The organism is Lachnoclostridium sp. MSJ-17 (genome assembly GCF_018918205.1).
GTDB lineage: Bacteria > Bacillota > Clostridia > Oscillospirales > Acutalibacteraceae > Ruminococcoides.
In genome coordinates, this window is sequence record NZ_JAHLQB010000030.1 from 1 (window position 1) to 43,076 (window position 43,076).

At 44.5% G+C, this 43,076-nt stretch carries 42 protein-coding genes; 12 read left to right on the forward strand and 30 right to left on the reverse strand.

The window, feature by feature from the left end:
* Both KQI64_RS02320 and KQI64_RS02325 read left to right on the forward strand, forming a co-directional pair.
* The coding region (locus tag KQI64_RS02320) for a hypothetical protein (protein WP_330622933.1) at window positions 1-412 on the forward strand (412 nt) is incomplete at its 5' end.
* 375 nt (window positions 413-787) lie between these two features.
* Window positions 788-2,008, forward strand: coding sequence for an MFS transporter (locus tag KQI64_RS02325; protein WP_002584949.1), 1,221 nt, complete (start codon window positions 788-790; stop codon window positions 2,006-2,008).
* A gap of 135 nt (window positions 2,009-2,143) precedes the next feature.
* On the opposite strand, the gene lnu(C) is transcribed toward KQI64_RS02325, so the two are convergent.
* From lnu(C) to KQI64_RS02345, 4 genes are all read right to left on the reverse strand, one after another.
* The gene (lnu(C), locus tag KQI64_RS02330) at window positions 2,144-2,638 is read right to left on the reverse strand and encodes a lincosamide nucleotidyltransferase Lnu(C) (protein WP_019543803.1); all 495 of its coding nucleotides are present in this window, start codon (window positions 2,636-2,638) and stop codon (window positions 2,144-2,146) included.
* Window positions 2,639-2,661: 23 nt separating this feature from the next.
* The gene (locus KQI64_RS02335; RefSeq protein ID WP_002837184.1) at window positions 2,662-3,699 is read right to left on the reverse strand and encodes an IS1595-like element ISSag10 family transposase; all 1,038 of its coding nucleotides are present in this window, start codon (window positions 3,697-3,699) and stop codon (window positions 2,662-2,664) included.
* Window positions 3,700-3,821: 122 nt separating this feature from the next.
* Window positions 3,822-4,622 carry a helix-turn-helix domain-containing protein gene (locus KQI64_RS02340; protein WP_002575858.1) on the reverse strand — a complete coding sequence of 267 codons (801 nt, stop codon included), beginning with the start codon at window positions 4,620-4,622 and terminating at the stop codon, window positions 3,822-3,824.
* Between the two features lie 78 nt (window positions 4,623-4,700).
* Entirely contained in the window at window positions 4,701-4,964 is a 264-nt protein-coding gene (locus tag KQI64_RS02345) for a hypothetical protein (RefSeq protein WP_002575859.1), read from the reverse strand.
* 228 nt (window positions 4,965-5,192) lie between these two features.
* Between KQI64_RS02345 and KQI64_RS02350 the strand changes: the two genes are divergently transcribed.
* The 5 genes from KQI64_RS02350 (at window position 5,193) to KQI64_RS02370 (ending at window position 9,033) form a co-directional block, all read left to right on the forward strand.
* The gene (locus tag KQI64_RS02350) at window positions 5,193-5,606 is read left to right on the forward strand and encodes a cysteine-rich VLP domain-containing protein (protein WP_002575860.1); all 414 of its coding nucleotides are present in this window, start codon (window positions 5,193-5,195) and stop codon (window positions 5,604-5,606) included.
* A 111-nt stretch (window positions 5,607-5,717) separates the two neighbouring features.
* On the forward strand, window positions 5,718-6,113 hold the full coding sequence (locus KQI64_RS02355) for a replication initiator protein A (protein WP_002575861.1): 396 nt from the start codon (window positions 5,718-5,720) through the stop codon (window positions 6,111-6,113).
* Window positions 6,114-6,286: 173 nt separating this feature from the next.
* Window positions 6,287-7,231: a MobV family relaxase gene (gene mobV, locus KQI64_RS02360; RefSeq protein ID WP_002575862.1), complete on the forward strand. Its 945-nt coding sequence runs from the start codon at window positions 6,287-6,289 to the stop codon at window positions 7,229-7,231.
* Window positions 7,215-7,427 (forward strand): hypothetical protein, encoded by a 213-nt coding sequence (locus tag KQI64_RS02365; RefSeq protein ID WP_002584948.1) that lies wholly within the window; start codon window positions 7,215-7,217, stop codon window positions 7,425-7,427. Before mobV ends, KQI64_RS02365 begins: the two co-directional genes overlap by 17 nt.
* 94 nt (window positions 7,428-7,521) lie before the next feature.
* Window positions 7,522-9,033 carry a recombinase family protein gene (locus KQI64_RS02370; RefSeq protein WP_002575864.1) on the forward strand — a complete coding sequence of 504 codons (1,512 nt, stop codon included), beginning with the start codon at window positions 7,522-7,524 and terminating at the stop codon, window positions 9,031-9,033.
* Window positions 9,034-9,051: 18 nt separating this feature from the next.
* On the opposite strand, the gene KQI64_RS02375 is transcribed toward KQI64_RS02370, so the two are convergent.
* The 5 genes from KQI64_RS02375 to KQI64_RS02395 are packed head-to-tail and all read right to left on the reverse strand — an operon-like array spanning window position 9,052 to window position 12,258.
* Complete coding sequence (locus tag KQI64_RS02375) at window positions 9,052-9,624, reverse strand: hypothetical protein (protein ID WP_216523164.1); 573 nt, start codon at window positions 9,622-9,624, stop codon at window positions 9,052-9,054.
* Between the two features lie 14 nt (window positions 9,625-9,638).
* Window positions 9,639-10,043, reverse strand: a complete 405-nt coding sequence (locus tag KQI64_RS02380; RefSeq protein WP_216523165.1) for a hypothetical protein — start codon at window positions 10,041-10,043, stop codon at window positions 9,639-9,641.
* Window positions 10,043-10,702 carry a hypothetical protein gene (locus tag KQI64_RS02385; protein WP_216523166.1) on the reverse strand — a complete coding sequence of 220 codons (660 nt, stop codon included), beginning with the start codon at window positions 10,700-10,702 and terminating at the stop codon, window positions 10,043-10,045. Before KQI64_RS02385 ends, KQI64_RS02380 begins: the two co-directional genes overlap by 1 nt.
* 20 nt (window positions 10,703-10,722) lie before the next feature.
* Window positions 10,723-11,775 carry a helix-turn-helix transcriptional regulator gene (locus KQI64_RS02390; protein WP_216523167.1) on the reverse strand — a complete coding sequence of 351 codons (1,053 nt, stop codon included), beginning with the start codon at window positions 11,773-11,775 and terminating at the stop codon, window positions 10,723-10,725.
* Window positions 11,776-11,790: 15 nt separating this feature from the next.
* Entirely contained in the window at window positions 11,791-12,258 is a 468-nt protein-coding gene (locus KQI64_RS02395; RefSeq protein ID WP_216523168.1) for a hypothetical protein, read from the reverse strand.
* A gap of 365 nt (window positions 12,259-12,623) precedes the next feature.
* Here KQI64_RS02395 and KQI64_RS02400 point away from each other — a divergent pair, with 365 nt between their 5' ends.
* A complete protein-coding gene (locus tag KQI64_RS02400) occupies window positions 12,624-13,289 on the forward strand; it encodes a recombinase family protein (protein ID WP_253289157.1) in 666 nt (221 codons plus the stop codon).
* Here KQI64_RS02400 and KQI64_RS02405 read toward each other — a convergent pair.
* From KQI64_RS02405 to KQI64_RS02460, 12 genes are all read right to left on the reverse strand, one after another.
* Window positions 13,281-14,015 (reverse strand): hypothetical protein, encoded by a 735-nt coding sequence (locus KQI64_RS02405; RefSeq protein WP_216523169.1) that lies wholly within the window; start codon window positions 14,013-14,015, stop codon window positions 13,281-13,283. The genes KQI64_RS02400 and KQI64_RS02405 overlap by 9 nt on opposite strands.
* A 19-nt stretch (window positions 14,016-14,034) precedes the next feature.
* On the reverse strand, window positions 14,035-16,104 hold the full coding sequence (gene brxL, locus KQI64_RS02410) for a protease Lon-related BREX system protein BrxL (protein ID WP_216523170.1): 2,070 nt from the start codon (window positions 16,102-16,104) through the stop codon (window positions 14,035-14,037).
* Between the two features lie 11 nt (window positions 16,105-16,115).
* Window positions 16,116-18,635, reverse strand: coding sequence for a BREX-1 system phosphatase PglZ type A (pglZ, locus tag KQI64_RS02415; RefSeq protein ID WP_216523171.1), 2,520 nt, complete (start codon window positions 18,633-18,635; stop codon window positions 16,116-16,118).
* A 23-nt stretch (window positions 18,636-18,658) separates the two neighbouring features.
* Window positions 18,659-18,826, reverse strand: coding sequence for a hypothetical protein (locus tag KQI64_RS02420; protein WP_216523172.1), 168 nt, complete (start codon window positions 18,824-18,826; stop codon window positions 18,659-18,661).
* Window positions 18,827-18,839: 13 nt separating this feature from the next.
* Window positions 18,840-19,415: a hypothetical protein gene (locus KQI64_RS02425; RefSeq protein ID WP_216523173.1), complete on the reverse strand. Its 576-nt coding sequence runs from the start codon at window positions 19,413-19,415 to the stop codon at window positions 18,840-18,842.
* 8 nt (window positions 19,416-19,423) lie between these two features.
* Window positions 19,424-23,107 carry a BREX-1 system adenine-specific DNA-methyltransferase PglX gene (gene pglX / locus KQI64_RS02430; protein WP_216523174.1) on the reverse strand — a complete coding sequence of 1,228 codons (3,684 nt, stop codon included), beginning with the start codon at window positions 23,105-23,107 and terminating at the stop codon, window positions 19,424-19,426.
* Between the two features lie 22 nt (window positions 23,108-23,129).
* Window positions 23,130-26,750 (reverse strand): BREX system P-loop protein BrxC, encoded by a 3,621-nt coding sequence (gene brxC, locus KQI64_RS02435; protein ID WP_216523175.1) that lies wholly within the window; start codon window positions 26,748-26,750, stop codon window positions 23,130-23,132.
* Between the two features lie 15 nt (window positions 26,751-26,765).
* On the reverse strand, window positions 26,766-27,341 hold the full coding sequence (locus KQI64_RS02440; protein WP_216523176.1) for a DUF1788 domain-containing protein: 576 nt from the start codon (window positions 27,339-27,341) through the stop codon (window positions 26,766-26,768).
* Window position 27,342: 1 nt separating this feature from the next.
* On the reverse strand, window positions 27,343-27,948 hold the full coding sequence (locus KQI64_RS02445) for a DUF1819 family protein (RefSeq protein ID WP_216523177.1): 606 nt from the start codon (window positions 27,946-27,948) through the stop codon (window positions 27,343-27,345).
* 217 nt (window positions 27,949-28,165) lie between these two features.
* Complete coding sequence (locus KQI64_RS02450) at window positions 28,166-29,560, reverse strand: gamma-glutamylcyclotransferase family protein (RefSeq protein ID WP_216523178.1); 1,395 nt, start codon at window positions 29,558-29,560, stop codon at window positions 28,166-28,168.
* 157 nt (window positions 29,561-29,717) lie between these two features.
* Window positions 29,718-30,719, reverse strand: a complete 1,002-nt coding sequence (locus KQI64_RS02455) for a hypothetical protein (protein WP_216523179.1) — start codon at window positions 30,717-30,719, stop codon at window positions 29,718-29,720.
* A 224-nt stretch (window positions 30,720-30,943) separates the two neighbouring features.
* Complete coding sequence (locus KQI64_RS02460) at window positions 30,944-33,076, reverse strand: hypothetical protein (RefSeq protein ID WP_216523180.1); 2,133 nt, start codon at window positions 33,074-33,076, stop codon at window positions 30,944-30,946.
* A 192-nt stretch (window positions 33,077-33,268) separates the two neighbouring features.
* On the opposite strand from KQI64_RS02460, the gene KQI64_RS02465 reads away from it, so the two are divergent.
* From KQI64_RS02465 to KQI64_RS02480, 4 genes are all read left to right on the forward strand, one after another.
* Window positions 33,269-33,508, forward strand: a complete 240-nt coding sequence (locus KQI64_RS02465; protein WP_216523181.1) for a hypothetical protein — start codon at window positions 33,269-33,271, stop codon at window positions 33,506-33,508.
* A 239-nt stretch (window positions 33,509-33,747) separates the two neighbouring features.
* Entirely contained in the window at window positions 33,748-34,158 is a 411-nt protein-coding gene (locus KQI64_RS02470) for a hypothetical protein (protein ID WP_216523182.1), read from the forward strand.
* A complete protein-coding gene (locus KQI64_RS02475; protein ID WP_253289158.1) occupies window positions 34,130-34,969 on the forward strand; it encodes a helix-turn-helix domain-containing protein in 840 nt (279 codons plus the stop codon). The genes KQI64_RS02470 and KQI64_RS02475 overlap by 29 nt, the downstream gene beginning before the upstream one ends.
* Window positions 34,918-35,526, forward strand: coding sequence for a site-specific integrase (locus tag KQI64_RS02480; RefSeq protein WP_216523184.1), 609 nt, complete (start codon window positions 34,918-34,920; stop codon window positions 35,524-35,526). The genes KQI64_RS02475 and KQI64_RS02480 overlap by 52 nt, the downstream gene beginning before the upstream one ends.
* 186 nt (window positions 35,527-35,712) lie before the next feature.
* Here KQI64_RS02480 and KQI64_RS02485 read toward each other — a convergent pair whose 3' ends face one another.
* The 9 genes from KQI64_RS02485 to KQI64_RS02525 form a co-directional block, all read right to left on the reverse strand.
* Window positions 35,713-36,258: a transposase gene (locus KQI64_RS02485; RefSeq protein WP_216523185.1), complete on the reverse strand. Its 546-nt coding sequence runs from the start codon at window positions 36,256-36,258 to the stop codon at window positions 35,713-35,715.
* Window positions 36,233-37,108, reverse strand: coding sequence for a patatin-like phospholipase family protein (locus KQI64_RS02490; RefSeq protein WP_216523186.1), 876 nt, complete (start codon window positions 37,106-37,108; stop codon window positions 36,233-36,235). The genes KQI64_RS02485 and KQI64_RS02490 overlap by 26 nt, the downstream gene beginning before the upstream one ends.
* 9 nt (window positions 37,109-37,117) lie before the next feature.
* A complete protein-coding gene (locus KQI64_RS02495) occupies window positions 37,118-37,834 on the reverse strand; it encodes a flavodoxin family protein (protein ID WP_216523187.1) in 717 nt (238 codons plus the stop codon).
* Window positions 37,831-38,280 carry a 3-hydroxyacyl-ACP dehydratase FabZ gene (gene fabZ, locus KQI64_RS02500; RefSeq protein ID WP_216523188.1) on the reverse strand — a complete coding sequence of 150 codons (450 nt, stop codon included), beginning with the start codon at window positions 38,278-38,280 and terminating at the stop codon, window positions 37,831-37,833. Before fabZ ends, KQI64_RS02495 begins: the two co-directional genes overlap by 4 nt.
* Window positions 38,277-39,011 carry a 3-oxoacyl-ACP reductase family protein gene (locus tag KQI64_RS02505; RefSeq protein ID WP_216523189.1) on the reverse strand — a complete coding sequence of 245 codons (735 nt, stop codon included), beginning with the start codon at window positions 39,009-39,011 and terminating at the stop codon, window positions 38,277-38,279. The genes fabZ and KQI64_RS02505 overlap by 4 nt, the downstream gene beginning before the upstream one ends.
* A gap of 12 nt (window positions 39,012-39,023) precedes the next feature.
* Window positions 39,024-41,324, reverse strand: coding sequence for a beta-ketoacyl-[acyl-carrier-protein] synthase family protein (locus KQI64_RS02510; protein ID WP_216523190.1), 2,301 nt, complete (start codon window positions 41,322-41,324; stop codon window positions 39,024-39,026).
* Window positions 41,325-41,327: 3 nt separating this feature from the next.
* On the reverse strand, window positions 41,328-41,573 hold the full coding sequence (locus tag KQI64_RS02515; RefSeq protein ID WP_216523191.1) for an acyl carrier protein: 246 nt from the start codon (window positions 41,571-41,573) through the stop codon (window positions 41,328-41,330).
* 44 nt (window positions 41,574-41,617) lie between these two features.
* Window positions 41,618-42,301 carry a lysophospholipid acyltransferase family protein gene (locus KQI64_RS02520; protein WP_216523192.1) on the reverse strand — a complete coding sequence of 228 codons (684 nt, stop codon included), beginning with the start codon at window positions 42,299-42,301 and terminating at the stop codon, window positions 41,618-41,620.
* Window positions 42,302-42,581: 280 nt separating this feature from the next.
* The coding region (locus tag KQI64_RS02525; RefSeq protein WP_216523193.1) for an IS66 family transposase at window positions 42,582-43,076 on the reverse strand (495 nt) is incomplete at its 5' end.

Here is a 43,076-nt window from a genome sequence, read left to right on the forward strand (position 1 = left end):
TAGCGGCAAGCAATGCAAGTGTATGGACACTTGCTTTTTTTGCGCCCCCACCGGGGCGGCAAAAATGCTTGTTGGGGTTGCTCCCCAAACCCGCCGTACTTCTGGCCACCGTGACCAGATGTGTGGCCACACTCCGGGAAAAGTAGCAGGACGGCAGGAAACCGTCAAGGCTGAAATGAATGGGCTGACGCCCGGCCTTGACCGTTCCCCGCCGCCCCGCTGGATGGGTGGACAAGGTGGCCAATCCCTAAAAGTGTTTGGCCGCACTCGTTCATTTTGGGGCCTTTCTTCTCCCAAAATTGAAATGGGCGGGAAAGCCCTAAAATGGCTTTCCCGCCTTGATTACCCATTAGCAAAGACGGGCGAGACTGTCAACGGCGGCGCTGAAAGCGCCGTTCATCTTGACCGTTGACTGGCTCGCCTGGCTTTGCTACTGCCCGTAAGAGATGGAAAAACAAGATGGAAAACAAGGTTAAAAATGGTTGACAAGTCTATCGGATGTGTGTTATACTGTGCGACAGTTTGAGATTGGAAGGAGGCTTACGTGTGTTAATTTGTGTACGCTAATAAGCAATAAAAAGTAGAAGTACCTTTCCACATGATGGTGGGCTTTTTTTGCGTGCGTATGCAAAGGAACACGTAGGTTTGACACGAGCAGTCTTTGAACTGTATCGTGGTGTTTTTTCGTGCTTTGTTGTTATGCAGGCGTCTGCCCTCTCTGTGGGACAACGCCTGCTTTTTATTGCAGAAACAAAGGAACAATGCAATAAAAAAGGAGGTTCGCATTATGACCCAAAACAACAATTCATGGAGAAAAACTTATTTTACACTTCTTGCCGGACAAGCAATATCCTTTATTAGCAGCGGTATTTTGCAAATGGCCATTATCTTTTATTTGGTTGCGAAAACTAATTCTGCAATCATATTGACGGCGGCAACACTGATTGGATTTTTGCCGCAAGCCTGTTTAGGCCCGTTTGCAGGTGCTTTTGTTGACCGGCACAGCCGTAAAAGCGTAATGATTGGTGCGGATTTGATAATTGCCGCCGCTGGCGGTATTCTGGCGCTGGTGGCGTTTTACATGGAATTGCCCGTATGGTCTATTATGGTTGTCCTGTTAATCCGAAGTGCGGGAACTGCTTTTCATTCTCCAGCATTCAGCGCAGCAACACCTATGATTGTGCCAAAAGAGGAACTTACAAAATGCGCTGGTTACACGCAGACCATGCAAGCAGTAAGTGCGATTATCAGTCCAGCTGCCGCAGCGTTTTTATATGCTGTTTGGCCTCTTAATGCAATTATATTGTTAGATATTGTGGGTGCAATCCTTGCCTGTGTGACTGTTGCGATTTCGTCCATACCAACGCCTGAACTATGTCCAGAAACGAAAAGACAACAGTTTTTACAGGATATGAAAGAGGGGTATGTGGTATTAAAGCAAAACAGGGGCCTCTTTGCTCTGCTCTGGATTGGTGTAATTTATATGTTCTTTTATATGCCAATCAGTACGCTTTTTCCTCTCATCTGTATGTCATACTTCAAAGGAACACCGGCCCATGCCTCTGCCGCTGAAATTGCTTTTGCGGTTGGTATGCTGCTTGGCGGAGTCATTCTGAGCATTTGGGGCGGTTTTAAGAAACGGCGGTACACCATCGGTCTTTCCGTTCTCCTGATGGGCGTTAGCAATATGCTCTCCGGGCTTTTGCCGCCAGACGCATTTCTTGTCTTTGTTGTGTGCTGTACTGTTATGGGAATTTCCGCTCCATTTTACGGTGTGCAAAATGCGATTTTTCAAGAAACGGTCAAACCAGAATATCTGGGGAGAGTTTTTTCTCTACTGACAAGCGCCGCTTCCCTCGCCATGCCGTTTGGCCTTGTCATTTCCGGGCCTCTGGCGGAGCGGCTGGGAGTTGAGAAATGGTTTGTCATTTGCGGAATTGGCATTATCATCGTTGCGCTTGCCGTATTTTTACTACCCGGTTTGAGAGAGATTGACAATACGCAATAATCAACTGCACCTTTTTCTATTACTAAACAAAATGCCTGGATGGTGGTTCTGAAAGGCTATGTCACAACAAACAGTTGATAAATAGCCATTTTTATAGGGGAGTATCAGAACTCCCCTACAAACTGTTATTTGCAGTTATCTATACTCATTTGGAATTTCGATATGAAGTGTCTCACACAATAACTTCACATCATGTGCATCATTTTCATCAAACTCGTATCCCAGATGGAACATTACTTGACTATATGGTTCAATACAGGAAACCTCTATTTCCTCAATTCTTCCTTTACCCGAAAAAGTTTCTACCGGAAAACAATCCCCATCATAAAGAATTTCACCTTCGTCCGTATATTCAAAACAATGCAAATCAATAATTCTGTTTTTCAAATCTTCCCATACAGTATGGTTCAATGTTGTATATTCCATCTTAATCTCATAAAAGCCATTAGCTTTCATTATTTCTATAAAGTTCTGATAATCGTTCTTTTCTACAAAAATGTCAATATCATTATGGGCTCTTGACTGATATCCAAGAAGAGCATCTACACCCCAGCCACCATCAAGAAAGACTTTAATCTCCGCATCTATTGCAAATTGAAGAATCTGTTTTACATCTGTTATATTGACCATCTTATCATCTCCACAAATTCTAATTAGGCGACCAGAGGAACTGCTGGTCTGTTTGATAAATCTCTGCATTTAGCAGTTTTCAATGTTGCCAAAACGAAAGTTAAGAAGATGTTCCTTTTCTCCATGTCGCTTTCTTTGGCGTAATTTACAAGGTTATTCCACACAAGATAGTTGTTCAGATACTTGGTAGAAACACCGTTAAAGCCACGCATAAACCTCTTTAGCTGGCTATGGTAGCTATTGATATGTTGGATATTATAAATGCCTTTCTTGGCTTTGCCAGTCTTTAACTGCACAAGGTCAATGCCATTGGCATTTGTAAATCTCACATAGGAGTTCATCTTGTCCGTAACAAGAGTGGAATTGGTCTTAATCCTACCATCATAAATATGATGTAAATCTCTTGTAGAAACTCTACCAGTATTCGTAATCTTGGAGATAGACAAGCCATTCCTATTAACCGCACAAGGAACACATACCTTTTCTTGGGACAAGCCTCTGATATGTGTAGAATGACCACGCTTATGAGCCTTGCGTGGCATAGCAAATGTCTTACTCTTGCTATGATTGCCCTTGTACGAGATGGCGAAAAAAGTTTCGTCAGCCTCAATAATGCCGTCAAGGGTAACATCGTCTGCCATATTCTGAAGTGCATCCAAAATCTTGTGTCTCCAAAGGAATGCGGTGTTTCTGTGAATCCCACAAGCAACAGCAGTCTTACGAATGGATAAGCCATTCATCATACAATCAATGTACTGCTCCCACACGGACAAGTCTTTTCTTGTACCAGACACAATGGAGTTCGTAGCAATCACGAAGGACTTGCCACAATCCTTACATACATATCGCTGTGTGCCATCTTTACGATGACCATTGCGAACCACATGGATACAGCCACAAAGAGGGCATACACGACCATTTGCAAAGCGTTCCTTTGCTACGAAATCTTCAATATTCAAAGACTTTACAAAGGCAGGACTTAAAAGCATTGTTTTAAGGCTTTCCTGCTCTGCGACAGTCAACTTACCGATAATATCTAATGCGTCTTTGATAGTAGGCATATCCAATTACCTCCTTCGGTGGTACTGTTTCTTACTATTATTATACGCTATTTCTCGTCAAAAATCAACCATTTGTTGTGACAGAGCCTTCTGAAAAACCAGAACCGCCGTTCAGGCATTTTTTATCTTCGTCCTCTCTGCGGTTTTGGATTCTTCAGCAAGTCGGATTTTTCCGCAATCTTTTTCAGCCACTTCCGTTCTTCTACTGACAGCTTCCTAAAATTCAGCTTGAGCCGTTTGCAGATAAACGCCAAGTACGCTTGTTCCGTGTCGCTGTCCTGGCTGACGATTTCACCAGCAGTTTCCAGCATTTCTTTTAGCGGGTTATCCTCTGGGACGCTGAAAAAATCGTCCTTGTGTGTTTCCCGCAGAGCAAGGGCAATCCCGTTTATGTCCCGTTGTATCACATAGCGGCAAAACTCGTCCTCATCAATATGGGCGGTGATAAGCTGTCTTAACTGCGTATCACTCATGCCAGGATTATGCTTTTTTATAACAGTTGCGCTCATCGTGTCCACTATGGCGTTTGCACCCTGCGCCTGTTTCAGTGCCGTTCCGTTCACATAGATTTCAAGGTCAGCCATCAGCCGGGGGAAATCCGGGTGCGCCGCCAGCTCACACAGCAGGGTATTGTCTATCCTCCCGCTTTTCAGCAGGTCAATCATTTCATCACTCAAACGCAGGTCTGCAAGATCGGCGTTTGGGTGATTTTTCATTTCAGACAGCCCCAGCAGATAATCAGCGGTCACACCGTAAAACTTCGCCAGCCGGATAAGGGCATAGTGGCTGATGTCCTTGAAGTCTTCCGTTTCGTAACTGCCCAGCGCAGACTTGGAAAGCCCGGTCTGCTCCGCAAGCTGCCCCAGCGTCAAGCCACGCTCCACACGTAGGTCTTTTAATCGCTCTTGTATGGATAAAGACATATTCACCCTCCTTGCTAGCTCAACGAAAGAGAAGCCGTTATGCTATGTACTATGCTCATAGCATAACGGCATAGGCATTTACAGTTTTATTTTACCATTTGCTACATCTTCACGAAATTTATCAACAAGCTTCGCTGTCAGCTTGGATTTACCGTAGTGTTCAAGTACAAAAGTACGATAACTTTTTCCATCTACAAGCACATCACTTTTTCTGGTCAACAACCAATTTCCGTTACCTCCTCCCTGTTCTCTAATATTCCAGTCTTTCCCATATCTTTTATAGATTTCATCTTTTTTACCTTGAACAGACATTGATTCGCTTGGAATATAAACAATTTGCATAATAGCTCCTCCTTTATTTTGTGCAAGAAGACCAGAAACCTGAATTTGTCTTTTATCTTTTTTTGATTATATCACAAATCCGAGAGCGTGGAAATAGGGAGTTTTTCAGGCTGATTTCCTACCTCTTGGATATACGGCACAGGCGGTCAAAAAGGTGTAGACTTGGGATAGTTCATCGATGGACAAGCACCTTGGAAACAGAACACGCCAAAGAAAACGGAGGGACGCATGAGCAAAAGACCCTATCAACACCTGCCGCCGCTGGAACACAGGCCGGACGGCTCCCCCTACCGCATAACCCCGCCCCAGAAGAGACGAGCCAGCGGCCTGATACGCCGGGAGTGCTGCAACTGCGAGGACGGAAACTGCCTTGCGCTGGACGATGGCGACACCTGCGCCTGTCCGCAGATGATTTCGTTCTCCGTCTGCTGCAAGTGGTTCCGCTGGGCGGTCTTGCCGCTGGACAGGACGCTGGAAGCGGAGATTTACCGGGACAGGGACTTGAAACGCTGTGCGGAGTGCGGCGGTGTGTTCGTCCCGAAGTCCAACCGGGGCAAATACTGCCCGGACTGCGCCGCCAGAGTTCACAGGCGGCAGAAAACAGAAAGTGAACGGAAAAGGAGGTCTGCTGTGGACAGTTAAAAGCGGGAAAAGCCTTGATTTGCAAGGCTCCGCAAGCCCTCAACCGGGGCGGCTGGTATCATTTATCATTCGCCCCGGAAAACGGGCCTCTAACCGTCCACAAAACACGCTATGACAAACACGATTTATATTCACCAGCCGGAAAAGGCGTTCAGTTTCACCCGGCTCCCCAATTTCCTTTTTGAAGCACCCACATTCCAGCCCTTGAGCAACGAAGCGAAGGTGCTGTATGCCTTTGTCCTGCGCCGGGCGGAGTTGTCCCGGAAGAACGGCTGGGCGGACGAGTACGGGCGGGTCTACCTGTACTACCCCATCTGCGAGGTGGTCGCTTTGCTCCGCTGCGGGCGGCAGAAAGCGGTCAACACCCTGCGGGAGTTGCAGTATGCGGGGCTGGTGGAAATCCAGAAACAGGGCTGTGGAAAACCCAACCGCATTTACCCGAAATCCTATGAAGCGGTTCCAAACACCGACTTCAAGAAATCCGGTTATGGTACGCCGGAGGGCTGAAAACCGTACTTGGCGAGTACGAAAATCAATCCTCTTGAAGTACGGAAATCTGACGGTATATAGAAATACAGAGATTAAAACCATCTATTTACATTCATTCCATTCCAATCCTATCAGAGATATTTTCGGCGGGAAAACCCGCCGGAAAGGAATGGAATGGGGAAAGGAGTTCAATGGCACAACACGCAATTTTGCGATTTGAGAAGCACAAGGGCCACCCGGCGGGGCCGCTGGAAGCCCACCATGAACGGAAAAAGGAGCAGTACGCCAGCAACCCGGACATTGACACCAGCCGGAGCAAGTACAATTTCCACATCGTCAAGCCGGATGGCCGCTACTACCATTTCATTCAGAGCCGCATCGAGCAGGCCAGATGCCGCACCCGCAAGGACAGCACTCGGTTTGTGGACACGCTGATTACCGCCAGCCCGGAGTTTTTCAAGGGCAAGTCCCCAAAGGAGATAGCGGCCTACTTCCAGAGGGCGGCGGACTTCCTCATTGACCGGGTGGGCCGGGAGAACATCGTTTCGGCTATGGTACACATGGATGAAAAAACGCCCCATCTGCACTTGGTCTTTGTGCCGCTGACAAAGGACAACCGCCTGTGCGCCAAAGAAATTATCGGCAACCGGGCCAATCTGACGAAGTGGCAGGACGATTTTCACGCCTGTATGGTGGAGCAGTACCCCGACCTGGAGCGTGGGGAAAGCGCCAGCAAGACGGGCCGGAAGCATATCCCCACCCGGCTGTTCAAACAGGCGGTCAACCTCTCCAAACAGGCGAGGGCCATTGAAGCGGTTCTCTCCGGCATTACCCCGCTGAACGCCGGAAAGAAGAAAGAGGAAGCCCTCTCCATGCTGAAAAAGTGGTTTCCGCAGATGGAGAACTTCTCCGGGCAACTGAAAAAATACAAGGTCACAATCAATGACTTGTTAGCGGAAAATGAAAAGCTGGAAGTCAGGGCAAAGGCCAGCGAAAAAGGCAAGATGAATGACACGATGGAACGGGCGAAGTTAAAAAGCGAACTGGACGATATGCGGCGGCTGGTTGACCGTATCCCGCCGGAGATTTTAGCGGAACTGAAACGGCAACAGCGGCAGCATGGAAAGGAAAGGTGATCTTATAAGTAATATCAGATACAAAAAGGAAATCGAAATCGTGACTTTTCAGGGAAAGGAAATCACACTGGAAAATCTCTCCCCGGTGTTCACGCCGGAACAGGAAGCAGCCAAACGCCGGGAACTGGAACAGCAGCTTTATGAGGTGTTCCGCAAGTACGCCGACAAGCGGGAGAGTGAGGAAGCCGGGACATAAGGTTTTCCAAACCCATCATTGATTTGCGGGGCTGCTGGCGGTATAATAGAACTGTCAGCAGCTCCGTTTCTTTTTTAAGAAAAGGAGCGACAATATGAACAATCGGATAGACGCAATCTATGCAAGACAATCGGTAGACAAAAAGGACAGCATTTCCATTGAAAGCCAGATTGAATTTTGCAAATACGAGTTGAAAGGCGGTAACTGCAAGGAATACACAGACAAAGGGTACAGCGGCAAGAACACAGACCGTCCGAAGTTTCAAGAACTGGTGCGGGACATCAAGCGGGGCTTGATTGCAAAGGTCGTGGTTTACAAGCTCGACCGTATCAGCCGTTCCATTCTGGACTTTGCCAACATGATGGAGCTGTTCCAGCAGTACAATGTGGAGTTTGTGTCCTCTACGGAAAAGTTTGATACCTCCACGCCGATGGGACGGGCCATGCTGAATATCTGTATCGTGTTCGCCCAGCTTGAACGGGAAACGATACAGAAGCGGGTAACGGACGCTTACTACTCCCGCAGTCAGCGGGGCTTTAAGATGGGCGGGAAAGCCCCTTACGGCTTCCATACGGAGCCTATCAAGATGGACGGTATCAACACAAAGAAGCTGGTGGTAAACCCGGAGGAAGCGGCCAATATCCGGCTGATGTTTGAGATGTACGCCCAGCCCACAACTTCCTACGGGGACATTACCCGGTACTTTGCCGAACAGGGGATTTTGTTCCATGGCAAAGAGCTGATACGCCCCACGCTGGCGCAGATGTTACGCAATCCTGTCTATGTGCAGGCAGACCTTGATGTGTACGAATTTTTCAAAAGTCAAGGTACAGTCATTGTCAATGACGTTGCCGATTTTACGGGCATGAACGGCTGCTATCTGTATCAAGGGCGAGATGTAAAGGCCAGCAAGAAAAACGACTTAAAAGACCAAATGCTGGTACTGGCTCCCCATGAGGGTATCGTCCCCTCCGACACCTGGCTGACCTGCCGCAAGAAGCTGATGAACAACATGAAAATCCAGTCTGCCCGGAAAGCCACCCACACATGGCTGGCAGGAAAAATCAAGTGCGGGAATTGCGGGTATGCTCTTATGAGTATCTACAATCCCTCCGGCAAACAGTATCTCCGCTGCACGAAACGGCTGGACAATAAAAGCTGTCCTGGCTGTGGGAAAATCATCACTTCGGAACTGGAAGCGGTTGTTTATCAGCAGATGGTAAAGAAGCTGGCAAGCTACAAGACGCTGACAGGAAAAAAGAAAGCGGCAAAGGCAAACCCGAAAATCACCGCCCTGCAAGTGGAACTTGCCCATGTAGACAGCGAGATTGAAAAGCTGGTGGACAGTCTGACGGGGGCAAACAATGTCCTGTTCTCCTATGTGAATGTGAAGATAGCGGAACTGGACGGGCGCAAGCAGGAACTTCTGGCAAGGATAGCGGAGTTGACTGTGGAGGCCATCAGCCCGGAACAGGTCAGCCAGATTTCCGGCTACCTCGATACCTGGGAGAATGTATCTTTTGATGACAAGCGGCGTGTGGTGGATTTGATGATCACCACCATAGCCGCCACAAGCGACAGCTTGAACATCACATGGAAAATCTGACTGGCGGCACCCCTCCCGTCAGATACCTACCCTGTGTAGTCCCTTGTAAACTGTACTTTTGTATTGTATATACTTTTTGGTTCTTCGTTTTGGTTCCCCCGGAGGATAACATTCGGTTCGGTTTCCATTAAGTGAAGTTTTGTTAAGATTATTGCTTAATACCGATAAAATATCCTTTTCTCTGTCTTCATATTTATTAGAGCGGCATATCAGCTTGCGAGTTTTCAAATACTCTGTTTGTTTGCAATCTGACTTTGAAATACCCATTTCACCGACATGAGCAATTTTATACTCGTATTTGTAATAGCAGTCCGTTTGATACTGTTGTGGAAAGTCAAAGATATTTCCCTCGTCAGTATTGGCTTCCTGCCCCAAAATCATTATCTTTTTATCGGCTTTTACATATGAATCAAAACAAGTGAGTAATTGGATACCATTGTAGTTTTCAGCGTTAAAGCCTTCTGAATCAAAGCGTTTTGACGTTATATGAGTATAAAAAGCTGTATACATTGCTTTTAACTCGGTATTTTTTTCTGCTGATTTTGTGTTTTTTTCAAATATACCCGTATTTGAGTAATCTTTACAAGGCACACGGACATCTCCTTTTATGGATATTTCTTGATAGTTACCGGTTTATTATTTTTTGATAGTTGCTCAATATTACGCTTGGTTCCTTTGCTCTTTCCATCCCAAAGCATTAGCCCGCAATCCGCGTCAATTGCCATTGCAATGTCTTTTTGAATGAAAAAGTCGAAGCCATTTATTTCAGGAGAAACAGGTATATGTTGAACTTCCCAACCGCCGATATTATTTCGGACAGTATTTCCGCTGACATAGACGGTAACTTTTTTATAGCCCGTATCAGCGAAGTATTCCTGTACCGCTGCATCGGCACCGCGGCAATCACCTATTAACACGGTATCTCCGTGTTGGATTATTTTGTTTAGCTCTTGAATAGTATCATCACTAAGATAATGTATAGATTTTGAGCCTGCGATAAATGTTTTCATCAGATTAATCTATCTAAATAAACCGTAGTATCCGTAATCTGAATTTTACTTCCCATTTCGTACTTAGCGTATTTCCAAAGATATTTGTCGATTTCCTTGTAGGATATATTCTCTAACTTAAAATGCTTTACAAATGCGTTATATACCTTGCAGTAATTATGATAGTTGTTGAGATCGTTTTGCGTAAAGCCCTGATGAAAAAAGCGAAAACGTTTTTCTTCAATTTTATTCATGTAGTAAAGCATACCCTTTGAATAACTGTCGACAATCGGAAATTCAGCGGGATTATGAAAGCTGCAATACTTGGAAGCGAAGGAGTAGAGCTTGCGCTGATAAAAACTTCCGCAATACGCAATTCGATTTACAATGTCATAATCAACCTTCTCGCCATAAATTGAGCTGTCGATCTTGAGCGCTACAATATCACGGGAGACATTCAACAAGTCCATATCTAAGATTTGTGTGCTGTAAAAAGCATTTAACAACGTAACTTTTGCTAATACTTCGTCGAGCTCTGTGTTGTTTGGAAACTTATCAAACAGCTTGATAATTGCACTATCCTTAAAGAAATCCGAACGATTGTTGTCATTATCAAACTTATCAACATACTCTTTTACCAATTCCGGTGTTGGATAATCAAATTGAAAAGTCTTTGCCATTATTCATCTCTCCTTATTGTTTATCTATATTTTTTCAATCCAATCCGCATATTATCAATCATCTGCTCTCTAAGTCTTTGCGGAGCAATGATTTCAACAAACGGAGTGAATGCCTTTGCGAATTGCTCAACTGCCATTTCATTTACCGTGACTGTTACTGTGATTTGCTCGTCCGTTTCGTCCGTGAGTCGTATATTTTTCCCGAACATATCAATCGTGTCGCTGAGGATGATCTTATCAATGCGGAATACCGCATGAACGTCTTCACTTGCGAACATATACGGGTGCTTGGTCATATATTCCTTGATGTTAAGTCTGCGCCCGTTTGCTTCAGGCAAGGATTCAAACGGCTTTGCCGCTTCGTCAAGGATTTCAATATCACAGATTCGGTCTATTCGGTAGTTGGTGACGTCATCATACTTATCGTAATTGCAAATCAGATAATACTTTCCCTCACGCGCCGCCATATGATAAGGATTGATGACATAATCACGCACCGTTCCGTCCGCTCTCCTGCGCTTGTGTGGCTTTTTATCGGAGCGGTATTCGGTGTAATGAAAGCGAACCTTTCTGCCTTTTGAAATTGCTTCGTCCAACAGCTCGATGTTATAAAACAACTGCCGGTTATCTGTCTTTTCAACAGGCGGCTTTATAATATAGCGAACGCGGGAATCAAAATAGATGTTTGACAAGCCTTTCAGCTTCTTCACCAGCCTTTGGCTCTGTTCGCTCGGAATATGCGTTGAGAACATCACGCTGTCAACCAACAGCCGCAGTTCACTGTCCGTAAACTCATGATTCAAGTAAAAATCGGTAAGGATATGGCTTTCCTCCAACTCACCGCTTCTACCTTTAATCATTCTCAGCGAATCGCTGTATTCAATATCATAGCCGAACTCAATTAAATCCATCAGGTTCCGCTTGACAGCTTTACGCTCGGTTTTCATCTGATACTCACGCTCTAAAATTTCGAGGATATCATTCTGACTGAGTCTGTGGTTTTCGTCAGTGTATTTGCGGAGAATATCCAGAATATTCATAATCAACAGCTTTTTCGGCGGCTTGGCATACATCTCACTCACCTCTGATTAAATGATTTCGTCACCAAATGCTTTTAGTGTTTTAAAGTAGCACCACATATTTGGATCATAGGAATAATTATCAAATACTTCTGCGTCATCCCCGGTATAATGCCTGAGTATCGCGGCAGCTACACCTGATGAACGGGAAATACCCGCGTCACAATGAATTATCAACAGCCTATCCTTGTACTTCTCGGAGAATTCAACGATTTTTTCTGCGTCTCTATCGCACATGAGGTCTTTTTCGGAAGCAATAATATCATTTACATCTATGCTGTCTGGCTCATCGGCATCTACAAAAGACAGCTCTAATATATCAATGACTTGATTTCCTTTGCTCTTAAATACGTAATAATCGTATAAATTGTAAGGCGTGGAAATTGAAATGATAGCGGAAGGTTTGTCATGGTAGTTTTTACAGTATTGATATGCTTCCAAACGCGACATTACAATAACTTTGATTCTTTCATTCATACTGTTTCCCATATCTGCATACGCAACTCATTGATTTATGATATTATAATAGCATATTGATTTTCTTTCTGCAATCATTATACATATCTTTATGGTACTTTTTCGGTGCATCTTTCTTCTTCTGATATAGAGACCCTCATGAGATAGTAATAAACAGAAACAATATTTTCAGAGCAGATGTTTTTCAAAGGCTATGGAGTTTGATTCTGAACTATGTTATCATATAAACAAAACCATTTCTTTTCCTTTATATCGTTTATCAAAGAAAAATGTGATGATATCATGCGTAAATATTTCCAAAAGTATAAAAGAAACTCAGCAAGGGTTTTCTTTTATACTTTATTGTAAAGACTATGAGGTGAATTATGATTTACGGATATGCCAGATGTTCGACTAACGAGGAATTGCAGGCCATCAACAGACAGATCAGAGAATTGAAACAGCTCGGCGCATTGGAGGAGAGTATTTTCCGCGAATACGAAAGTGGTATGAAGAATGACCGCGTGGAACTTCAACGGCTGTTATCCGCTGTCGAAGCAGGCGACACGATTGTCGCTACCGAGGTCAGCCGGATTACGCGCAGCACAAAACAGCTCTGTGAAATCATTGAATTGGCAAAAGACAGACATATCAAATTGGTGCTGGGTTCGTTTGTCGTCGATTGTACAAAGGAGCTTGACCCTATGACAGAAGGTATGCTGAAAATGATGGGCGTATTCAGCGAGTTGGAACGCAACATCATCAGCCAGCGCGTCAAAAGTGGTCTGCAGAATGCCAAAGCCAAAGGCGTAGCTATTGGCAGACCCGTGACCTCTGAGGACAGAATCCCAAGCATATTTTTCAAATACTATCCAAAGTCAAACGCGGTGAAATCAACAAGTCTGAATTTGCTAGGCTCTGTTCGGTGTCCTATCCCACGATATTCAAATATATCGCTATTGTCGAAGGGTCGCGTTGTGATAAAACATTTTGGTAAGAAGCCGTGCAATATCTTTTGTAGCGCGACTCTAAACATCTTAATATTACTTTAGATTTTTTGCTTTATAATTTTCATTGGGAGAAGAATTTGTTGTGTGTTTCTCAACAGCAATAACAATAGCTTCTTCTTCCATGCTATCATGTGAAACAAGTACCCTGTCTCCAATTTTGGGTGATTGATCATTTGATATTGCATAAAGATTGGTGCCATTTGAAAGCAATGAAACTCTGCAAAGAACGAAAGGAGTGTTTGAAACAGACGGAACGTCAACTATGGTGTTTTTTTCGTTTGTATCTTCGTAATATTCATCAGCACCACAAGTTTTTTTTGCTTCCTCTAATGCCCTGTTGTAATCATCTCGTGTTTCATAATCACACGGATCAACACCATACTCGCTGCCATCCTCGCAATTCAATCTCCAAGCATATCTATTGTTGATTGTCGAAGAATATTTGATTTGATTAAAAATCGGATCTTCGGGAACAACATTTATCATCTTTCGATGTGGGTAAGGGGTGTCAGCTTCAACATCAAAAGAGCCAATAGCTCCGAGAAAGCCACCTGTTCTGACTATATCCTCCGTTGATCGGAAACCGCCTGTACCTATCTTAAAAGCAGATACTTTGTATGGATTGATTTTACCTTTCTTGGAGTAATGGTACTTCCTCTCCATCTTATTAGCGATGGCATTCATCGCTATTCCTCCGGCTATATCAATAAGAGTGTTGAACGGCTCAGGACACTTTGAGCTTCTTTTATACTTCTTATGCTTAGCCATATTCAACACTCCTTTCGATTTATTCTACACCTAACGCCTTAAATACAGCATCTTCGGGTGTTTGATAGAAAATAAGATTAAAACAACCGATCAACTCTGCGGGAACTGTACTCAAATCCGCAGCCGAAGTTATCGGAAGCAAGACCTTCTTTGCTCCGCTATCAAGGCAAACCTGAAGCGTGCTTGCAAGGCTTTCGCCTTTTATAAGCGTTCCTGCAATACTTATATCTCCAAGAACTGCCAAACTGCTTACGGCAGGTTTTCCGAGAGCAACAGAACAAAGAGCAATCAAGGTCGGCAGCGTCAGCTTATCTGTCATTCCGATACCTTGTAAATCCTGATAGTTGACAATATAATTCTTGGTTGTTGTGCTTATGTTGGCACTAATTCTGTTAGAATTCGCCTTAAGATAGTTAAACGCTGTATTAACAGCTTCTTTGCTGTCTGAATTACTGCCGATACCCGTTCTTTCAAGTTTTCCGTTGCCCGGCATCATTTGTGACTCAAGACGGAAAACGCCTATCATTCCTGATTTTGAAGGGGCAACTGTATAAATCTGTCCGGGGTTGCCCATTCCTTCGGGAATCAGCTTACCGCCGCCTTGTTCTGGAACGGAGACATAATGCTCCTCAAAGGTATCGTTATCAATGTATGAGAAGTTTACATCGTAAAACTCCATACCGCCGAGCTTTTTGAGCTGTTCTTTTACTCTGCGGCGCATTTCAAGTGCAAAAATCAGGATTTCCTCAACCTGTTCTTTTGTAAAATCTCCATCAGGATAGATCAGCTTAATCATACCGCCGACAATCTTTCTGACCGCTACGGTATCTCTTTGATTGAGGTTTGTACCCAAGCGGAAATACTTATCTAAGGCATCGCCGTACTGTTCCTTACGCAGCTCACGAATAAACTCAGCAAGATAGTCCGTGATGAATCCATAGTCATTAGTAAAGTGTTCAGGTCTGAATTTTGGTATTTCCCAGCCGGGGACATAACAGTGCATACGGTCAAGGAAAGCTGTATCTAATCCCATTTCGGGAGGAAACGGAGCAAACAGGCTTGACGTTTTCAAAAGGACTTCAACGCTCTGATTGATATTTCCGACAAACGCCATTGAAGCAGAAGCGGAAATCTCGTCTTTTCCTCTGGCGAAGGAACCGGAGTTCATATAATCTTTCATTATCTGAACGCCGTCTTTATCTTTAAAGCGAATACCTGCTACCTCGTCAAATGCGACACAATCCCACACGCCGACAAGTCCGACCTGCTTGCGACCCATATTATAGAACAGATTGGCTACAGTTGTTTGTCCGCCCGAAACAAGAATACTGTTCGGTGATACTTCTTTGTAGATGTGTGACTTTCCCGTGCTTCTCGGGCCAAGCTCACATAAATTAAAATTGTTTTCAACAAGCGGAATCATACGGGCGAGTAACAGCCATTTCTCACGTTCCTTCAATCGGTCGGGTTCCATTCCGGTTGAACGGAGCATGATCGAAATCCATTCGTCCTTTGTAAATGCCTTACGACCTTCCTTAAGCTCCTTAATGTCGATATGCGGCATTTGAACCGGAGTGAGTTTGCGGATTTTTACCGGAGGAACATCTCTTTCCCCCTCGTTGTATTCATATTCAAGTCCGACAATGCACCAAATACCGCCACACAACAAACGGTCAAACTCAGAGGGGTAATCTTCAGGAATCGGGATGTTTTTTAATCCGAGGTTCATAAACTCCGCTTCGTATTTATCGTTCTTGATGTTCAGATGCACAGTCAGTTTGTCGATAACCGTGTAGCTGCCGCGCTGACGAAGAAGCGACATAATCTTTTGTGCTTCGTCGGGACGCACATAGTTATCCGTCAGAATTCTTTTAACGGTATTCAAACCTTCATCTATGACAAACTCATCGTCAGAGCTGCAATACTGACCAAGCAAAAACTCAAGAACATAGACAGGCACATTTGCGCCTTCCTTGATTTTCTTTGTCAGGTCTTTACGGACGATTCTACCGTCAAAGGTTTGTTTTAGCTTTCTGTTGATGGCTTCGTTCGCGTCATCCGCATTTATTCTATCTATATTGTCGCTCATAACTGCACCTCTTAAAATCCGAAGTCATCGGCAAAGGCTATGTCAATCATAACCTCTTGGCGCAATACTTCTAAATCCTTCTTATCATCTACGATCAACAGGTAATACTTATCGCTGCGGTTGTACGGTCTGTTTCTGAGATTAAATCTCAGCTTGAATATTCTGTTGGCAGCTTCCGTACTCTTGTTGTCAGCCGTATGGATAATCTCATTTGAAATCTTTTCGCCATTTTCGTTGACAAAGCAAATTCGGTAGGTCGTTTCCTTGACCACACTTCCAACAGGCTCATTCTGAATAAAGTCAAGCGAGAAAATAAGATTGGTAATCTTATTACTCAGGCTCACGAGCGAAATGACAGCGCTGGTCGTTTCTTTATGCCCTTTCTCTGTTCTGACATCAATGAGAGGGATCAGCATTTCCTGTGGAGAGCTACCGCCGTGTACGAAGTTTATACCGCCGCCCTGTGCTTTGAAAATATCGCTTGCCATCGGGAAGCTGACTATCTTATCGTCGTCGTTCTGTAATATGTCGGCAAGCGGCAGGCTCTCAACACCATCGGCTTCAACCGCTTTCTTTGCAACAACATAACGCTTCGCCTTATATACTTTTGAGCCTGTTATGTTTCCGATTTTATCGCTTTCGGTAAGGTTATCACGTTTGTAAATGAAGCCGTGATCCGCCGTAACGATAAAGTGTACTGTGTTGGCGCAGGTTGTTAATCTTCTTATTAAAGCGGAGATTTCCTCAATCGCTTCTTCGCAAGCTGTAAATACTTCATTCTCGGTATTGAGTTTGTCCCCACGAGCGTCAATCTGATTATGATAGACGTACACAACATCCTGATTAGTAAACACTTCTCGGAGCTGTGTCTGATTCATATTTTTTAGGTCGTCGTACTGTACGCAACGGCTGTTTTGTTTGTATGATTGTAATATCGGTTCTCTGTGTGCTGTATCGTTGCAGCCCTTACCGTCAACGAGGACTTCAAAATCGTCTGTCAATTCCAGCGTCCTATGCGGCAGCAGCGCAGCCATACCCAAACGTGTGTAAGATGGCAAAACACTCTGCATAGGCTCAATCTTCACCTTGCATTTCTCGTCGGATTTGAGCTTGCGGAACAGGCTGTATCCGACCTCGTAGCGCAAAGCGTCAGAGATAATAACTACCGTTCTCTCCTTTGCGTAACGGATATATCTATCAAAGAAGTTAATCTGTTTTGTCAAACGAGTATCGCCGTCTGCGGCTTTCAGCTCACGATTCCAATTAACACAAATGTTATTCAGATAATCGTTGGTATATACATTCTCTACGAGCTGACGCAGATTCTCAAATTTCCTCGTATCTTCAACCTTATCATAGTGGAAGTAGAAATATCTGTAACGGCGATCCGCTTCGTAAAGTTCTTCCTGATACTTTCGGACAATGTTTTGAACACCCGAAACAGGCACATATACGCCGTAAGAGAGCAAATGCCAAGCGTTTTCAATCACATAATACTCGGCGCTCACCTTGTTGCCGAAATGATTTCTGCGGCGGTTGATACAAATCTCAGTAATACTCTTGCCGTTCAGCTTTGCGGCTGTGTCCTCGTTTTCAAGGCGTTCAATCAGCCAATCAATGAGGATTCTGTCTATACCGGCAAAGAGGTGACAATCCACAATATCGGCAGGCTCCATTTTGCGCAGCACCTTGTCTGCGTTCAGAGCGTTATACACTATATCAGAGATTTCATCAAAACGCTTGCCGTAGAGGTAGCTGTTCATCAGGTTATCGAGATAGACTGTAACGTTATTTGTGGACTTATACGCAACAAAAGATTTCCACGGCTGCGGCAACTCGCCGTAAACCGTTTTGGAAAGGTATGTAACAAACAACGTCATAGTAAACTTTTCAAGAGTAGGCTTCGGATCAGAGTAACCGAAATGCTCGTTAGCCTGTTCCCAGAAAGCCTTATCAACGCCGTATCTCTCAAACTCAGCGAGGTACTTGTTATCGTCAAAGCCGTCCTCTGTCAGAATAGCTCTGACAACCTCCTCAAAGTTAGAGGTTTTGAGCTTGCAGATAACGCTCATGATGCCGATCTCAATATCAGCCTTCGTAGTCGCTTCAATTTCAAGGTCGTAAAACTTCTGTCTGTGCTTATTACCTGCAAAGAATTTTTTATACTCCTGAAATACGTCCTTGAGCTTTTCGTCAAAGCCCAAGTCCAGAGTAATAAGGGAAGCACGGTCAGCGTAGAAACGCTTGGAATAACGCAGGGTATCTTCCAAATGGTTCTCCTTTATATCCGGCTTTGGAAAAGGAGCATACACAAGGTAATGCGTAGTAGTATCCTCGCACTCCAGAAAGTGCTTGATAAAGAATTGATTATCCTTTTCCAAGTGCAGGACTTTTGCGTTACTAAGCTCCAGCGTGTCAATATCCTCGGCAAACTCGCCGTTTTCATCGTACCAAAATACGAGCTTGCGGACGTCGCCTTTTAGCTGAGAGTTTAGCTTATCTGTTATTTGTTTTAGATTTAATTCAGCCATAATTCTTCACTAACTTTTTTCAGTTATTCATCGTCTTCATTTAAGGTGTAAATATCAACTCTTGTAGGAGGATCCGGAACAATAATGGGGTTTTCCTTGCCTTCTGCGCTGTTTATCTCTAATTGTATCGGTGGCTGCACTATCTCTGGTTCACCATCATTATGCAATGGTAAGTTATGTATTTTTTTCATAGTATTATTCTCCTTATACCATTTTACAAATTGCTATAAAAAACCATATAAAGCATAAAGCAATAGAAATGTAAAAAAACAACATAGACAGTCTTACGTATTTTATTCTTTTCCCATTATTGCTATGCAATGATTTTTCTAATTCTTCATATGTTTTAGCCATATACTTACTGCGTTGTGCTTGCGTAACAAAGCTATCCTTATTATCTTCTATAAATTGTGTGTGTTCTTCTGCTGTAGGCAATGTTGCTTGTTTCTTTCTGTGTTGTGCAATTGTTGCAAACACTAAGCATAACATCAATACTATTGCAACAGAAGAAAATGCTATTAACAGAAAGATAAAAGATAACACTCCACGGTTTTGGACAATTACAGGTGCTATTGTAAATAAAGCAATTATAACAAAAGAAAAAGCTGTTTGCATATTACTTGCTTGTCGAATTATCGAGTCTTCTCTGTCTCTTTCGTGTTGGTATTTTATTTTTGAAAAATCACAAATATAGTCATAAAGTGTGTCATAATCGTATTCATGCTGTTTTTCGTTCTTTTTTTTACACTTTACTTTGATTATCTTTTTAGGCTTTTTCATTATTCTCCTCAAATCTTCGCTAAAATCTGTAATTTCTTTCCGTCCTGTGCGGTCTGCACCTTTTCGTAGTTGACCTTTACGCCGTCGTCGAGGTCTATGTCGGGGCGGGAGAGGGCAAGGTGAGCTACCTTTGCATCGTATTCTTTGGTTTCCTTGAGCTGCTTTTGGAGCTTTTCCTTGCGCTTTGCGGCGGCAGCACGGTCACGGTTGTTGGTCGTGTTGTCGATGGTATCCTGCTCACGCTCAATCTCTTTTTCGTAGGTACGTTGGATACGGTGCAGGTATTCTACACGCATATTGCCGATGGTGTCGGCGTTCCAACGGTGCATATAGACAAGCGCCTTAAAGCCGTTTTGCTTTCCGCTGTCAAAAAGCCAATAGATCGGGCGCTTCTGATATATCTTGCAATGGTCTTTGAAAAAGTCATTGAGGAAGTAGTTGCGGATTATATCACGGCTGGTATTGCCTTTGTTGCCGAGAGCCTTAGCAATAAAAGCAAGATTTTCCTCAAGCTTATTAATTCCAAAAGCCACCTTTACAAACTCGCAGAAACGACCTACAATGTCATCATCAAAATACGGAGTGTCGGTGATCGGAATACAGTTATCACCATCGGGAAAATAACTCGTATACTTCTCGCTGTTCCATTCTCCGCCGGCATATGCTAAACCATCATTATCAAGAGAATAGCGTCCAAACATACAACCGACGGCATAGGAAATAAAGCTACGCATATCACGCTGCAAATCAGCCTTGCGGACGGTTACGTCCTTGTCCGCAACTTCGGGCGTCAGCTCGTCCTGCAATCCGTAGATGTCAATGAATATGCGGTTGAGTTCTTCTTCGTTGGTTTTTAATTGACTGAATCGCTCGTCACATTCCCTTTCCCAACGATGATAGGCTTCTTCAAGTGTGTTTTCAATCAGATAACCGTTGCTTTCTTCCCGTTGTACTTGTTGTGGCGAGAACAAAAAATATGATAGAAACGGATGCTTTTTGAAATCCCAAGAGGTTTCAAAAGAATCCCATTCATCTTTACATATTTTAATGTTTTCTTCTACAATCTTTTCCATTTCGATTTTACGAACGCTATCATAAACAACGGGAATTTTAGCTATTGTACCACAATTAAAATCTAATGTAGGTGCCAGAATTTTCATCATTTCATTGTTTACAACTGAGTTAGTCAATGCCATATAATAATACAGATTACCATTCTTACAAAAGCACGATGAACCTTTTGTGTCAAAAATAAATCCAACCGGACTATATCTGCAAGAAAAATTGCCTTGTGATAAAGCACTCCAAGTAAAGCATTCTTTAAAATAGCAATCTCTATTGATAACCCTTCCTTTATGATTCACATTTGAATGTGAATCAATATAATCACATACATCCTTTCCTTTATTCTCAAAGTTGACCAAAAGAGTATTATTACCAAACCATTTTCTAAAACTCCCACCTTTATTATATGGAAACCACTTATAGCCTTTGCAAGTATCTTCTTCAGATGTACCATTGAATAACACTTTACCAATATCAACTTCAGACCAAACACGCAAAAATCTATCATTATTCGTTGTTGCCATTCCCTGACAAGGATAAGCTAAACTCCCTAAAGTATCATTCCTAAAGACATCAATGATACTTTGGCTTACCCAGTAAGCAATTGGTGAGCCGGGGATTTTGGAGAAGTCGTCAGTACTAACCTCTGCATAACGATTTTCAAAATTTGGGAATACCTTTGGTCGGTTGAGTCCGGTTTCTTCATCTTTTATAATGTCTTTCAATGTAATATGTGTATATGTACCTTTATAATTTGGAATGCGATTGTTTTTGAATACAGTAACCGCTGTACCAAAGGCAATGCCCATTACCATATTTTCCATATGCATTAAATCTACAATGGTTTTTGTAGCTAAAATATTTTGGCGCATTTTTTCAAAGCTGGAAAGGAACATCCAACTTTGCATTGTTACCATTGAATTGTAACCATCACGAACAACCCAATTATTTCCTTTTTCAATAAAAGTTGAGAACAAATCAGATTTGCTATTGGGATAGTGCTTTTTGACAAAAGCGTTTAACTTTGCGCTCATACCACTTCCACCCATATACGGCGGATTAGTACAGACAACTTCGTATTTTTTTAGCATGATCTCTGTCTGTCTGATTAACGCAGGAAACAGCTTGTGCAAGCCTTTTCTTTTGTTGGTGTCAAAAATATTGTCAAAGTAGGCTTGCTCGATTTCAAAATACTTTTCTTTTACCTTTTCAAATTCTGCCTTGGCGATATTGGGGTTGAGAATACTGCCGTATTCCTTCGCGTCATAGTATTCATCTGCAAGACGCTGTGCGGCAGGCATCAAATCGCCGAAAAGCTCTAAATCCTCGCTGTTTAAGCTGTTGCTCTCCTGAATGGAGCATAGATTAGGACGGATGCCACGCGTAAAGAAACGGCGGTCATAGGAGCGAGCCTTCATCATTACGGCAAAGTATGCAAGCTGGGTAGCACGGTCGTCAAGCTCCAAACCGTACAGATTCTTTTCAACAATGCGCTGTGCAGCGTCACGCTCAGTGTAGCCCTGCGCTGTATAGATGTCCATAAACACATCAAAGGCGTACACGAGGATATGTCCGCTTCCCATACAAGGATCAAGGAAAGTGGAATCTACATACGGCGGTACGTCGCCCTTGTTGTACTTATGGCTTTCTTCAATACGGAAGCGGTCTATAATTTCCTGACTCTGCTCCGCTTCTTCCAGATAATACTTCCACTTAGATTTGAAAGTATCAATCTTTGCTCTCTCGGTGTCGTCCCAATCGCCGTATTTCAGATTATGGATAGCGATTCGTCCGAGGGAGTTTTCTACCATATAGCGGACGATCCAATCAGGAGTAAAAAGCTGGGTTGCCGCAGGAACATCCTCTTTGCGTATCTTTTGACCGGAAGGACGACCAAACACCTTGTCCTTCGGCTCGGTATTGTAATACTGATACAGCCAGCCGATAATCTCAACCTGACCTTGCTTTTCAATATTGAAATCGTCCTCGGAAATATCGTGTACAAGGTGATATACTACGCCGTCCTTGTCGGTAAAGGATACGTTTAGGAGCAGCTCTGTATAATCATTTGTTTTTTCAAAGAGTTCGGGGAGTATCTCATTTAGCTTGTTGCATTGCCTGATAAACAGAAATTGAAACAGCTCGTCGCTCTTATTGCGGTCTTTGAGGTTGTCGATCAGGTCGATCTCGTCCTCGGTAAAGTCAAGGTCGGTATCAAAGGGATTGGTAACGAAGTCCGGCTCTGCCTTTGCAGGATTCTCAGAGGAAAGCACACGGACACGACCGGGCAGATAGTCGTTGACTTCCATAAAGCGCACGGCGATCAGGCGGTTAAACCAAGTGTAGGCAACCTCCTCGATCACAGCGTCAAACGCTTCGGCGTGTTTGAGCTGTTTCGCTTTAATAGCAGCGACAAGGGATCTCCTCTGCTCGATGGCGGTCTTACCCTCCAAGCGAACAGGCTGGCTTGTGCCAATATCAAATAACTGCAAGTCGTCCGTGGACTGCGGTAACGGATTGGCAATCTCCTTTTCGGTAACGCCGAGCAAACCGGCTTTCAAAATAATGTCGGCTCTCAGCTTGTTTCTCGCCCATATAGCAAAGTTTTTTATCGCTGTCTTATTCATCTGAGCTTCCTCCGCTATCTATTTAGAATTCAATATTGATTATCGTATCTTCTTCCAATGCGCTGTTGAGCTTGCTTTCAAGCTCCTGCAAATAGCGCTGAATATCCTCTTTGCTCTCAATCTGCCATGTCGCCTGTGAATTAAGGGACTTGATGTTAATGCTCTTGCGCTTCTTCAGCTTTGGAGCAGGAGCGACAGGAGCTTCCGTTGAAGTTGCTTCGGTTGCCTTCTGTGCCGCTTGTTCCGCTGCGAGCTGGGCGAGGATTTTGTTTTCTTCGGTTTGGATTTCGGTGAGAAATCGCATTTTTAATGCTTCCGCTTCATAGCGAATGCTTTTAAGAGTAGCAACATTATTGCAGTGAGTAGCCTTCTCGTGAATCTCGTCAAAGGCTCTGATTACTCTATTAGAGAATTTGTCCTTACAGTGTGTTTTATTCAGCTCATCAAAAACTCGTGTACGGGCTTCGTTGATGGCTTCAAGCACAGGCTCTTGCTCTGCCTTAACGAGTTTTGCATACGCCTTGCGGAATTTATCGATCAGGTCAGGCAGCTTATAAATATCGCTGAAAGGATTATCCTTGTGGATAATCGCCTTGATTGAGGAAACGGCTGATTCAACCTCGCTGTCAACAATGTAGGTCTTGCTTTCGTCGTAGATCTTCATCAACTTGATAGCATTATCCCAAATCTTGACTTGTTCGCCTGCAAAGAATTTTTTGATAGGCTCATAGTCCTCGGCAAAGTCAAGGAAATCATCGCAATAGGAATCTACTGTTGCGAAAAACTCTGTCGGGTATTTGCAATCCAAAACTTCAATAAGGAGCTTCTTACCGTTTACGATAGTCTTTCTGCAAGGATACAAGGGCTGATTATTGTAGTCCTTTTCAAGTAATTCAAGGTCGTTTTTAAGCCCTTTTGCACGATTCATAAAATCGTTCATTATTGTATCGTCGTCATCGCTGGGAGAGGTGTATTTGAGCAAATCCTTCATTACGGCACGGACAGCCTTTTTCTGCTTCTCGTTAGCTTTGACACGCTTTTCGGTCATCAGCTTTTCCAAAAACTCCTTACGGGTAACGTAGCGATAAAGCTCGTCCGCAGATTTGGAAATAAGCGATACCATTTCATTATTTACATAGAACGCAATCTCGCCATCCTTGAACAGCTTGGCAACTAACCATTGTACGTCAGCTTCAATAAAGCCGTATGGCGGAGCCATAAAGCGATCCATAAGAGTTTTCATTGAGGTTTTAACGTGACGTAAAGAATTGCGGGCGATATAGTCGGCAACATCGTTCAATGCGAGCTTGTTGATCTCTGTGCTTGTCCCTCCGAGCGTGAGCTGCTGTCCGTTGTCACGGAATATAGCTCTGATGTCGCTGTCCGAAGTGGGAGTATCAATATAGCTGAGCTTGCTGTAAACAGCCGAAGCAAGTTTGCCTAACGCTTCATTGAAACGAGCGGATACATCTTTAGCCGACGGCTGAATCTTATCGCCGTTGACATAGATGTCGGCGGCTTTAAGCGCTTCTTCAAGGAATACTTTTGACTGTTCCTTATGTTCGCGGAGTTCAACACGCTTATCAGCTTTAATCTGCTCATACTTAGTGGCAGTTTTGCCTGATTCGGAAGTTAAGTATTTTTCAATCTGGATAGATATTTTTATTTCGTCAAGAAAAGCACTGTCGTCGGGCAGCACAACCAAAACACTGGTGCTTTGTCCCGAAATCATACGGAGAGTAGTTTCGTCCGATATTTCGTCGCTGTTCGGCGTTAAGACTTTCAAGGTTAAGGCAAAGTTTTGATTAGCCTTGTGCGGTCTGTTATCTACAAAACGATTGAAGCCGTAGGAATAACGTCCTCTAAGCTCCGGCGCACGGTATTTGTTTTCGTTGAATAAGCCTTCAAAAATCAGCTCGGATACCTTTGCTGTAATCTCACCTTGCTCAACATTCTGATTTCCTACAGCGCGGTTAATTTCCTGCTCTTCGTTGGTAAGGAATACATAGGTTTCGCCTGTGCTTTTCTGTACAAGCGTTTGTTTGATAAGACGCTTTAAGGCTGTTTCAACCTTCTGCTGCAATTCTATTCTATCTTCGTTGATGTCGGATACCATAAGGCTTGTAATGTTTTCGACAGTAGCCTTGATTTCCTTGACATACTTAATCATAAACAGCGCTTTGAGTACATTTACATCAAAGCAATCCGTTTTGTGGTCGGGATTTAGCTTCTCGTTATTGAGCGCCTTTGTGATAACTCCTCTGTGTGAATGGTCAATAAATTCCTCTAATGCGCTGTAAAACATATAGAACGGCACAACAGCTCCCAATTCTTTATGCTTAATATTTGCCGCGCTTTCTTTAAACAACGCCAGCATAGAACGCTCGCCGTCAGCAAGGTGTTTGCCCGAAGCACCATATGTACGCACAGCAGTCAGGACAGAGCCCAACAGATTAAACTGATAAGGCACAAACGGATAGGTATTAGCAAAATCATCTCTGTTGCGATAGAGCTTTTTTTCAACATCATCATTAAAAAGAATCAGGTTTTTTATGACTGTAGCCTTATCATCGTAAAGGAGGGTCAAAGAGGATCTTCCTGTTTTATTTTTGTCGAGTATTCTCTTGCGGATAACCTCGGCAACATCAGCAGACGACAGCGAAAGGCGGGTATCAAAACGTCCCTGAATCTTTGAGAAGTCACGACCTTTAACCTTTGTGATAGAATCAATGTCCTGTTGGCTCGTAACGATTACCCAAGCTTTGCCGCCGCAGACTGTACCCAAATCCTCTGTAACGGTCTGCAAGTTGAGCATAAGATCAGTGTCATCGCCAACATACTGCCCGATTTCGTCAACAAGGAAAATCAGGTGATGGTTCTTGCCTTTACCGTCGATATACTTTTTGATAAGCTCCGCAAAACGGTCAATGCTGAGAGCATAAGGTTCGGTAGCCTTTTCACACCAATTCCGTGCAGCGTCCTCGCTCATAAAGCCGATAGCTGTCAGTGCTTCTACGAGTTCATCCTGAACGAAGTCGATCGCTGTGCGTTCTTCAAGCCAAGAATCACCGCTGATTTCTTCAAACTTTGCTTGAAACTCTTCGTATTTACCTTCATCGGTCAGTCTGCGTTCCAAATCGGCAACGTGAGGATATGCACCGCAAAAGCCGAGCTTTTCATTGAACACCTTTAAGAATACGGACAGGATTGCTTCCTTATCCTTTTTACCGGTGCTTTCGCTTTTGGAATCGATGTTAAACAGAATAACGGTAGAGGGAGTATTGGCGGCGAGCTTCATATCGGCAAGCACCATGCTGTCTGCTATCTTCTTATCTCGCTCAAAGTATTCAATAGCAGGAATGCCGTCAACTGTCTTGTTCTCCAATATGTAGGAGATTATTTTCAGAAAGTGAGATTTACCGCTTCCAAAGAAACCTGAAATCCACACGCCCATCTTGTCCGTTCTGCCATTGATTCCTTTCTTATAATGATCAAAGAATGTGGCAAAATGCTTTTGCAGTTCTTTGGTAACTACATATTCTTCAAGCTCTTGCTTGATATTTTCTTCTTCTGCCTGACCGACCTTAATAACGCCTTTGAGGTCACGCTCAATTGATTTTTTAAAAATGTCCCTAATAATCATAGTGTCCTCCTGCTTTTACACCAATTTGAAAGCCCGATAATAGTTATCGTCTTTGATCTCGTTGAATAAAATCAATTCTTGTCCGTCGTACTTACCCGGATAGAAAAGCACAACGGGTACTTTGTCAATCACCAAATTCAAATTATTCAGGACGGTGTGTGAGCGAATGATAGGATAGCATTTTCCGATACCGGTGATAAAAACAATAGCCTTATCAGGCGTATGCTCCTTGATATATTTGACAATCAATCCATCTGTTGAGTTGACTTTCATCAGATTTGCAACAGCACTGCTTACTTTTTGAAAGCCTTTTTTCTGTTCAATGGAGTAACACTTTTCCAAATACTTCTTGTTTTGGAGTATCTCTATCATAATATCATACAAATCAAATATGACTATCTTATACTCGTCACCGCTGTTCTCATTGCGTTTCTGAATGTAATTGATACGTTCTCTGACATACAATTCGTCCTCGGCAGGGTAGTCAAAAATATAGTATCCTACCTCATTGCCTAAACCTCGGTTTTCTCTGAATTTAGGCTCTTTGATTTTATTCTCGGCTGAATCCAAACGGTCATTTAAATTGCTCATATCAGTATTCTCCAGTAATCGCTTTAACTATCGCTGCTTCTCCGTGAGCTTGCAAGTATCGTTCTAATGCAATGTCAAGAAGCGGAGGTGTAATAATATAATTCTTCTTTCCCTCACTTCTTAACAGATTAGCTTCTGTCATAAAATTGTAGTACGCTGATTGTACCCTTCGTTTTGTAGTATCCTTCCATTCGGCAAGAGAGTCATCTTGTGATTCTTTATGATTAAAGAATGTTTTTCCGTCAGCTAATGCAAGTGTTTCCTCACCAACAATGATTTTTTCTCTATATACCTCATAAAGGAACTCAAAAAATAGCCTATCCTTACGAATCACTGCTATTAGATTGATAAGTTTTTGAGTAGCAAGATCAGACGAGTAAAAAATTTTTGCCAAATCTTCCTCTATAACACTTACTCTATTAGAAATATAACCATACATTCTTTTAGCTCTATACTCATTGGGAGCGCCAAAGAGATTTTCTTTTATAACTGTCTTTTTTATCTCGTCGGTATTATATCCGTTTTTAACCAAATTGAGATATTGCTTAAATTCATTAAACCAAAAGGCTTGAGCCATAATACCAGCCGAATACGTTTTCTTGTTCATTCTTCCAACACGCTTTCTCAACAAATGTTGTAAGATGACTTATAGTTTTAGTTAATCCTATTATAAATCAACCATTGTCCTATAATCCACCCAATGCTCTACAGGCACTATAAAACATTACAATTATTCATATTTTACCATAACTTCACTGTCTATTCAACCGATTTTGTTAAATCAGTTTGTATTTCTTGAAGTCATTTTATCAGAAGCAAGTGGATTATGCTGAGATCAGCCCCATAATATAGCTGATTACTTCATCATCGTCAAGCGCAAAACTCCTTCTGAGCTGTGCTGCTATCAAGGTCAAATACTTTTCGTCGGGAAGATTCACGGGTCTGCGTGTTTTGCTTGTGAGCGTATAGACAGGACGATCGTTACGGATACCAAGGCAAAGAATTCTGCCGTACCAATTTTCGGAAGAACCCTCTTGATCCCGAATATCCATAAGCTGAGATCGCTTGATCGGGTAAATCTTCATATAAGTTCTGCCTTCTGCATTGGGGTCAAAGAATGCTGCTCCCTTATGATTCCATGATGGGCTGCTGTTTCCAAAATACATTTTTCCTTGAACAACAGCATATTCGGGACGTCCCCAGTGTGTTTTGTCTTTACAACCGATATATGATTTCCCGTTAATATCGCAAGTGCCACCTTCAATATAACAGGCAAATCGCTCCTCCGACAAATTTGAACCATAGCAGGCATACCAAATAGTATCGTTGTCATCAACGCCCCACATCTCATTTTTTATAGGCTTGTGATCAACGCTGCCGAGGTAAATATACGCATTAGCCGTTATTTTTTCCTTATCACTGACTACTTCGAGCTGCTTCCTTACAAACAGAGAACCTTCGCCCTCATATCTGTCAAGCTCCGGAATAAGGTTTTTGTCAATCACATATACTTCGCCGACAACGGTTTCGCCGCTTCTTTCTTTGATTCCGGGATATGCGCCGAGATCAAACATCGCATAATCCTTGAGAGTGTATTTACCTCTGTAAATGCCATCCTTGATCAGTTCATGCGCAGACTGCCCGTTCATAAGGCTGCCGTATACAAACAACAGCGTTTCATTCGGCTTAACCGACTTCAGACGTGCTAAAATGGTTTTTCCTGCGTCCGCATAGCTTTCGCCGCTCCAATCATCCTTGATATTACCGCTGCAAATGTTCGTTTCTAAGTAGTTGACGGCTTTGTTGATTGCCGCAGAAAAAACGGGATTAAACTCCGGAAACATTGAAATAAAATTGCTGACCTGTCCCTGAGCAAAAATATCCATAGCTTCAAGGAAACATTCCGTGCTGTCATAGCCCGATCCAAAAAACTCTCTGCCTGTGCAGGCGGTCAAGCCGTCGTGCAACGTTTCTTCTATTTTTTTGATATTGAGCCATTCGGGGTAGCGGCATACTGCAAGCATCATCGTTGCGCAAGCGAGATAGGTAGGCGTGTAGACATAATACACCCTGATGTCTGACGGAACTTTACTCGGATTGTGATTGCCGTAAAACTTCATGCCGGGAAGTTTGTCGTAGCTATGGAAGTTGTCTGCCAGTCGGCGAATCATTCCTTTAAGCTCGCCCTTGCCGATGTTCTGTGTGTTGATGTTTGTCAACTGCTCTCTTAACTCTCTGTTGATTCTTTTTTCGATTCTGCTCATGGTAAAATTCTCCTTTTGATAATGTATTCAGTAAGTTGTTTTCTTACTGTGTCTATATCATACATCAAAAGGGAAAAGGGTTGTGGAAGATAAAGTTCCAAAACCCTTTTTTTCAGCACAATTCAATTTCTATTACGTTTTCTTCGATGAAATCTATGTAATCATCAGGTTCGTCAACACTTATTGCTCTGTAATTATTTTCCAATATTACGATTTTTTGGTTTCTTCTTTCTATCTGTGTATCATTTATTATTAAGGTCAGATTGCAAAGACGATTACCTTTATACGCACGGAGCAGTTCTTCTGCCAAGTTATCCAATATCATTTCTCGTTCAGTCAAGAAACCAAAAACGTGACCGTGACTGATTCTGTATTCAATCATATCTAAAAAATCAGTGAGCTGTTCATCATGTTCTGCGTATACACTTCGTATTCTTTCTTTATAATACTCTGTGAGTTGAATCCAAATATCCGCTCCGATATACTGAGCAACATCGCTTTCAGTATCCTGCGCAAGCGATTGAAGCAACTTACCCGTCATCATAACGTTTGGAAAAAGAATAAGCGGATTTACCGTGTTCGGCGAGTGATATTCTTTTGAATTATCCGAAAGGCGTTTTTCCTTTATATCCACACGAATAACATGACCGCCGATTTTCAGTTCCTGATCCACCTTTCCTAACGAAGGTGAAAGAGCGCGTAAATCATTCTGGACTGTTTTATAACCTACTCCTAACTCTTCCTGCAATTTAGATTTGCTGATTCCTTCGCGCGCTTGCAACAGTTTAAGCAGTTCAACTGTTTTATCAGTACGAATGAAATGAGGGAAAAAATCTTCGGATTCAGTCACCTGTTCTCCAAAATAGTCGGCGATTCGTTTGATCCACTCAATAATGAATGGGCGAACAACTCTTTCTTTATAAGCAGGAGAAGCAGCATAAGACATAATATAATCTTCAAATCCCGCAAGAGCATCCCTGTAACCTGCTATGGTTGGTGAAATCCGTGTTTTTAAGCAGACGGGTCTATCACCGGAGCCATTCCAATAGCGATTGAATTCCTTTTTCTTCGGTATGGTTTTCCTTAAAACATTTTCAGTGTACAACATTGTCATCGAATGTCATCCTTTACAAAATTTCACATAAGATTTATTATTCACATCACTTGTTCACAAGATGAGAAAATGCTGTAAAACAATACAAACACCAAGGCATGGAGTGTTCTTGCAACTGCGTGATTTCTAGATGGTCATTAGTCAATCGTGTCAAGAATGTTGGAATCTGTTTCTGTAATGATTTTTTTATCAAATCAAGATCATTCATAAATGTTCATTGACCATTACTGTGTTGGTATATCATCCATCGCAAACTGTTCCGCACACTTTTCGGCGCTGGCGAATTGGAAATAACAGACCCTGATATTATATTTTCGCACGATATCCATCACCTTGTAGTAGTGCTTATGAGCTATGGCGTTGCTCTGTATCCAGACAACCTCCGCGTTCGCAATCAGGCTGGCGTTCGGCTGTTCATGTAGATCTATGAACCGCACATTCTTCAAGAGCGGCTTTATCGCCTTTGCCCACGTTTCATGGCCGCCCACGATCACTGCTCTGGATTTGGCTGAGTACGGAAACTGAACTTTCAGCCGTTCCTTCTCCTGCGTTTCGCTTGCGGGATGAATCATTGAGCGCAGCTCGGCAAGCTCGGCGTTGGATTCTTTCAGCTCCTGTTCATATCGTGAGAGCCGTTCTGCCTGTTCCTTATTCTGCTTGTCGAGTTGATGGACAAGGTTATTCAGACGCTTGATTTCGCTTTTGAGTTTTTTCTCTTGCTCATCAGAAATGTTATTTTCTGTGTTCTCTACCGGTTCTTCAATATCAATTTCTTCATCTAATACACGGTAGTCTGAATCCCGTTGAGTAATAGAGTAAGCCAGAGACAGATATTCTATCAGAAGATTAACCTTGTCCTCTGAAAACCCCTCTTTCAAAAGCAACTGTTTCTCATGCGACAGAATCGCATTGTATCTCGGAGGAATGATACCCGAAACCGTAAACGCAAGCTGCGCAAGAGATAAGTGTTCCGCGTTTTCGGGATATTCTTCTTCGTTGAACGGCGATGGATATTGTCTTTCAAACAATGTATCTTCTGCCTTGCTGATGGGGTTTTCAACAGGATTATCCAAACTCATCTCAACAAATTCTTCGCCTCTGTCGATACCCATACCCCAATCGCGGTCAACGCACTCAGATTCTCCCCATGGCAATTCATGGCAGACAACAAACATGATGACATAGGCGGCGTTATACGTCCATACAATGTCGCTGTTATGATCTAATAAACTCAGGAACGCAAAGCACATCTCAAACGGCTGAGTAACTTCTATCGGTCTCAACTGCGACATGATTTCTTCGTCGAGCGTATCATCCAGCTTATCTTTAACGAGTCCCGGCAGAAGAAGAATAAGACGGTAGAGACTGTTTGCTTTTGCTTCACACTCACCGAGTTCTTCATCGGCTTCTCTAAGCTGTTGTGCCGAATCATGCATATCGAAAAGGAAATCAAGCTCTCCTTCTGTATTGATGCCGACCATCAGAGGTGAAAAGAATTGCTTGGATGCATTTTCCACATTGTTGATTTGAGATTTTAACAGCCTGTGGATTTTTCTTCTTGCTTTTTGTTCTTGCTTGCGATATCCGTGAACTATACCGAGAATGTTATCAATAAAATTCCATGTGTACTTCTCAAATTGTTCTTCAAGATTAGCGACAGTGTCCGTGTCTATCAGAGATATGAGGGCGTCATATTTTTTTCTGTGGGGTAAGTTGACGGAGTCCGGAGAATCCTTGAGACGGGTATCTGCTTCGTCCATAAACGATTTTTCTTCGTCGAAGCCAACCATACCTCTGTTGCGGTTTTGAATAATGTGGATAACCGACCTGATCGCGTCGTCACTGTGGAGTGCATCGGAAATGTTGGGGAGGTATATTTGGTCAAGTTCCTCCCGCGTTTTCGGGAATAACTGCTTTGCTTCCTCATACCGATCATTGTTTTTCAGATAATCAAGTATCCATATTGCCGCCGCCATCTCAATGTAAAACCGTCCGTTTAAGCCGTTAAACGTGAGCGCAACACCGGGAAGGCAGAGATTGATGATCTCGTCTGCAACGCACATCTCTGGATACTTAGCCGAGAAACGTTCATCGGCGAGCTCCATCATATTGCGCACGGCTTGTTTTCTGCGCTTGAAAACCAGATAGTCCCAATCATTTGCTTTCTGAAATTTCTTCCCTTTTCCAAATGCACGGAACAAATGCGTTCGGTGAGTGAACTCGGCATCAAGTGTTTTGCTTATCGCCTTGTTTGTTTCGTTCGAAGAGTAGTCATATTGTTTGATCTGAATGTCCTTTTCGAGATTTTTGAGCTGCCTTTTCAGCTCATCAAAGGTAGACGATCCTTTGTTTTTCATGGTATCACCTCAGTTTGCTTTCTTAGGGAACAAATGATAAATCTATTCGCCGACTTGCGTGATATGCTTGGCAACGTATGTCTGGATTGGGAGATCGTTTTTGAATTCCGGCTAAAACGGGCGCGGTATGTTCGTATTTACGCGGACGTTCTTGTGATTACGGAAAACAAGGTCTTCTCTTTGGAATTCAAAATGAAAGATAAAATAGATACCGAGGAGATTTCACAAGCAGCAAAATATGTTCCGTACCTTGAAATTGTATTCGGCACGAACTATGACGTGATTCCCGCTCTGGTGCTTACCACAGCGAAGGACTATTTTGATTTTGCCGCAATCGGCAGAAGCGATTCTGTTCTCCCCGTTTGCTCGGGCGATATGCTTTTTAACGTATTTGACGAGTATCTGGGATTTTTGTCGGACGGAAATCAATAACGATTTGGAAAGCGTCATAAGCTGAAATAATTATCTTCCTGTTGAAATCTGAACCGACGATGATTCGGACACCAACAGGAGGATTTTTTCATTATAAATCATACTGTGATTTCCTTTCCGTCGCGGAAGACGAATGTTATTTTACCATCCAGCCGGATAACACAGTGCTTTATCATGGTTACCCATAGACCGACATCCCATTCTTCCAAAATCAACGGTCGTTCACGCAGGCTGTTTATATGATCGATAAGCTTGATTCTACGGCTTTTGATATAATTGCCTGCGGAATGTTCTCGGGTGTTATGAAACGTTGTGAGTCTAATTTAGACAAACACAATACAAAAGACAAGTCAACAGGAAACGCTAACATAATTAAACTCATTTTGAATTATTATCATGAAGCGTACGCAAAGAAGAATCAACATGAAAACCAGGCCAAACAATTCACCCAAAAGTTGATAGATTGTTACTATAACGCAGATGTAAATCAGCCTTCAAAAGGATATATTATTGGACAAAGAATCTATAATAATCTGGAAAAAGCACAGAACAATTTAAACCCTGAGGATGGTATGCTATTTAGTGTGCTTGATATTAACCTTTACGATTGGGGTTGTATTGATGTCGACGATTCAGAAGAGAAGCAATAACACATACACCATAACAGTTTCCCTTGGATATGGTGCCGACGGAAAGCAGATTCGCCGTACAAAAACAATTGAGGCGGATTCTAATCTTACTCCAAAGCAAATCGAGAAATACGTTCAACAGGAAGCGGCGCTGTTTGAAGCCGAATGCAGACAGGGCTTGGTTCTCAACGGCAATATAAAACTGCAGGACTTTATCGAGAACGAATGGCTCCCGCATAAAAAAAGAGAGCTTAAAATCCGTACATATAAGCGTTATACGGAAATGCTCCCGAGGATATATTCGGCATTAGGGCACCTGCGTCTGGATCGCATCAGGCCTCAGCATCTGATGTCTTTTTATGAACAGCTTTCCGAGCAAGGTGTCAGGCTGGATGTGAAATATCGCTGCAAAATTAATTTAGCGGAATATCGCAAAAAACGCGCAATGAGCCGTGCGGAACTTGCCCGTCAGACTGATATTTCAGCCTCAACACTTGCGGCGATAGAACAGGGGAAGAATTGCAGCGAAGAAAACGCTAAGAAGCTATGTGCGTTTTTGGGCGAGCAATTAAACGATCTTTTTGATTCTCAAAAAACCGATGCTACGCTTTCTCCTAAAACGATATTGCATCACCATCGTTTGCTTTCGTCCGCATTAACCGACGCGGTTATGTGGGGGCATATACTGAATAATCCGTGTAACCGTGTCCGTCCTCCCCGCGTAAAAAAACAGAACCGCGCTTTCTCGATGAAGTTGAAGCAAAAAGATTGTTTGAATTGTTGGAGGAAGAGCGTATTGACTTTAAAACCGCAATTCGCGTATTGGTATTAACAGGCTGCCGTCGCGGTGAGTTGCTTGGATTGCACTGGAGTGATGTGGATTTTGAGCAATCTCTGATTTCTTTCAAAGAAAATCTGCTTTATACTCCGGAGACCGGCATTTATTTAGATACCACGAAGACAGATTCTTCAACACGCGTTATCAAGGTTAGTCAGATGGTAATAAACGACCTGCGTAAATACAAAGTATGGCAAATGGAGCGTCAGCTGGTTATGGGTGATCGCTGGACTGACACAGGCTTTGTTTTCACTAATTTTGAAACCGGCAAACCGCTGAATCCGGATTCCTTCAGCAAAAAGTTTATTGATTTTATCAAGGCGCACCAAGATGATCTGCCCTATGTCTCTGTCCACTCCATGCGACACACCAACGCAACCTTAATGATTTCAAGCCATGTCGCCATTACAACGGTTGCCGCGCGCCTCGGGCACGCCAACACAGCAACTACCGCTAAAATATACGCTCATGCGATCAAGTCTGCCGATGAAGCCGCAGCCGAAACTTTAGAAGATTTGCTTAATCCAAATGATTCGACGAACACGGCATAAAATTAGATATCAACTTCACAAATGTAAAAAGGCAGTCCGAAAACCAATATCATTAAGATAAGCCAAAGGGAGCTTAAGAAAAAGCACACTTGCGAAAAGCAGGTGTGTTTTTTCGTAAAAAAGTGCAAGGCAATAAGACTGACCGAAATAGTCAGTCAAAAAAGAGATATTGAAAAAGCATAGGAATTATGCTACTCTGTAAGAGAAGCTGGCAGGCGGGATACTACGGAGGTTTCTCGGCTTGGAAAGATAAGGACGATAGGGCAAAATATGTTTACTAATCACAGCTTCAACAGCTTTAGGAGCATATCTGCCAAGTAAAAGATTGCGGCAAGCGTACACAGCAACAGAAAAGTTAATTTTGTAGAGATGTTTTCTTTTCTTTTTTCGGATAGCTATGTGTGAAGTAACAAATTCGGAGAAGTTGTAAAGAGTAAGGCGCGCAAAAATTTCTTGGAGGATATGCTCCGATTTTTTAGAATGAAAAGCGGACAGACCAATAGTATATTTGAGTTTTCTGAAAGAAGTTTCAATACCCCAACGCATAGAATAAAGCTGTTTTAATATACACGGGGGAAATTCATTCTCATCTAAGTTAGTAACAAGGACTTCAAATAAATCGTCAGTTATTTGAATACGAACGAATCTTAAATGTAAAGAGTAATAAGTAGCGGGAGCAGAATACTTAGATGAAGAAGGCACGACCTTAATTCTGCATTCCGCATTCCGCATTCCGCATTGATTTGACGCGCCGTTGCAAAAACTCTTTTATTGCTTCAATCTGCTTTCCCGCGTAATCATACGCGTATTGGTAGCCCTTTTCCAGCTTGTCCCTGTTCATTTCAAACGTGCCTACAAGCGTTCTTTCGGGGCGGACGGTCATTATCCTTCCCTCGTCGATATACGGCTGCATAGCCGCTGCCTGGGCGTTGTAGCGCTCCAACCTGTCAAAAAGCCTTTTTGTAAGGTTGGGATAGTTTTTATATACCATCTGCATAGTGCGGTGATAGCGGTTGTAGTCGGTAGCCTGCTCGGTAACGGGCTTTGACATCACCACAAGCAGCTTGTCGCAGCCCTGAGAGAAGGCGCGCTCATAGGGGAGGGCGTCCGCAATGCTTCCGTCGAGGTATTCCTTGCCGTCGATCTTAACCTTTGAGTAGAGAACCGGAAGCGAGCACGAGGCGCGCAGAATATCCATAAGGCGCGTTTCGTCGCTCTTTTCGCGGAAGTATTCGGGCAGCCCGGTTGCGCAGTCGGTCGCTACGATCTCGGTGATGATATCCGACTCAAAAAACGCCTTGAAGTCAAACGGCAGCCTTCCGTAGGGGTATTCGTAGACCATCTTTTTAAGGTCGCCGCCGAACATCTTTTTCAGCCCTACGCCCGTAAAGCCCTCTTTTTGAGGGATGATGTTTTTTTTAGTCCGCTCGCTTTGCCCCGCAACAAAGTTGAGCGCCGCCTGTGCGCCCGAGGAAATTCCGATGATGTAATCGAAACTGATATTGTTTTGCACAAGACGGTCGAGCACGCCCGCAGCAAATATCCCGCGTCTGCCTCCGCCTTCAATAATCAGTCCTTTCATACTTCCTCCTTAAGCTTTGCCGTCTTTCGGTAAAAAATGTCTGCTCGCAAGCAGTCCGAAGCCCTTTGACGTCAAAATGGGCTTTGAGATTTTTTTTGCGGTTTCGTCACTTAAGCTCAGGTTTTGAGCAAACTCCGCACCCGCTTTTTTTATGTCCGCAAGGTAGCTTTCGCGCTGCCTTATCGGGTGGTCGGCAACAAATATCTCGCCCTGAGGGCACAAAATCGGCGTGTATTTTCTGCCGCCGAGTATCAAATCGATCTGGCTGAGCAGAGCCGAATACACGGGCTCAGCCTCAACATAGCCGCAGCTTGAAATAACGACCAGCTTTTTGTCACGCACAATCTCATCTTTAAAATCGTGGAACGACGCGCTGTATGGGTCGCTGCTCTGCGACATGTACGGAACCATAAGCGGAAGGCAGCGGTCGGTGAGCGCCTTCAGCTGAGAGGGGACACCGAAAAAGTACAGCGGAAAGCTCACTATGATAATATCCGCGCTGTAGATTTTTTCGTGGATATCCTTGACGCCGTCCTTGATCTTGCAAACGCCGGTACCGCTTTTCCAGCAGTAGTAGCAGCCCGTGCAGGGGTTTACGTCGCACCTGTAAAGCTCAACGGTTTCAAGCTCGGTATCGGCGGGGAATCCGCCGACAAACGCGCGCGTGATATTCATGGTGTTGCTGCGCTCACCCTTTGGGCTTGCGTTTATTACCAAAACCCTCATTGCGCGTATACCGTGTCCTTGTCGATCGAGGTGAACATCATGCTGCCCTTTGCCTTAACGACGCCGTCGCAGCTTATTACCGCGCTGAACTCATACGCCGCCGCGGTCGCGCGGATGACCTCGACCTTTATTTCAAGTCTGTCGCCCGGAATAACGGGGCGAACGAACTTAAAGTCTTTTACTTTTAAAAGCACATACAGCTTGTCCTCAGCCGACGCGGTGCCGGGGGAGATGACAAGGCTGCAAAGCTGTGCCGCGCTCTCGATAAGCAGCACTCCCGGCATGATCGGAGCGTCGGGAAAATGCCCGTTAAAATGCGGCTCGTTTACCGAAACGCACTTAATGCCCGTCGCACTTTTGTTTTCTTCCCATTCAGTCACCCGCTCTATCATCTGAAAGGGCGGGCGCTGCTTTAGTCTTTTGTTGATTTCAAGGAGGTTCATCATAAGCTGAGCCCTCCGTCAAGCACGATAGTCTGACCCGTAAGGTAAGAGAAATCGCCGGAGCAGAGCGTCGCCACTGTATTGGCGACCTCCTCAGGGTCTGCGAAGCGGTGCATCGGCACCTGTTCAAGATACTTTGCCTTAAGCTCCTCGGGAATAGCGTCCATCATCTCCGTGGCGATAAAGCCCGGGGCGACCGCGTTTACGGTTATGCCCTTGGGCGCAAGCTCCTTAGCCATAACGGCTGTCATCGAGTTTACCGCGCCCTTGGTGGCGGAGTAAACCGCCTGACCTTCAACCGCCAACACCGAACTTACCGATGAAATATTGATGATTTTGCCGCTTCTTTTGCTCAGCATTTTAAGAGCCGCCTGCTGTGCGCAGTGGAAATAGCCCTTGATGTTTATGTCGAGGCTGCGCGTCAGCGAATCCTCTCTTATCATAAGAAGATAGGCGTCGTCAACTACTCCGGCGTTGTTTACAAGCACGTCAAGCTTGCCGAACTCCTTTACAACGTCGCGGAACATCTGCTTAACGGCGTTCAAATCGGCGGTGTCGGCCTTGTAGGCGACAGCCTTTCTGCCCAGCGAGGTTATCTCGTCAACGACCTCCTTAGCCTTTGTGTCGTTGGAGTTGTAGTTTACCGCAATGTCATATCCTCTTTTGGCGAGCGCTACGGCGCAGGCTCTGCCTATACCGCGCGAAGCGCCTGTGATGAGCGCAACCTTTTTCATAACTTCCTCCGTTTATGCTTTCTTTATAACAACTGCCGAATATGAGCCGCCCAGTCCGAAGGACACAGCGAGAATATACTCAGCGTTATCCGCGTTGAATCCTTTAGCCTCGGCTTTTCCTGCCAAAAGCTCGGCCGCGTATGCCGCGCTGAGGGCAGCCGTGGCGGCTCTTGCCTCGCCGTACTGCTCTTTTACGCTCAGAACGGGAATATCTTTGCCGAATACCGCATTCAAAGCGCCCTTTTCAAGCGCGTCAACGGACTTGTTGCCGTTGGCAAAGCCGCACACCGCGTCGATACCGTCGAGAGTAATGCACGCGTCGGCGCAGGCGTCCTTAATAGCCTTTTCAAGCGCCTTTTGTGAGCCGCTTATCTCAAACGCCTCAACGCTGCCGTGAGCCGTTGCGCAGCCCGCGATCTCCGCGAGGATCTCGGCGTTTCTCGCCTTTGCGGCGCTTTCCTTTTCAAGCACAAGCGTTACCGAGCCCTCACCCAGAGCGATACCTTCGCCGCTGTAGGGCTTGCCGCTGCCTGTAATGCCGAGACGCGCGCTCAAAGTTGATTCGATGTCGGTGTTCTCGTCGGTGCCTGCCGCGAGCATGACGTCGGCTTCGCCCGCCTTTATTACGTCAACCGCGTAGCAAACGCTCTGCAAGCCCGCCTGAATGCTGTTTGCGACCGTGGCGTTGTAGCCGCGGATGTTCGAGAAAATGCTAAGGTAGCCGCCTGCCGCGTTGTAAACGGTGTTGGGGAAGGCAAAGGCGCTGCCCTTTTCGGTGCCGTTTTTGATCGCGTTTATCTGGAAGTCGGCGATCTCCTTAAGAGGACCGTCGGCTGTTCCTATTACGATACCGATATTGTTTTCGTTTGTCTCGTCAACGGTGATCCCGGCGTTTTCAAGCGCGCTTACGCCGCTCAAAAGCTGAAGCTGGCTGAAGCGGTCAAGCTTGCGGAAGAACGCCATCTTGATACCGTGAGCCTTGAAGTCGGCTGAGGTGAACTGCGCGCGCAGTCCGTCGGATCCTTCCTCGCAGGGCGTTCCCAGCAACTTGCCTGCGCCCGTGATATAAACCTTTTCGTCAGTCTCTTTTTCGGGGAGCTGAGCGGGATTTTTTGAGAAGATGATGCTCGCGTTGTTGCCGCCGAACGCAAAGGAATTTGACATTACGTTTGTAACGGTCTTTTCTCTTTTTGTGTTGGGTACAAAGTCGAGCTTGCCCGCTTTTTCGGCGAGTTTGTCTAAATCCTCGGCGGTGTAGCCTATCGTTGGCGGAATAACGTTGTCGCAGACGGATTTTACCGAGAAAACAGCCTCGATAGAGCCTGCCGCTCCAAGACAGTGACCTGTCATTGACTTGGTGGAGCTTACCGATAGGTTGTCGCTGCCGTCAAACAGAGTGTGGAGCGATAAAAACTCAGCCTCGTCGTTTTTGGCGGTTCCCGTTCCGTGAGCGTTGATATAATCGATGTCGTTAAAATCCAGAGCGGAATTCTCTACAGCGCGCTTTATAGCCGCCATCTGTCCCATTCCGTCGGGGCGCGGAGCGGTTATATGGTGAGCGTCGCTGCTTACTCCCGAGCCGAGCACGTCGCAGTAGATTTTTGCGCCTCTTGCTTTAGCGTGCTCGTAGCTCTCAACGATAAGAACGCCCGAGCCCTCGCCTAAAGTGATGCCGCTGCTGCGGTTAAAGGGCGAGCAGCTGTCGGTGTCAAGGGCGTGCAGGGCGTGGAAGCCGCTGAACGCAAGGGATGAAAAGCTGTCGGTGCCGCCCGCAATAAACGCGTCGGCCTTGCCCGCGCGGATAAGGTCGCAGGCGTAGGCAATGCTCATCGTGCCCGCCGCGCAGGCGTTTACGATGTTGGCGGTGGTGCCGTTGAGGCCGAAGTGCTTTGCCACGTTGTTGGCTATCGCGGAAGCGGACATCTTCCAAATGTCCCCGGCGTCGCTTTCGCCGCCCTTTATTTCGTCGGTGTAGTATTTGTCTATGCTTGCCGCGCCGCCCACACAGCTTCCCAGGATAACGCCTATGCGGCTGCTGTCCTCGCTTTTGATGTCGAGCTTTGCGTCCTCCACTGCCTGAGCTGTCGCTTTGATGCATAACAGGGAAGAGCGGTCGTAGTTCTCGCTTGACAGCGCCTCGTTTGGAAGATCGACCTCGGCGCCCTTGTGAGCGTAGCAGTTAGCGGTGTCGACCGATTTAACGTCGTCGATACCTGTCACGCCGTTCACGGCGTTGCTCCAGCAGGTCTGCACGTCGTTTCCGAGCCCGCAGACAAGCCCCAAGCCCGTAACAACTACTCTTTTATCAGCCATATTTTACGCCTCTTTGTGAGTTTCTACATAGTTTGCGAGAGTCTCGATCGTCTGGAAATCCTCTCTGGGAGCGCCGGTCATGTCGATGCCGAACAGCTCGTCGATGCAGGCGATGATCTCGATAGAGTCGATAGAGTCAAGGCCGATGTCCTCGCCGAACAGCTCAGAGTCAAACTCAAGCTCGTCCTCGGGGATTCTGAGGGTGTCTACAAGTACCTTTTTGATTTTTTCTGCGATTTCGATGTTCATAATTAACTTTCCTTTCAGAGATTATTTGTTTTTATAGTAAGTGCTCAGCACTTATCGGCATAGGTTTCCTCAAAATACGTGCCTGTTCTGCCGTATTTCTTTTCAAGCTCGCCGTACAGCCTGCGCACCTCGTTCTGCGAGGTATGCATAAGCTCTTTGGCGTATTTTGAGTGGCGCATGTTTTCGGGACAGCGGCTTTCTATCGCCCTGCCGACAAGCGCGCGCTGACGCTTTCCGAAAAACATTTTATATCGCCCGTAAATGGCTATGGGTATTATCCTCGCGCCTGTTTTAGCGCTTAACAGCCCGGCGCCGCTTTTGAAGTCGAGCATTTTGCCCTCGCGGGCTATGGCTCCTTCGGGAAATATCAAAACAGATTCGCCCTGAGCGATAAGCTTTTCGCCCGTCTGGAACCACGACGCGTCAAGCGTGTCAAGGTCAATGGGAATGCTCTTTGTAAGCTTGATGAATTTTCCGTAACCGTCCTTGTCGTACCACTTGCGGCTGACAACCGAATACGGCTTGAACTTTTTGGCAACAGCCGCGCCGAAAACGCCGTCGAAGTGGTGAGTGTGATTCGCCACGAAAATGAACGGCTCCTTGCCCGCAAGCTTTTTAAGCTGCCTGTCCTGCCAGACTGTCTTGGGGCGGAGCGCCACGGTCACCGCGAGGTTGAGCAAGTGAACGAATATTTTGCTTTTAAGCCCATGTTTATTATGACCGCTCATGCCCTCACTCCTCATCTTCGCATACAAATACCGCTTATATTATACAAATACATCTCGCTCAGTTCAATGGACAAAATAACGAAAAATGTTACTTTTTGGACTTTTTTATGTGCTTTTGTAGAAAAAGTATTTTTTGCAAACGCTCTCTTTATGTTTGAAATAAAAAAGCAGAATAAAAGGTTACAGTTTTGTCACTAATCCATTGCCAAACACAAACATTAGTGGCACAATAAAATGAAAACAGAAAACATTAAATGAAAGGAAGTTTTGAATGGTAAAATCAATGACAGGTTTTGCCCTCTTCCTTGAGCACCTGTACCACAGTTTCGTCGGCATAGACGACGCTGCCCGCCAGAAGCTGCTTTTTCATCAGCTTATAGAGCGGCTTGAGCCATTTCTCGGCAACCTTGATCATCCAGTTTGCCATCGTTGCTCTTTTAAGGTCAAAGCCGTCGCGCAGCCATATCTTCTCCTGTCGCGCTAAGGGTACACCGTCCACATACTTTTGCGTCATCACGTCCGCGACCAGCGACGGCGACGCGTAGCTGTGCCTGATGAGCGGTTCGGGCGGCTGAACCGTGTAGATCCGTGTTACGCCCTTGTTTTTCTCACAATTGTCGCAGGTGTATGTGTAGGTGTAGTAATTGACGACCTTGATCTGTTTCCTGATGACGATGAGTTCCTTGCGCAGGAATTTCTTGCCCATTATACGCAGAGAATTGCCGCAGTTCGGACAATACCTTTCATCCTCAGGCAGTTCGAGAATGACGTCCTC

Bases quoted from the DNA above. Each gene is read 5' to 3' on its own strand.
- KQI64_RS02325 (WP_002584949.1), top strand. From the start codon at position 788: ATGACCCAAAACAACAATTCATGGAGAAAAACTTATTTTACACTTCTT.
- KQI64_RS02335 (WP_002837184.1), bottom strand. From the start codon at position 3,699: ATGCCTACTATCAAAGACGCATTAGATATTATCGGTAAGTTGACTGTC.
- KQI64_RS02340 (WP_002575858.1), bottom strand. From the start codon at position 4,622: ATGTCTTTATCCATACAAGAGCGATTAAAAGACCTACGTGTGGAGCGT.
- KQI64_RS02345 (WP_002575859.1), bottom strand. From the start codon at position 4,964: ATGCAAATTGTTTATATTCCAAGCGAATCAATGTCTGTTCAAGGTAAA.
- KQI64_RS02350 (WP_002575860.1), top strand. From the start codon at position 5,193: ATGAGCAAAAGACCCTATCAACACCTGCCGCCGCTGGAACACAGGCCG.
- KQI64_RS02355 (WP_002575861.1), top strand. From the start codon at position 5,718: ATGACAAACACGATTTATATTCACCAGCCGGAAAAGGCGTTCAGTTTC.
- mobV (WP_002575862.1), top strand. From the start codon at position 6,287: ATGGCACAACACGCAATTTTGCGATTTGAGAAGCACAAGGGCCACCCG.
- KQI64_RS02365 (WP_002584948.1), top strand. From the start codon at position 7,215: ATGGAAAGGAAAGGTGATCTTATAAGTAATATCAGATACAAAAAGGAA.
- KQI64_RS02370 (WP_002575864.1), top strand. From the start codon at position 7,522: ATGAACAATCGGATAGACGCAATCTATGCAAGACAATCGGTAGACAAA.
- KQI64_RS02380 (WP_216523165.1), bottom strand. From the start codon at position 10,043: ATGAAAACATTTATCGCAGGCTCAAAATCTATACATTATCTTAGTGAT.
- KQI64_RS02385 (WP_216523166.1), bottom strand. From the start codon at position 10,702: ATGGCAAAGACTTTTCAATTTGATTATCCAACACCGGAATTGGTAAAA.
- KQI64_RS02390 (WP_216523167.1), bottom strand. From the start codon at position 11,775: ATGTATGCCAAGCCGCCGAAAAAGCTGTTGATTATGAATATTCTGGAT.
- KQI64_RS02395 (WP_216523168.1), bottom strand. From the start codon at position 12,258: ATGAATGAAAGAATCAAAGTTATTGTAATGTCGCGTTTGGAAGCATAT.
- KQI64_RS02400 (WP_253289157.1), top strand. From the start codon at position 12,624: ATGATTTACGGATATGCCAGATGTTCGACTAACGAGGAATTGCAGGCC.
- KQI64_RS02405 (WP_216523169.1), bottom strand. From the start codon at position 14,015: ATGGCTAAGCATAAGAAGTATAAAAGAAGCTCAAAGTGTCCTGAGCCG.
- brxL (WP_216523170.1), bottom strand. From the start codon at position 16,104: ATGAGCGACAATATAGATAGAATAAATGCGGATGACGCGAACGAAGCC.
- pglZ (WP_216523171.1), bottom strand. From the start codon at position 18,635: ATGGCTGAATTAAATCTAAAACAAATAACAGATAAGCTAAACTCTCAG.
- KQI64_RS02420 (WP_216523172.1), bottom strand. From the start codon at position 18,826: ATGAAAAAAATACATAACTTACCATTGCATAATGATGGTGAACCAGAG.
- KQI64_RS02425 (WP_216523173.1), bottom strand. From the start codon at position 19,415: ATGAAAAAGCCTAAAAAGATAATCAAAGTAAAGTGTAAAAAAAAGAAC.
- pglX (WP_216523174.1), bottom strand. From the start codon at position 23,107: ATGAATAAGACAGCGATAAAAAACTTTGCTATATGGGCGAGAAACAAG.
- brxC (WP_216523175.1), bottom strand. From the start codon at position 26,750: ATGATTATTAGGGACATTTTTAAAAAATCAATTGAGCGTGACCTCAAA.
- KQI64_RS02440 (WP_216523176.1), bottom strand. From the start codon at position 27,341: ATGAGCAATTTAAATGACCGTTTGGATTCAGCCGAGAATAAAATCAAA.
- KQI64_RS02445 (WP_216523177.1), bottom strand. From the start codon at position 27,948: ATGAACAAGAAAACGTATTCGGCTGGTATTATGGCTCAAGCCTTTTGG.
- KQI64_RS02455 (WP_216523179.1), bottom strand. From the start codon at position 30,719: ATGACAATGTTGTACACTGAAAATGTTTTAAGGAAAACCATACCGAAG.
- KQI64_RS02460 (WP_216523180.1), bottom strand. From the start codon at position 33,076: ATGAAAAACAAAGGATCGTCTACCTTTGATGAGCTGAAAAGGCAGCTC.
- KQI64_RS02465 (WP_216523181.1), top strand. From the start codon at position 33,269: ATGAAAGATAAAATAGATACCGAGGAGATTTCACAAGCAGCAAAATAT.
- KQI64_RS02470 (WP_216523182.1), top strand. From the start codon at position 33,748: ATGATCGATAAGCTTGATTCTACGGCTTTTGATATAATTGCCTGCGGA.
- KQI64_RS02475 (WP_253289158.1), top strand. From the start codon at position 34,130: ATGTCGACGATTCAGAAGAGAAGCAATAACACATACACCATAACAGTT.
- KQI64_RS02485 (WP_216523185.1), bottom strand. From the start codon at position 36,258: ATGCGGAATGCGGAATGCAGAATTAAGGTCGTGCCTTCTTCATCTAAG.
- KQI64_RS02490 (WP_216523186.1), bottom strand. From the start codon at position 37,108: ATGAAAGGACTGATTATTGAAGGCGGAGGCAGACGCGGGATATTTGCT.
- KQI64_RS02495 (WP_216523187.1), bottom strand. From the start codon at position 37,834: ATGAGGGTTTTGGTAATAAACGCAAGCCCAAAGGGTGAGCGCAGCAAC.
- fabZ (WP_216523188.1), bottom strand. From the start codon at position 38,280: ATGATGAACCTCCTTGAAATCAACAAAAGACTAAAGCAGCGCCCGCCC.
- KQI64_RS02505 (WP_216523189.1), bottom strand. From the start codon at position 39,011: ATGAAAAAGGTTGCGCTCATCACAGGCGCTTCGCGCGGTATAGGCAGA.
- KQI64_RS02510 (WP_216523190.1), bottom strand. From the start codon at position 41,324: ATGGCTGATAAAAGAGTAGTTGTTACGGGCTTGGGGCTTGTCTGCGGG.
- KQI64_RS02515 (WP_216523191.1), bottom strand. From the start codon at position 41,573: ATGAACATCGAAATCGCAGAAAAAATCAAAAAGGTACTTGTAGACACC.
- KQI64_RS02520 (WP_216523192.1), bottom strand. From the start codon at position 42,301: ATGAGCGGTCATAATAAACATGGGCTTAAAAGCAAAATATTCGTTCAC.